At 39.5% G+C, this 57,671-nt stretch carries 44 protein-coding genes, 1 tRNA gene and 1 pseudogene (2 of these 46 cut by a window edge); 22 read left to right on the top strand and 24 right to left on the bottom strand.

Features of this window, described 5'->3' with window-relative positions; all coding sequences use genetic code 11:
- The 4 genes from H7U17_RS15310 to nirB form a co-directional block, all read right to left on the bottom strand.
- Nucleotides 1-140, bottom strand: the beginning of a protein-coding gene (locus H7U17_RS15310; RefSeq protein ID WP_186757622.1) for a sensor histidine kinase. It extends 1,663 nt beyond the left edge of the window; the window shows 140 of its 1,803 coding nt (coding positions 1-140); the start codon lies at nt 138-140; the stop codon falls past the left edge of the window.
- A 72-nt stretch (nt 141-212) separates the two neighbouring features.
- Nucleotides 213-2,087, bottom strand: a complete 1,875-nt coding sequence (locus tag H7U17_RS15305) for a DUF4153 domain-containing protein (protein ID WP_186757621.1) — start codon at nt 2,085-2,087, stop codon at nt 213-215.
- Nucleotides 2,088-2,253: 166 nt separating this feature from the next.
- Nucleotides 2,254-2,631, bottom strand: a complete 378-nt coding sequence (nirD, locus tag H7U17_RS15300; protein WP_186757620.1) for a nitrite reductase small subunit NirD — start codon at nt 2,629-2,631, stop codon at nt 2,254-2,256.
- Between the two features lie 49 nt (nt 2,632-2,680).
- Complete coding sequence (gene nirB, locus H7U17_RS15295) at nt 2,681-5,173, bottom strand: nitrite reductase large subunit NirB (RefSeq protein ID WP_186757619.1); 2,493 nt, start codon at nt 5,171-5,173, stop codon at nt 2,681-2,683.
- A gap of 155 nt (nt 5,174-5,328) precedes the next feature.
- On the opposite strand from nirB, the gene cobA reads away from it, so the two are divergent.
- Entirely contained in the window at nt 5,329-6,102 is a 774-nt protein-coding gene (gene cobA, locus H7U17_RS15290) for a uroporphyrinogen-III C-methyltransferase (protein ID WP_186757618.1), read from the top strand.
- 91 nt (nt 6,103-6,193) lie between these two features.
- Here the strand turns inward: cobA and H7U17_RS15285 are convergent, their stop codons facing one another.
- Nucleotides 6,194-7,345 (bottom strand): DUF4221 family protein, encoded by a 1,152-nt coding sequence (locus H7U17_RS15285; protein ID WP_186757617.1) that lies wholly within the window; start codon nt 7,343-7,345, stop codon nt 6,194-6,196.
- A 246-nt stretch (nt 7,346-7,591) separates the two neighbouring features.
- Between H7U17_RS15285 and H7U17_RS15280 the strand changes: the two genes are divergently transcribed.
- The 3 genes from H7U17_RS15280 (at nt 7,592) to H7U17_RS15270 (ending at nt 13,858) form a co-directional block, all read left to right on the top strand.
- Nucleotides 7,592-8,188, top strand: coding sequence for a DUF4202 domain-containing protein (locus H7U17_RS15280; RefSeq protein ID WP_186757616.1), 597 nt, complete (start codon nt 7,592-7,594; stop codon nt 8,186-8,188).
- Nucleotides 8,189-8,760: 572 nt separating this feature from the next.
- Entirely contained in the window at nt 8,761-12,372 is a 3,612-nt protein-coding gene (locus tag H7U17_RS15275) for a DUF1592 domain-containing protein (protein WP_186757615.1), read from the top strand.
- A 133-nt stretch (nt 12,373-12,505) separates the two neighbouring features.
- A complete protein-coding gene (locus H7U17_RS15270; RefSeq protein ID WP_186757614.1) occupies nt 12,506-13,858 on the top strand; it encodes a DUF1552 domain-containing protein in 1,353 nt (450 codons plus the stop codon).
- Between the two features lie 96 nt (nt 13,859-13,954).
- Here H7U17_RS15270 and H7U17_RS15265 read toward each other — a convergent pair.
- Nucleotides 13,955-14,677: pseudogene (locus H7U17_RS15265) on the bottom strand (peroxidase family protein); the annotation flags it as partial.
- Nucleotides 14,665-14,952, bottom strand: a complete 288-nt coding sequence (locus tag H7U17_RS15260; protein WP_186757613.1) for a SelT/SelW/SelH family protein — start codon at nt 14,950-14,952, stop codon at nt 14,665-14,667. The gene H7U17_RS15260 and the pseudogene H7U17_RS15265, both read right to left, overlap by 13 nt.
- Before the next feature lie 274 nt (nt 14,953-15,226).
- Here H7U17_RS15260 and H7U17_RS15255 point away from each other — a divergent pair, with 274 nt between their 5' ends.
- The 3 genes from H7U17_RS15255 to H7U17_RS15245 all read left to right on the top strand — a co-directional run bounded on the left by H7U17_RS15255 (nt 15,227) and on the right by H7U17_RS15245 (nt 17,398).
- Nucleotides 15,227-15,490: a hypothetical protein gene (locus tag H7U17_RS15255; protein ID WP_186757612.1), complete on the top strand. Its 264-nt coding sequence runs from the start codon at nt 15,227-15,229 to the stop codon at nt 15,488-15,490.
- 410 nt (nt 15,491-15,900) lie between these two features.
- A complete protein-coding gene (locus H7U17_RS15250) occupies nt 15,901-16,563 on the top strand; it encodes a GIN domain-containing protein (protein ID WP_186757611.1) in 663 nt (220 codons plus the stop codon).
- 175 nt (nt 16,564-16,738) lie between these two features.
- Nucleotides 16,739-17,398 carry an ROK family protein gene (locus H7U17_RS15245; protein ID WP_186757610.1) on the top strand — a complete coding sequence of 220 codons (660 nt, stop codon included), beginning with the start codon at nt 16,739-16,741 and terminating at the stop codon, nt 17,396-17,398.
- 78 nt (nt 17,399-17,476) lie between these two features.
- Here the strand turns inward: H7U17_RS15245 and H7U17_RS15240 are convergent, their stop codons facing one another.
- The 4 genes from H7U17_RS15240 to H7U17_RS15225 form a co-directional block, all read right to left on the bottom strand.
- Complete coding sequence (locus H7U17_RS15240) at nt 17,477-17,872, bottom strand: DUF7009 family protein (RefSeq protein WP_186757609.1); 396 nt, start codon at nt 17,870-17,872, stop codon at nt 17,477-17,479.
- Nucleotides 17,873-17,883: 11 nt separating this feature from the next.
- Nucleotides 17,884-19,314, bottom strand: coding sequence for a rubredoxin (locus H7U17_RS15235; RefSeq protein WP_186757608.1), 1,431 nt, complete (start codon nt 19,312-19,314; stop codon nt 17,884-17,886).
- 173 nt (nt 19,315-19,487) lie between these two features.
- A complete protein-coding gene (locus tag H7U17_RS15230; RefSeq protein WP_186757607.1) occupies nt 19,488-23,009 on the bottom strand; it encodes a nitrate reductase in 3,522 nt (1,173 codons plus the stop codon).
- Nucleotides 23,010-23,027: 18 nt separating this feature from the next.
- Nucleotides 23,028-24,383: a NarK family nitrate/nitrite MFS transporter gene (locus H7U17_RS15225; RefSeq protein ID WP_186757606.1), complete on the bottom strand. Its 1,356-nt coding sequence runs from the start codon at nt 24,381-24,383 to the stop codon at nt 23,028-23,030.
- Between the two features lie 694 nt (nt 24,384-25,077).
- Between H7U17_RS15225 and H7U17_RS15220 the strand changes: the two genes are divergently transcribed.
- The 4 genes from H7U17_RS15220 to H7U17_RS15205 all read left to right on the top strand — a co-directional run bounded on the left by H7U17_RS15220 (nt 25,078) and on the right by H7U17_RS15205 (nt 31,765).
- A complete protein-coding gene (locus tag H7U17_RS15220; protein ID WP_186757605.1) occupies nt 25,078-25,758 on the top strand; it encodes a DUF2461 domain-containing protein in 681 nt (226 codons plus the stop codon).
- 748 nt (nt 25,759-26,506) lie between these two features.
- Nucleotides 26,507-28,942, top strand: coding sequence for a TonB-dependent receptor (locus tag H7U17_RS15215; protein ID WP_186757604.1), 2,436 nt, complete (start codon nt 26,507-26,509; stop codon nt 28,940-28,942).
- A 30-nt stretch (nt 28,943-28,972) separates the two neighbouring features.
- Nucleotides 28,973-30,304: a hypothetical protein gene (locus H7U17_RS15210; protein WP_186757603.1), complete on the top strand. Its 1,332-nt coding sequence runs from the start codon at nt 28,973-28,975 to the stop codon at nt 30,302-30,304.
- A 195-nt stretch (nt 30,305-30,499) separates the two neighbouring features.
- A complete protein-coding gene (locus H7U17_RS15205) occupies nt 30,500-31,765 on the top strand; it encodes a PepSY-associated TM helix domain-containing protein (protein ID WP_186757602.1) in 1,266 nt (421 codons plus the stop codon).
- Between the two features lie 103 nt (nt 31,766-31,868).
- On the opposite strand, the gene H7U17_RS15200 is transcribed toward H7U17_RS15205, so the two are convergent.
- From H7U17_RS15200 to H7U17_RS15190, 3 genes are all read right to left on the bottom strand, one after another.
- Entirely contained in the window at nt 31,869-32,693 is an 825-nt protein-coding gene (locus tag H7U17_RS15200) for a Cof-type HAD-IIB family hydrolase (RefSeq protein ID WP_186757601.1), read from the bottom strand.
- A complete protein-coding gene (locus tag H7U17_RS15195; protein WP_186757600.1) occupies nt 32,694-32,957 on the bottom strand; it encodes a hypothetical protein in 264 nt (87 codons plus the stop codon).
- 137 nt (nt 32,958-33,094) lie between these two features.
- Nucleotides 33,095-33,502 (bottom strand): hypothetical protein, encoded by a 408-nt coding sequence (locus H7U17_RS15190; RefSeq protein ID WP_186757599.1) that lies wholly within the window; start codon nt 33,500-33,502, stop codon nt 33,095-33,097.
- 125 nt (nt 33,503-33,627) lie between these two features.
- On the opposite strand from H7U17_RS15190, the gene H7U17_RS15185 reads away from it, so the two are divergent.
- The 5 genes from H7U17_RS15185 (at nt 33,628) to H7U17_RS15165 (ending at nt 43,368) form a co-directional block, all read left to right on the top strand.
- Nucleotides 33,628-35,772, top strand: coding sequence for an FUSC family membrane protein (locus tag H7U17_RS15185; protein WP_186757598.1), 2,145 nt, complete (start codon nt 33,628-33,630; stop codon nt 35,770-35,772).
- A gap of 207 nt (nt 35,773-35,979) precedes the next feature.
- Nucleotides 35,980-38,037, top strand: a complete 2,058-nt coding sequence (locus tag H7U17_RS15180) for an FUSC family membrane protein (protein ID WP_186757597.1) — start codon at nt 35,980-35,982, stop codon at nt 38,035-38,037.
- 146 nt (nt 38,038-38,183) lie between these two features.
- A complete protein-coding gene (locus H7U17_RS15175) occupies nt 38,184-39,284 on the top strand; it encodes a Gfo/Idh/MocA family protein (RefSeq protein WP_186757596.1) in 1,101 nt (366 codons plus the stop codon).
- A gap of 124 nt (nt 39,285-39,408) precedes the next feature.
- Nucleotides 39,409-40,290 carry a hypothetical protein gene (locus H7U17_RS15170; protein ID WP_186757595.1) on the top strand — a complete coding sequence of 294 codons (882 nt, stop codon included), beginning with the start codon at nt 39,409-39,411 and terminating at the stop codon, nt 40,288-40,290.
- A 291-nt stretch (nt 40,291-40,581) separates the two neighbouring features.
- Nucleotides 40,582-43,368: a family 78 glycoside hydrolase catalytic domain gene (locus H7U17_RS15165; RefSeq protein WP_186757594.1), complete on the top strand. Its 2,787-nt coding sequence runs from the start codon at nt 40,582-40,584 to the stop codon at nt 43,366-43,368.
- A 223-nt stretch (nt 43,369-43,591) separates the two neighbouring features.
- On the opposite strand, the gene H7U17_RS15160 is transcribed toward H7U17_RS15165, so the two are convergent.
- The 4 genes from H7U17_RS15160 to H7U17_RS15145 all read right to left on the bottom strand — a co-directional run bounded on the left by H7U17_RS15160 (nt 43,592) and on the right by H7U17_RS15145 (nt 50,261).
- Nucleotides 43,592-45,031 carry a SusD/RagB family nutrient-binding outer membrane lipoprotein gene (locus tag H7U17_RS15160; RefSeq protein WP_186757593.1) on the bottom strand — a complete coding sequence of 480 codons (1,440 nt, stop codon included), beginning with the start codon at nt 45,029-45,031 and terminating at the stop codon, nt 43,592-43,594.
- A 21-nt stretch (nt 45,032-45,052) separates the two neighbouring features.
- Nucleotides 45,053-48,556, bottom strand: coding sequence for a SusC/RagA family TonB-linked outer membrane protein (locus H7U17_RS15155; protein ID WP_186757592.1), 3,504 nt, complete (start codon nt 48,554-48,556; stop codon nt 45,053-45,055).
- 69 nt (nt 48,557-48,625) lie between these two features.
- Nucleotides 48,626-49,561: a FecR family protein gene (locus tag H7U17_RS15150; protein ID WP_186757591.1), complete on the bottom strand. Its 936-nt coding sequence runs from the start codon at nt 49,559-49,561 to the stop codon at nt 48,626-48,628.
- A gap of 109 nt (nt 49,562-49,670) precedes the next feature.
- The gene (locus tag H7U17_RS15145) at nt 49,671-50,261 is read right to left on the bottom strand and encodes an RNA polymerase sigma factor (RefSeq protein WP_186757590.1); all 591 of its coding nucleotides are present in this window, start codon (nt 50,259-50,261) and stop codon (nt 49,671-49,673) included.
- A gap of 225 nt (nt 50,262-50,486) precedes the next feature.
- Here H7U17_RS15145 and H7U17_RS15140 point away from each other — a divergent pair.
- Nucleotides 50,487-50,563, top strand: a tRNA-Ala gene (locus H7U17_RS15140).
- 13 nt (nt 50,564-50,576) lie between these two features.
- Entirely contained in the window at nt 50,577-50,864 is a 288-nt protein-coding gene (locus tag H7U17_RS15135; RefSeq protein WP_317172745.1) for a GIY-YIG nuclease family protein, read from the top strand.
- Between the two features lie 533 nt (nt 50,865-51,397).
- Here H7U17_RS15135 and recR read toward each other — a convergent pair.
- The gene (gene recR / locus H7U17_RS15130) at nt 51,398-52,018 is read right to left on the bottom strand and encodes a recombination mediator RecR (RefSeq protein ID WP_186757589.1); all 621 of its coding nucleotides are present in this window, start codon (nt 52,016-52,018) and stop codon (nt 51,398-51,400) included.
- Between the two features lie 12 nt (nt 52,019-52,030).
- Nucleotides 52,031-52,324, bottom strand: a complete 294-nt coding sequence (locus H7U17_RS15125; RefSeq protein ID WP_186757588.1) for an ATP-dependent Clp protease adaptor ClpS — start codon at nt 52,322-52,324, stop codon at nt 52,031-52,033.
- Nucleotides 52,325-52,379: 55 nt separating this feature from the next.
- Here H7U17_RS15125 and H7U17_RS15120 point away from each other — a divergent pair, with 55 nt between their 5' ends.
- On the top strand, nt 52,380-53,837 hold the full coding sequence (locus tag H7U17_RS15120) for a sodium:solute symporter (protein ID WP_186757587.1): 1,458 nt from the start codon (nt 52,380-52,382) through the stop codon (nt 53,835-53,837).
- Here H7U17_RS15120 and H7U17_RS15115 read toward each other — a convergent pair.
- The 3 genes from H7U17_RS15115 to H7U17_RS15105 form a co-directional block, all read right to left on the bottom strand.
- Nucleotides 53,834-54,199: a helix-turn-helix domain-containing protein gene (locus H7U17_RS15115; RefSeq protein WP_186757586.1), complete on the bottom strand. Its 366-nt coding sequence runs from the start codon at nt 54,197-54,199 to the stop codon at nt 53,834-53,836. The genes H7U17_RS15120 and H7U17_RS15115 overlap by 4 nt on opposite strands.
- Before the next feature lie 204 nt (nt 54,200-54,403).
- Nucleotides 54,404-54,742 carry an MGMT family protein gene (locus H7U17_RS15110; RefSeq protein ID WP_186757585.1) on the bottom strand — a complete coding sequence of 113 codons (339 nt, stop codon included), beginning with the start codon at nt 54,740-54,742 and terminating at the stop codon, nt 54,404-54,406.
- Entirely contained in the window at nt 54,732-55,610 is an 879-nt protein-coding gene (locus H7U17_RS15105; RefSeq protein WP_186757584.1) for a mechanosensitive ion channel family protein, read from the bottom strand. Before H7U17_RS15105 ends, H7U17_RS15110 begins: the two co-directional genes overlap by 11 nt.
- 89 nt (nt 55,611-55,699) lie before the next feature.
- Between H7U17_RS15105 and H7U17_RS15100 the strand changes: the two genes are divergently transcribed.
- From H7U17_RS15100 to H7U17_RS15090, 3 genes are read left to right on the top strand one after another with little or no spacing between them, the layout of a single operon-like run.
- Entirely contained in the window at nt 55,700-56,380 is a 681-nt protein-coding gene (locus tag H7U17_RS15100) for an SDR family NAD(P)-dependent oxidoreductase (protein ID WP_186757583.1), read from the top strand.
- A 12-nt stretch (nt 56,381-56,392) separates the two neighbouring features.
- On the top strand, nt 56,393-57,091 hold the full coding sequence (locus H7U17_RS15095; protein ID WP_186757582.1) for a GIN domain-containing protein: 699 nt from the start codon (nt 56,393-56,395) through the stop codon (nt 57,089-57,091).
- Between the two features lie 7 nt (nt 57,092-57,098).
- On the top strand, nt 57,099-57,563 hold the full coding sequence (locus tag H7U17_RS15090; RefSeq protein WP_186757581.1) for a nuclear transport factor 2 family protein: 465 nt from the start codon (nt 57,099-57,101) through the stop codon (nt 57,561-57,563).
- On the opposite strand, the gene H7U17_RS15085 is transcribed toward H7U17_RS15090, so the two are convergent.
- Nucleotides 57,560-57,671, bottom strand: partial view of a hypothetical protein gene (locus tag H7U17_RS15085; protein WP_186757580.1) — the 3' portion only. Its footprint extends 59 nt past the window's final position; only the last 112 of its 171 coding nucleotides appear in the window; its start codon lies off the right edge, out of view — the gene reads right to left on this strand; its stop codon occupies nt 57,560-57,562. The two genes, H7U17_RS15090 and H7U17_RS15085, sit on opposite strands and share 4 nt — an antisense overlap.

Genomic DNA, 57,671 nt, shown 5'->3' with positions numbered 1-57,671 from the left:
TTGATTACCCTTGAATCATTTTTTTGCTCACTGATAAATTTTTGAACCAGTATTTGGCTGAGAATGATGCTGGTGGCAATGGCACAAAGAGCTATTAGGTAATAGCGAACCAGTTTTTCGTATTTTGGTTTTTCAGACAAAGGTAATGTTTGATCTTAGTTTTTTATGCAATATTAAAATTACGTAATAACACTTAAAAAACTAAGGATTAACTATTTTCTTTCTCCAAGGGTGGTGAGGAAGTTTCCGGATAAGCTATTGATTTTAATATCTCCTTCCTGATTTTCTGTATACCTTATATGATGTATCTCAAATTGGTGTGTTTTATCTTGGCTGTTGATTATAAGGTAGTTTGGAGAGATGATGCTTTCTTTATCTTTACCAGAATGGACTTGGGCCCTTTTGATGAGATCATTGAGGAATACTTTGGTTTGTTTTTGGTTATGCTGAATAATCAACCCCTTTTGATCCTTTGCAATAGTCAGTTCGTAAATATTGCCACCAGCATAAATAATGGTGCTGTCTTTTTGGTTCAAGTGAAAAGGGCTTAGGTAATCAAAACCACTTATTTGGGTGCTGTGCCTACTTAGTTTCGCTCTGATGATATGGTGTTTTTGAAAGGGCTGGGTAGAAAAGTCCAAACCCATAGTTTCCAAATAAAGCCTTGATTGGTCAAGAGATCTTGGGCTTTCTGGGGATTTTTTAATAATCATCATGATTTCATTTAAGTCTTGGGTAAACCAAGGATCAATTTTTTCCAGGCCATGGTGGTCAGAAAGGTATTTTACAATTGACTTTACCTCTTCCTTTTGAGCAGAATCCAGGGAAAGTTTTATCGATTGGGTTCCCTCTGGTTTTAATTGAGGTAGCTGGCTTGTGTCCCATTGAAATTCCTGCGTCAACTTTTGGTCCTTTAATGAATTGGACACTGTTAATATGCTTTTCAGTCTATTGTACTGGCTGTTTTCACTTATAGAAAAAATCCCCCATGGGCCAAAAGAAGCCAATAATAAAAGGAAAGTGAGTGAGGAAGGGATGATTTTGATATTTTGATAGCCTAAGATAAAGTAGAAACATGTGAAGGTCAGCCAAATGCCCAAAAGGACTATTAGATAGCGATTTATGGTTATGCCATATTCGCTTATCCTTATTGCGATGGCCAAAAAAAGCACAAGCACCAGTGGAAGCAGTAAATAATAGTAATATTTTGAAAAAGTGCTTATCCATGCTTCCCCTGAGTCATTTCTGTAAGGGTATAATAATAGCAAAGCCAGTATTCCTAATGTGGAAACAGAAATGATCAAATAGGTGACGATTCCTTCTGGCCAATTCCAGTTAATAATGATCTTGATACAATATCCATAGAGGATCAAAAGATAAAGTGTCAATAATGGGAGAAGGATATATTGACTAAAAATCTTTAGTCCACTGGGGAAGGTGTTCTCTAATTCTATTTCCTTAAAGTCCTCAGGAATGCCTGAAATAAAAAACCAAGTATTGAAAACTCCTAGGATAAAAATGAAAATTTGCAAAAAGATTTTACCTTCAAATTCTACGTTAAAAAGCAAATTGAGGGCCATCATGGCCAGGACTATCCCAATAAAAATGACAATTGAAAATAGTAGGCCAGTGATTAGACGGATAAACAATGTTTTATTGTAATTCCAAAAGTCGATGGTTTGCATACTTTTTCTATAAGGCATGAAAGCAACCAGGAGGTGGGAGCAAAGGCTAAAAATAGCAAAGCGGTAATAGGGCATGGCAGTGTTTTGACTGCTGAGGCCATTGGGAAGGGTTAAATAAATGCCTACCAATGCTGTCAGGCCTATGATTTCCATAATCAATTGTTGCTTTTTGGAAAAATCATTTTTCTCTGCATATATGATGATGCCAAAGAACAAGGAAATACCCAATGCTGAGACCAGCATGCCGTTGATAAATGGAAAAAGATTTACAGTTGAGGATTCAAATTCTACACAATAGTTAGCAAATGAAACAGCCAGAATAGCGGAAATCAAAACCCAAGGGAATCGATTAAAGGATTTTTGCCCCTGGTCAATCAGGTATTTTACCGAAAGTAGCTTCATAGTTCTAGTAGCAAAGTGCTTCGAACTATAATTTACATCAAATAAACTAAAAAAGCAGGGTTTGATTTTAAACCCTGCTTAGTTACGAAAAATAGGTCTACTACTAATTGATTATCTGCCAATCAGTCTTTAGGATTTGTTTGTCAAACCTATGCTTTTATTATTTTTATTCCTCAAAGCCTACAAAAACATACCCATCTTCAATTTTAATTGGATAAGTTGCAATGTCGCAGGTGTCCCCATTAAGGTTTTTGCCTGATTTTAAAGAAAAGGTTTTTTTGTGAAATGGACAGGCGACTTTGGGTTCACCCTCAAAGGACCCAATCATTCCCCTAGACAAAATCATTTGCATTTTATGCGGACAAAGGTTTTGGCAGGCATACCATTCATTCCTTCTGGTGAAATTAAATATGGCGATTTGCAGATCTCCATATTTAATGCAGGCTCCGCCATCTTCTGGGAACCGGTCTACAGGTGCTGCTTTGAACCAATGGGTGACTTTAGAGGTGTCGGCTGTTTTATATTTTTCCAATTCTGAAATCATGATGTCTTTCTTTAGTGTTAAGGTATAAAAAGAGGGTTGTTTGACTGGCTTACCAAGCAGCTGGAATTTTCTGTCCTCTCATATCCTGAAATTTAAGATTAGGATCTTCTTCCTCTGCATTCAGGAAATGTTTGAACTTCGCTCTTAATTGAGGGTTGTTGACCACTTCTTTCCATTCACAGGCATAGGTGTCAATCATAAATTGCATTTCTCTTTCTAATTCCTCTCCGATTCCCAAGCTATCATTGACCACTACATCTCGGACATAGTCCATTCCTCCTTCCAATTTGTTCAGCCAAGTGGCAGTTCTGGTTAAGGGCTCGGCCGTGCGGATATAGAACATCAAGAATCTGTCTATGAATTTAAGGCAAGTTTCCGTATCCACATCATTGATCAATAGTTGGGCGTGTTGTGGCTTTGACCCCCCGTTCCCACAGATATAAAGGTTCCAGCCCTTTTCGGTGGCTATGATACCAAAGTCCTTGCTTTGCGCTTCTGCACATTCTCTGATACAGCCAGATACAGCCCCTTTGAGTTTATGAGGGGAGCGTAGTCCTCGGTATCTTTCTTCCACTTGAATGGCAAATGAGACTGAATCTTGCACACCATATCGGCACCATGTGCTTCCTACGCAGCTTTTGACAGTTCTAAGGGATTTGCCATAGGCATGGCCACTCTCAAATCCAGCGTCGATCAATTCCTCCCAAATATCCGGTAACTGGTCCACTCTCGCTCCGAACAAATCGATTCTTTGACCCCCTGTGATTTTGGTGTAGAGACCATACTTTTTGGCAACTTCCCCGATTACAATCAGTTTCTCGGGAGTGATTTCGCCACCAGGAACTCTAGGTACCACAGAATAGGTTCCTCCTCTTTGTATATTGGCCAAAAATCTGTCATTGGTATCCTGGATAGTGTCCTGCTTAGTAATCAGCTCATTCCAAGTGCTGGCCAAAATGGAGGCTACTGCTGGTTTACAAACTTCACAGCCATCGCCTTGGCCAAATTGGTCAAGCAGTTCATTATAGGTTTTGATTTTTTTGACTTTCACCAAATCTAGGAGCTCCTGTCTTGAATAATCAAAATGTTCACAAAGGACATTTTTTACTGCTTTGCCCATGGCCTTTAGCTGATGTTTCAGTAGGTCATTCACCATTGGCATACAACCACCGCATCCTGTTCCAGCTTTTGTGCAGGATTTGATTTCATCAACTTTAGTGACTCCATCATTTTCAACTAGGCTACAGATACTTCCCTTAGTCACATTTTCACAAGAGCATATCTGTGCCTCTTCAGGTAGGCTTTCCACTCCAGCTCCTGCAGCTTCCTTTCCTCCTCTGGCACCCAGAATGAGGTCTTCAGGTTCTGGAGGCAAAGGCATCTTGTTTTGGCACATCTGCAAAAGCATATTATAAGCAGAAGCATCGCCCACCAAAATTCCGCCTATTAGACGTTTGCCATCTAGTGAGACATTGATTCTTTTGTATATTCCGCTGTTTTTATTTTCATAAACAATTGGTTTTGACGGTTCAAAGTCCCCAAAAGGGTCTCCAAAGCTACCAACATCTACTCCTATCAGTTTCAATTTGGTCGACATATCAAACCCCATAAACGGCTTGACTTCTTCATTGACCAATTGGTTGACAACCTGGCTGGCCATTTCATAACCTGGGGCTACCAGTCCATATATCATGTTTTTATAAGAGGCAACTTCTCCAATGGCAAAAATATTTTCGTCTTCGGTTTGTAAAAATTCATTGACGATGACTCCTCCACGAGGGGCAGTGGCCAGTCCACAGTCTTTTGCAAGTTCATCCCTTGGTTTGATGCCAGCGGAGATAATCAGCATTTCTACAGGTAATTCGCTGTCATCTGCAAACTTCATGGACTCCAGCTTGCCATTACCCTTGATTTTTTGCGTGTTTTTATTGAGATGAATATTGATGCCTAGCTCTTCGAGCTTTGATTGCAGTGTTGCAGAGCCTGCCTCATCAAGTTGTCTGGGCATTAATCTAGGAGCGAATTCTATTACATGGGCCTTAAGTCCCATGTCGATTACAGCCTTAGCTGCTTCCAAACCTAATAACCCACCACCTATAACTGCAGCTGTTTTTACCTTTTTAGAATATTCAATGATGGCATCCAAATCTTCCAAAGTACGGTAGACAAAAACGCCCTTTTTGTCTACTCCATTGATAGGAGGTACAAATGCGCCCGAGCCAGTGGCCAAGATCAGCTTGTCATATGAATAGTCGTGACCGGAATGAGAAATGATTTTTTTCTGCTCTCGATCGATTTTCACGATCATTTCATTGGAGTGAAGGGTGATATTGTTTTCCTCGTACCATGATCTGGGAGCCATGATCAAATCTTCGGCCGTGGAACCTGAGAAATATTCACTTAGGTGAACCCTGTCATACGCTGGCCAAGGTTCTTCTCCAAAAACGGTGATTTCAAAATCCTTTGCAGTTTCCTGTGCACAAAGTTTCTCACAAAACTTATAGCCGACCATTCCATTTCCGATTACTACTATCTTTGTCATACGCTTGTTGGTTTATAGGTTAGGCTGTTTTTTCTAAGTAATTTGACAGACTATTAGATTGATTACAGCGGCTAAGTTATAAATTAAATTTAATAATACGTAAAAATACGTATTAAAATACTTAAATTTGTTTCAGTAACTAAGTAGAAACAAGTATGGATAGCAATAATCAGAAATTATCAATAGTAGGGGCGGGGCCAGGAGATTTGGACTTGATAACCTTGAAAGCCATTAAAGTGCTTAAAAGCGCAGATGTGGTCCTATACGATGCACTCGCCAATGAGGAATTATTGGAGTACGTGCCCACGACGGCCATAAAGGTGTTTGTGGGAAAGAGAGCAGGTATGCATTCAAGGCAGCAGCAAGAAATCAATAAAATGATCGTCAACTATGCACAAACCTGTGGGCATGTGGTAAGGTTAAAAGGGGGAGATCCCTATGTGTTTGGGCGTGGACATGAGGAATTGGAGTATGCTGCCCAATTTGGCATTTCTACTGAGTACGTACCAGGAATAAGTAGTGCGATGTCAGTGCCGGGCTTGGCTGGAATACCGTTGACCAAAAGAGGAGTGAACGAGAGTTTTTGGGTAGTGACAGGTACCTTGAAGGATCATTCTACGGCCCAAGATTTGAAATTTGCTGCCCAATCTTCTGCTACGGTCATCATTTTGATGGGAGTGAAAAAGCTGCCTGAAATCGTTCAAATGTTCAAGCAATATCGAGGCGGAAATGAGGCTATCGCTATGATCCAAAATGGCAGCAGACCTGATGAAAGGTTTATTTCAGCCGATCTTGAAAATATTCTTAGTATTCAGGAAAAAGAGCAGCTGAAAGCTCCTTCAATCATTGTGATCGGTCAGGTGGTCAAGGAAAGAGACAGGTCTTTGAGCTCCCTTTTGGAGGCACAAGGGGTAAGGATTGAAGAATAGGAATTAGAAAAAAGTCTGCTGCTTATCTTCTTAAACCATTATTCCTTTTAAATCCAAGGATTTCTTGCTCCCTGCTTAATGCTCTGATTTTTTATTCATTAATATTTATTTGAAGACGAATAAATACCAATTCATCATTGTAATTATTGAATATCCATATTTTCCCGTCTTTCGCGAAATAGTTGGTGATGATGAAATCTAGTTCAGGAATTAAAGCTTCTGTGATAACATTGAATTCTTTATCAAAAACAGTAATGAATGTTTTTCTTTTTGAGGCTTCTGGAAAGGCTATGTTCTGGCTTGGGGATTCTTCAAATTCAAGTTGGTATGAAAGTCTATAGTATTGTTCATTAAGTTCGTCATAAGTAACTGGTCCAAATCGGATTTGTGACAACATGGACATATAGCCTTCAAAAAATTCCTCTTTTGTTCCAAGGTGATTGTTGATTTTTAATTCTACTTCATTAGGAGTTAGATTGCTTTTATAGTCCACCAGTTGAAGCTCTTGGGATAAATTGTCAAACCAATAAATTTCATTGGTGAATTCATGAGAAACCAATGCAAGATTATTTTCTTCGGATAAATAAATTCTTGGTGACATATAATGATTATCAGTGGAAGAAAGGGAGTGAGATTTGAATTTTTGCTCGGGATCAATATTGAATCTTGATATAAGTCCTTCATCAGAATCCAATACGGCCAATTCTACCTTATTTGATTTTAGAGGTCCTTCTTTACTTATGATGGTGAAAAGTCTAGCCGTAGAGTTTCTTAGAAATATTTTTTTCCGAGATATCTCTTCTTCTTTTAGTCGTTCACCTTTCCATTTTTTATCTCTTAATGATATTTTTTTTATAAAATCACCTTTATGATTGAATATTTTAGCTGAATAGAAATCATTTGAAATCAAGAAGCTGTTATCAGAAAATACATGAAAGCTGGTGAAGCTACTACCTATTCCAGAAGGACCATTTTTTTGAAAATAATTTTTTGTTATAAGCTCTTTTTGCGTAAGGTCTATTTTCTCCAGACTAAAGTCAAAATGATTCAAATTATAAAGCGTGCGTTTATCATTTGAAAACCCGGAGTTAACCAAATTATATTTAAGGTCTAGAATTTCTCCCTTTGAATCTATAAAAACAGTGTCGATGGAATAGTTGACAGGTTCTAGTGTTTGATTTTTGTCTTTGTTTTGACATGAAAAGAACAGCATCAATAGTGTTCCAAAAGCTAATTTCTTCATAATGGAAAAGTAAAGGTAAAAGAATGATAAGTATGACTGTCTTTCTAATTTCCAGTTTATCATTGGGATATGAAATTAGTTTTAGATTTGTTAACATAGATTAAGTTTTGTTAAGCTAAATTTCATCTTAAAACTCCCTGCTCTGGACGAGTACACCCACCTGATATTCATCTTTCTTCGGCCTTATTTATCTTTTTTCTAAGGGGAAATCCTCCTAAATTGATTTTTCAATTGAATTTTAGAATTATGACTGCTAATAAATTTGATAAAACCATTGAGGAGATAGATGCTATAAATGCAGAAGATCCTCATAAGGAATTGGTCAACGGCAAGGAAATGCCCAAAGAGCTGGTTTATGGACACAGAATGTCAGGGATGTTATTGGATTTTTGCCCTGAGGCATCAGAAACCTTGAGGTTGGCTGCTAGGTGCCAACATATAAAGAGATGGTCCATCCCGAGAGAAGATTTTTCTATGGACAGAAAGGGGTATTTGATGTGGAGAACCAAATTGAAGAAGTTCCATGGCGAACTGGCCGGCTCCATTATGGAAAAACATGGTTATGATAAGGGAGAAATCCAGAAGGTGGATGATTTACTTAATAAAAGAAGGTTAAAAACAGACCCAGAGGTTCAGGCTTTAGAAGATGTGGTGTGTTTGGTGTTCCTGAAGTATTATTTTGATGATTTTATTGTTAAGCATCAAGATGAGGAAGGGAAATTAATTGATATTGTTCAAAAGACATGGAAAAAAATGTCAGAAAAGGGGCATGATGCGGCTTTGGCCATGAGCCATTCTGACACTGCTTTGGCAATTGTAAAGAAGGCATTGGCTACTTCATAGGGAATTTTATCCTTCTGATAAATATCAAAGCCTGTCTCAAAATTCACACTTTTTTTCAACCAACAGAGGGATCTTTTTTGGGGATTTTTAAAACTATTGGTTAAGGAATGTTTAGAATTGATAGTTTCATTTGTGTTTGGCAGTTTTAAAAAGAATTTTGAAACAGGCTTTTTAATTTGATTACTAATTTTTTACATGGATGTCCTTCAGTTCCTAATTTAAGAGCCTTATTTGAACAGGATAATAATTTTTAGGGGAGCTTATATTGATAATTTTTCTTGCTATTTTCTTATTGCAATCGATTGATGACTGTGTGCTGATATTATTTTAACAGGTTCATAACATATATTGTCCGTTTGTGGTAAAAAGGTTGGTAATTAAAATGCTTATGAATAATATTATAAACTAAGTGTTTGTTGGCGAGTTAGTTTTTGAAATATTATTGTTTTTGAGAGGTGCTTTTAGATAGGTGTTTTTCGGAAAAAAAATAATGAGACTGATCAAATACAATGAATGATTTTATCGTAAAATCATTCACCCATTATAAAATATTAGTTTAGTAAAGCGTACTGATGGAGAAGACCATTAAAAATTTAAATGCGAGAAAAATAACATTAGGAGCAGGTGTACTTTCCGTGTTGCTTCTTGCGTTTGTGTTTATTCCGTTTGGAGAAGAGGGAGCACATTGGACCCTGTTGTTTTTAGGTAAGTTACACCCGTTATTAGTGCACTTACCTATTGGTGTATTAATTGCACTTTTCGTATTGGAATTGGCACAATACTTTTCGCCATCATTGGGCTTGAAGTCAGCTTGTACTTTACTGCTTTGGTTGGCCGTAATCACCTCCATCCCCACTGTAATTGTGGGAGCATTGTTAGCAGGGAGTGGAGGCTATGGCAGTGATGTTATGGTTTGGCATAAATGGTTGGGTTTAGGTACAGCCTTGATAAGTACTTGGCTATTGGCATTGCGTTATGATATTGATGAAAAAGGAAAAACGCTCTCGTCATATAGGCTTTTATTATTGGTAAATATATTGTTCCTAAGTGCAACTGGCCACTATGGAGGTTCATTGACTCATGGCTCCAATTACCTGACTGAAGATTTACCGGAAGAGGTAAGGGCTTTTCTGGGAGACGACCCGTTTGCTTTGGACGGTTTGGTGGCCATGGAAAGCAGCGAGGTAGATGAGACCCTGTCAAAATACGCCTTTGAAAAAGATATTGATCCTATTACCCAGAATTATTGTGTAAGCTGTCATAATGAGGATGAGAAAAAAGGCGGACTTCGCTTGGATGATATTGACCCTGATATGATAAAGGGGCATGATGCTGAAACCTGGAGAGCCATGCTGAACATGGTGAATAGTGGCGAGATGCCTCCAGAAGATGAAGATCAGCTTACAGATGAAGAAAGAAGGGTATTGGTAGATTGGATTACGGCGTCTATCCACCAAGCGGTAGCACAGAAAAAATCTGAACAACAGCCAGTGATCAGAAGATTGACCAAAGATCAGTACAGCAATACATTATCAGAGTTATTATATGTACCGGTAAAATTCGGAGAAGTCCTTCCAGATGATGCGAAGTCAGAGATGGGCTTCAGTAATAATGGGCAGGTGCTTCAAGTGTCACCTTTGCATATAGAGTATTATAAGCAAATAGCACGCGGAGCCCTTGATAAGGCCATTGTTCCAGAAAAGAAGCCAGAAAGCATTCACTACAGGATTAAGTTCGGTAAAGGTATTGGAAAAGGAAAGACTGCAGGAATGATAGGTGGTTATCAAAGTGCGCCGATCAATTCCAATGATTTTATTGTAGAAATTCTAGATGAAAAGGGGCAACCCAAAATAGGAAAAGATAGTGCGAGTAAGGCTGAGTTGGACCGCATTAAAAAGGATATAGGAGTAGGCATGAGAGGCTCTCATGCCGATAGGTATCAAGTAGTGGATGAAGGAATTATTCTTTATTCGGCGCTGCCACATAAAGAAGTTACCCCAAAGTCTTGGCAAGGTCCTTCTCCAAACTTGAAATTGTTGTTTAGAAAGCATTTTCCAGAGCAGGGGAATTTTGAATTGAGAGTAAAAGCTTCGAGAGGATATCAGTGGGAGATACAAAAGGAGGGATTAATCAGTTTAAGAAGTGATGAACCAGCTGAGCATCTACCCGGGGCCATTGTTTTGGAAGCTTCAAAGTCTTTAAAATCTGAAAACCTGGTGAAGGATGGTGATTTCTATAGACCACAAGATTTGACCAACCCAAGTTGGGCAACCTATGAATTCGAAGCGCCAAAAGATGGGTATTATCAAATTGATTTTGAGCATCCTTATGTTGGGGCGGATGGCATGCCTTCCTTGGAAATGAGATTGGATAAGTTTAAGCTTGAAGAGCGTTTCCACTTCATGGAAGACAAAAAGGATCTTGCCAAAATGGTTACACCATTGACCATGGTATATCTTAAAGCAGGCAAGCATAAATTTGCTATAGGAGGGAAATTCTTTACTGGATTCAGTCATGTAACCATCAGTCCGTTTCCAGAAGACCATCCAATAACGGTTCAGTTAAAATCCGAAGCTGATAAAAGCCGTAGGAAGTATGAAAATGATGTGCCAGTCATTAGAACCTTTGCTGGTTCACGAACAGATGACGGTATGGATTATAAAACCTTTGATGAATTCAAGACTGTAAGTTCCAAAGTTGGGGATTTTGAGCATTTGACCTTCAAAGGCAGACTGGAGAACCTTCCGATTCCAATGATCGATACGGTCGAAACCGAGATATTGGCCAATATCATGATTTTGGGACTGTGGAATGATTACTTAGTGAAAGATAATGAAGACTCAGGCCCTCCATTACTGATTAATGAATTGGAGTTTGAAGCACCTTATTATCCTGTTTGGCCGCCAAAGAGCCATACCGAAATCTTTTTCCCTTCTTCCAAGGAGGATGACAAGGAGGCTTATACCAAAGAAGTAGTCAAGAAATTTATGGAGCGGGCATACCGTAAACCAATAGAAGATGCGGATGTTGAACCCTATATGGAGTTCTGGAGAGGAATTAAGGGTGACTATCCACGTTATGAGGATGGGGTCAAGGAAGTTTTGGTTGCAGTATTGTGTTCTCCAAACTTCATTTACCTCGCAGAACCAGAAAAAGAAACTGAAGAGGAAGAGAAGGAGTTCTACCTGGCCTCAAGATTGGCTTACTTCCTATGGGATTCTGCTCCTGATGATGAGCTGCTGGAGCTAGCTGAAGATGAAGACCTTCACAAAGAGCGATATTTGAAAAAGCAGGTGGCAAGAATGGTAAAGGATGACAGAATTTGGAATATGGTGCGGTCTTTCAGTAATGAATGGTTGAGAGTAGATCGTCATGAAGCCATGAGCACCAATGTCAACCAATATGCTGATTATACCCGCTTTGTAAAAAGGGATATGGCGGAAGAAACCTATAATTTCATTCATTATGTTTTACAGCAAGACCTGAGCATAATGAATATGATAGAATCAGATTTTGCCATGCTCAATCAAAATTTGGCAGAATTTTATGGCATTGAAGGGGTAAAAGGGAGCCATTTTAGACCAGTAGCCATCACGCCTGATATGCACAGAGGAGGATTGTTATCCCAAGGTGCCTTCCTGAGTGGGCATTCAGATGGATCCCAGGCCCATCCTATTAAGCGGGCTGTATGGTTAAAAACCAAGATTTTGGGAGATAGGCCTCCGGCCCCGCCACCAAATGTTCCAGAGCTTGATCCTGAAACTCCAGGTTTTGAGGAATTGACCTTGAAGGAACAGTTGTTTGTCCATAGGGACAAGGCAGCTTGTATGGATTGCCATAAAAAGATAGACCCTTATGGAATAGTATTTGAAAACTATAATGCTGTGGGTAGATTCCAAACTGTTGCCAAGGAAAAAGAAATCGATACAAAGGCTGAACTTCCTAATGGAGAGCAGGTTGATGGAATTGATGAAATAAAGTCGTATATTCTGAATATGAAAAAGGATGACTTTACCCGTTCTCTGGTAAAACATTTATTTTCTTATGCCTTGGGCAGGGATGTGACTTTTGTAGATGAAAGGGAAATAGAGGAAATCGTGAGAGAAGTAAGGTCAGATGATTATCGATTCCAATCTGTAATTGAAAATATCGTTTTGAGTCCTTCTTTTAGAGGAGAGCATTAAGTTAAAAGTAACAGTAAAAGAGATTTACAAATTAATTGATACTAAATACTTGGTCTACGTCTATTAGTTTTTTAAGGATAAATCCTAGATCGGGTAAATTTGAAAAGGAATTAATGATAAAGATGAAATAATCATGGGAAAGAAATCTTGGCATTTGGATCGAAGGACATTTTTGAAAGGCTTAGGTGTAAGCTGTATGCTTCCTTATATGGAGGCTATGAGTACTCCTTTGAATAAAGTAGGCTCTATGAGTGAGGCACCAAAAAGACTCTGCTTTGTTTATTTTCCAAACGGTGTTGGTCTTCCTCCAGTAACCAATTATCATCATGAACATTGGAACTGGTTTCCACTTGGTGAAGGAAAGGACTATCGATTTACCAAGACGCTTTCCCCGCTGGAGAGACACCGAAAGGAGATTTCAATTTTGGGAGGATTAAGTCATCCCAAAAGTCGTAGATTGCTCGGCCACCTGGCAGGGGATACTTGGTTGACCGGAGGAGATCTTAGAGGAAGCGAATACAAAAATAATATATCTGTAGATCAGCTGGCGGCACAACATCTTGCCAAGCATACCAGGTATCCTTCTTTGGCCCTGTCTACAGATGGCGGTGTAGGTTATAAATCTAGGGTTTCCACACTCTCTTTTGATCCAAATGGAAGACCGATTCCTTCAGAGCATAGACATAGGGAGATTTTCGAAAGATACTTTGCTCCTGATGGAGGTGCAACCAGTCAAGCAAGAAGGAAAAGCTTGCAGCAAGAACAAAAGATTGTTGATTTAGTGCTGGCTGATAGTAAGCAACTGCAAAGGCGATTGGGTAAAAATGATCAGTTGAAACTGGATGAATACATGAGTTCTTTGAATCAGGTGGAGGAACAGATAAAGCGTAATGAAAAATGGCTTAATGTCCCCATGAAAGAGTTCAATGCGGACCATATCGATTTAAATCCAAATGCTTCTGTAGATCCAGAAAGCTATATTAGGTCTTCTTTTGACTTGATGGTTTTGGGGATGCAAACTGATATCACAAGGGTGATGACCTATATGATGGCCCGTGAGGATGGAATGGGATTTGGTGAAAACTTCCCTAAGTTGGCATTAGGCTTTAAAAATGGTCACCACGCGATCAGTCATGATAAATCCAAGAACCACTGGGTGGAATGGGGCAGTTATGACCAATGGCTAGCCAAGCAGTTCTCTTATTTCTTGGACAAAATGAAAAATACAGAAGATGAGTATGGTTCGTTGCTGAGTAATACTTTAGTCCTTTATGGTTCAGCCTGTAGTAGTACCCATGATGCGGTCAATTATCCTTTGGTTTTGGCTGGAGGAAAAAGTATGGGCGTGAAGCATGGAACTTATACCAAATTTGATGAGCATAGCCCAATGTCCAATTTGTTCGTCAGCATGTTGCATACCATGGGGATTCCAGTGGAAAACTTTTCTGATAGTACAGGGAAATTGGAAACAGATATTTTGGGATAAATATGAAAATATTTTCAATAAAAAAGCCATCCGTTCATACAGATGGCTTTTTCTTTTATGCGGCTGAATTAATTTTTACTTTTCTCTAATTGCTATTTAGTCTTGGGGATATTTAAGGTCAAATCGATCTAGTTTCATGACTTTGTCCCAAGCCGCTGCAAAGTCCTTGATGAATTTTTCCTTTTAGCCATTGCTTGCATAAACCTCAGCCAAGGCCCTTAATTCAGCGTTCGAACCAAAGATAAGATCGGCACGGGTAGCTTTGTATTTTACCTCCCCAGTTTTTCTGTCTTTACCTTCAAAAATCTCTTTGGTATCATCTATTGCTTTCCATTCAGTACTCATGTCCAATAGATTTACAAAGAAGTCATTGCTCAGTTGGTCCTTTTTGCTAGAGAAAGTGCCATAATCCGAATTGTCGTAATTGGCATTTAGAGAGCGCATTCCTCCCAGCAAAACAGTCATCTCAGGAGCGGTTAGGGTGAGTAGCTGTGCTTTTTCTATCAACAGTTCTTCAGTAGAAATTGTATACTGGGTTTTTAAATAATTTCTGAACCCATCGGCCATTGGTTCAAGCATATCAAATGACTCCACATCTGTTTGCTCTGCTAAAGCATCCATACGGCCAGGTGCGAATGGGATATTTACGGGGTGTCCAGCATTGGCAGCTGCTTTTTCTATTGCAGCATCACCTCCAAGTACAATGAGGTCTGCCAAAGAAACTTTTTTAGTACCGGATTTGGCATTAAAGCTTGCTTGGATTTTTTCTAAAGTGGCTAATACTTTTGCTAATTGCTCCGAATTATTTACTTCCCAGTTTCCTTTTTGTCAGCATGACCAAGGTGTTTTTCGGGAGCTATCTCGTCACGAACAACTTGCTTAAGTTCGGTTATTTCAGGGAAACGTCCTTTTGCTTTTCTTGACCAAACTAATTTGTCATTCGCCCAAACTTCAAAAATTCCCCCAGTTCCTGGTGTCAAGGTCAAGTGTTTGATTTCTCCATCAAATGTGCTTAATAATTCTTGGGCCATCCAAGTGGCTCTTAACATCCATCGACATTGGGTACAGTATTTAATTTCTACCTTATTGTTCATGACTATTAGATTGTTTATTTAAAATTAAGGAGCAAAATTGATTTTTTTCTAACCCCTCTATTTTCCTTGATGAAATTTATATAGGAGGTTTCTCTCGGTGTATAATTTGATTAAACTTATTGTCAAATAGCTTAGGTTATTCGGTTAATTGTTTTGTTATTTAATAGGTTTTGTACTGAAAATTTTGTAAATAATATATGTGAGGGAAGGTGTTTTTTTTGGAGTGAAAAATTCTTTTTAGTAGAGTAATGTTAGATCTAAAACCCAAATAGCCATGATCAATGATCCAAATATATTGCGCTTAAAAGTTGCTCCAGTTTTAGGGCATCATAAGTGGGTAGGTGTCATTGCCAAAATGATAAGAGCAATAGCCATAATCGTTTTTTTAGTTCCCTTTGTGTTCAGGCTGTTTGGGGATATTTCTTTGGACATGTATTTTATAATGTTTTTTGGATGTTGGGCAGCTTCATTGTTTATGTTTTTGGGAGCAGAAGTTCTTGAAGTATTGACCGAACCGGGGTATTTTTACTTGAAATAATTTGATTATCTACTCAAGTTCCAGTTTTTTGATAATGAAGATGGTTGGTTTCAGGATAGGGTCTAATTTTAGCGAATTTTTTGTAAATTGGTTTTTATGCTTTAGGTCCAATCTAGCAGCACCTTATAATAATCTTTGCTGTTTTTTTTAATTCAAAATCAGATGAAAGCTTTGTACTAGAAATCATTCATTGGGTGTGAATGACGAAATAAAATTATTTTTTAATAATCACTAATAAAAATCCCAGACGTCATAGGGTATACCTGCTTAATAGGTGTCTATTTATTATTAGGGGAAGTTGACAGGTTAAATTCGGTCAAAATCAGCTGTCTGCTATCGATAATGTCAATGATACCAAAGTTCTACTTCCAAAGTTAGATTTCATTTCCTTACAACTAAATTAATGAATTATGAAAACGAATATCATTTGGCTGTTGCTATTGACAGTGCTTTTCTTCTCTTGTGAGAAGGATCATCTTTGTATCAGGGGTGACGGTAATGTGCGAGAGTATGAATTAGAGGTAGATGATTTTGATGAGATTTCGCTGGTAGGCCCCATAGATCTGGTGATTATACAGGATGAACAGGCTTCTCTAAAGGTTATGGCCGAAGCCCAGTTAATGAATGAGCTGGAGTATAGGGTGAATAATAGTGAGCTAAGAATAGGTTTAGATGGAAACGTTCGCTGCTTAGAAAGCAATAAAGGTATTTTGGTGGTGGCCACATTGCCAAATATCCGAAAAGTGGGCACGGACGGTTTGAGCACAGTAAGCAGTGAAGGAATGCTTGATTTGGAAGAATTGGTCATATCGTCTTATGGAGAATTTCATTTGGAACTTTCTGGTGAGGTAGATAGACAAGTATTGTATGGAGAAGGAAGTGTTGAGGTGTCTAATTTTGGCTTACTGACCCAGGAAACGATAATAGAGATTTCAGGTAGAGGGGATTATGAAGTTTATTGTACTGAGGAATTGTCTATTGATGTGGAAGGTGCTGCAAGGGTGGATTATAAAGGGACCCCTGGGATCAGTCAAAGTGTAGAAGGGTCACTGGACCTTAATAATGCTAATTAGAAAGAGTAAATGATAAAATTATAGTGTGCCAGACACATTGTTCCTTTTTGAGAAGGGGCAATGTGTTTTTTGATTTATGGCTGGTTTATTTCTTTGCATAAAAAATATATGTGGCTAATTTAGCTAAACGTGATTTTTAGGAAATATTTTCAATGGACTTGTTATATTTGATTTTATGAAAATACTTGTAATTGATATCGGAGGATCAAATATTAAAATTTTAGCCACTGGCCAAGAGGAAAGGATAAAGATTCCCTCAGGAAGTGATTTTTCACCTGAGGAAATGATACCCTTGGTTAAGGAACAAGCCTCTAATTGGGATTATGATGTAGTTTCCATGGGCTTCCCTGGAATAGTCAAAAACAATAATATTTTGACAGAGCCCATTAATCTTGGACAAGGATGGGAAACTTATGATTTTGAAGGAGCCTTCGGGTGCCCAATAAAAATTATCAATGATGCAGCCATGCAAGCAGTAGGAAGTTATGAAGGGAAAAAGATGCTCTTTATGGGCTTAGGGACAGGCTTGGGGACTGCCATGGTGGTAAATAATACCGTGATCCCCATGGAAGCGGCTCATTTGCCCTATAAAAAAAGTACTTTTGAATCTTATTTGGGAAAAGCGTATTTCTATAAAAACGGTATTAAAAAATGGGAAAAGCACGTGCATAAATGCGTTAAATATTTCTTTAGTGCTTTTCAGCCAGATGAAATCGTTTTGGGCGGAGGTAATTCCAAACATCTCACCAAGGTGCCTGAGGGATGTCGATTGGGAACGAATAAAAATGCCTTCAAAGGAGGTTTTAGGCTCTGGGAAGAGGATATTAAGTTTTGAAAAAAAAAGAAAGACGTTTTTAGAAGTCTTTCTTTTTGGTATCGGCAACCTAGATATTTAACTGACACTAGAATTGGGTCAATTGCAATTTTTGTAATCTTCTTCAGATTTTGGGTTGGGGAAACTGTCACTTTCATCCTCATCAGGTCTTTTGTGCAGGCATTGGAAATCCTTTTCTATCAAAATCAAGTTTTGATGTTCATCTCCTTCATTCTGAATATAGCGCATGGTGACCTCATCAGATTTAGACCAATTGTCAGAAAGGGATTTAGGAACATAAATTTTAATTTCATTATCAAAGAAATGGGCAGAAATAGAAGGGGTCTTCTCATCTGGGATGAGACTATATGCAAGGCTAAGATTATTTTTCCCTAAGTATAGGTTTTCTGTGACCGAATGGCCTTTACCGATTTCTTTGACTTCAGTTTGGTTTAGGCGAAGCCTGATGGAGTTATTGTTGATCCTAAGTTTCATAATCTATTTGATTATTTTGTAATCAATTTAAATGCAGATTTTGGACTTTCACAAACAGAACAGCAATAATTTGTTGGTAATTTCATAAATGAGGTTCCGGGCAAAATATCTGATTCCGGATCTCCATATTTTTCATCGTAAATGGTCATGCAGTTAGAACACTGGTATTTTTTGTGGTGCTTTTGTTCCGAATTTAAATCCGTTTCATTGTTATCTTGATTTTTTCTCTCTTCCAGCTGGTCATAATATTTATAGCTCAATTCGATAAGTAAAGGGGGGATGGTGTCTATTGGGACATTTTTGGCATAGAAATAATACTCTGAGAGGTTAGGGTTGAAGTCCTTTGAGTACAGAATATTAAATGTGTCCGGTTCATCGGGGTTTTCTTTTTTTGCCTTTTCTATGGCTACTGAAGTAAACAAGGCCATATGTTTGGTTTTTATCGAAAAACTCAAGCCATAGGTACTGATGTCCTGTTTGTCTAAGGCACGCACTAAGTAATTCTTGATATTGAGAGCTTCTTCATCAAGCACGGGCAAGTGCCAATGGAGTTCGAGAGAACTGTGACGAATATTGATGCCAAATTTGCCCAGCAGTTTTTCCCAACTTAATCTATCTTTTTCTGCAATGCCTTTTACGATAATGGACTTCCATGGAGTGATACAAATTTTCCCAATATTGGTTTCCATACATAGTTCACAAAGGGCTTTAAGGAAATTGATGGTGAACTTGTTGTTCCTCCAGTACAGTCCAAGCCAGTACTTTCCACCTACAATCCGGTTCATGCCTTCGTAATAGGGTGAATTGGATTCAGGGTAATCTAACTCTTGTTCTATTGGACTTGTATTGGGGCTGGTTTCAGAAATTACTTTTTGGAAGATTTCTGTATATTTCAAATGGCTTTCTACAGGGTTTAAGTGCTCAATAGCTTTGGCTACTTTGGCCAAGTCATATCCATAAATGAGGACTGGTGCGCACCAAGGTTTTGGATCAATTTCAGAAAATCTCAAGTATAAAAACCAGTAATTATCAATAGGCGATGCCACAAAATTAATATTTCCGGTGAATAGCGGAACTAAACTTTGAACTGGATCAGTGACATTTATTTTAAGCCTTGGCTGATAGTCAAAGGTATCCAGAATATAATGATAAGTATGAGAAGCCAACCAATGGGTGGTGGGCATCACATCCAAGGCGGTATAAGAAGTAACGATATTATGGTATTCCTCACCATCCGTATCATAGGCCGTATTGATGGCATTAAAAGTATCCTCAAGGCTTTGAAGATTTTTGTCTTTGACGGGGAATAGGATGTCCTGACGTGAGCCTAAATGAATATATTTAGTGCCAAGTTCATAGGCTGTGTTGATGGTTTTTAGGAAATCACCCGGGGAGATGATTCCACCTTTTACAAATACCCTTACTAAATCCGCTTTTTGCATTTTGTTATAGCTTTTGCTGTGGTAAAGTTATGGTTTTATCGTTAAGGATGTTGAATTGTGCTGTCCTATTGATGATTTTCCAAATCAGATTTGATATTGATTTAAGTCTGATAGTAAGCTTATCGATTTGTTTTTCAAAGGACCAATTAATAAGCTTATAGGAGTGGATAGCATCATACTTTGACTAGTGCAGGCAATTCTTTTTCAAGGATGCTTTTAACCTCAGGCTTACAGCTGCCGCAGCCAAGTCCAGCACCAGTTTGCTGACAGAGCTGTCTAAATTCGTGACAACCTGACTTTATGGCTTTGCTGATGTTTCCGGTGCCTACATTGCCACAGGAACAGACCATTTCTCCCATTAATTCTTCTTTGGTGGATTTACCACGCAATAATTCTTGACGTTTTTTAGAAAGCTCTGTTTTTTCTTCTATGAGACTTTTGAATTCAGCGAATTCAGATTTATCGCCCATTAAGATGGCTCCGACTAATCGATCCTGGTAAACAATACATTTCTTATAATAGGTCTGCGCAGTATCGATCAATAAGATTTCTTCATAGCCCTCTGCATTAGCAGGTATTTCAGGAATGCCAACGGAACAAAGGTCTAGATCTGCAAACTTAAGGATGTTCATAGGTATAGATCCCTTGTATATGCTCAGCAAATCTCCTGTGATAAACCTTGCTGCTACATCAGCCTGCATTTCAGCCGCTGCAGTGATACCATTTAATTTGCCTTGGTGTTCAGCAATTTCCCCCATGGCAAAGATGGAAGGGTCGCTGGTTTGTAAGTAATCATTTACTTTTATACCTCTTCCGCAATCCAGTCCTGATGATTTGGCCAATTCCATATTGGGACGGGTACCGATGGCATAAACTACTGCATTACAATGAATGGTTTTTCCACTTTTTAAGCTTACTGTAACACTTTTTTCAGCCTCATTACTATCCAGGTGGGATACTTGGTTGTTCATATAGAGCTGCACGCCCATTTCTTCAATTTTTTCACGAAGTAGAGAGCTGGCCATAGGGTCTAGTTGGCGTTCCATCAGTCTCGACCCCAATTGGACAATGGTAACGTCAATATTGATCTCTCGTAGTGCCGCTGCCAGTTCAAGTCCCAATAGTCCCCCTCCAGCAATAAGGACATGTCCTTGATAGTTGAGGTAGGATTTAAGCTGGTCAGCATTTTGTCGGCTTCTCATGGTAAAGATCCCAGGCAAGTGCATAGGGACATCGGCCGGAACAAATGCGCGGCTTCCAGTGGCTAGGATTAAAGTATCATAATGATGGACCAAGCCTTTTTCGTCGGTGACCGTTTTATTCGAACGGTCAATGGATTCAATCCCGTTTTCTATATAGAGTTTGATATTTAGCTTGTTCATTTCCTCCTCGGATTTGAACTTTAGCAAATCTTCCCAAGCTTTATGGCGGTTAACATAATCCGGTAATAGTACCCTATTATAAAAAGGGTATTTCTCCTTGGAAAATACATGAATATCATCGATTTCATTAAACTCCCTATAGCTGTTGATGAAGCGGTAAGCAGCAGCACCAGCGCCTACAATTAGTAGTTTCTGCTTGGGTTTTATGTATTTTTCTACCTGAACGGCCGAGTATTTAAAGTCTGGTTGCTTGGATACTGGGTCGATACCATTCCCTGTCAGGTTATTGGCCCTGGAAAAATCATTTTTTAGAATTTTCCCCCAGTGCATTGGAAGGAATACTACCCCTTTTTTAATTTTTTCACTTACCTGTGCATGAACCCTTACTTCTCCTCTTTTTCCTGAAATAAGGACCGTTTCCCCGTCCTTAATTCCCCTATTTTGTGCATCTTCTGGATGAATTTCCAAAAATGGTGTAGGAATATGCTTGTTAAGTTTAGATACCTTTCCAGTTCTGGTCATGGTGTGCCACTGGTCCCTTATTCTTCCAGTAGTCAAGATTAAAGGGAAATCCTTGTTTGGCTTTTCGGTATCGTTTTTTGGCCCACGGGCCAGTATTTGGGCCCTGCCATTAGGGGTAAAGAATTTTTTGTCAGTAAAGAGCCGTGGAGTTCCTCCTTCATATTTGTTTTTGAAAGGCCACTGTACGGTGCCTTTGCTTTTTAGGTATTCATAATCCAAAGCGGATATGTCGATATTAGTACCTTTGGTCAGCTGGCAATATTCTGCATATACCTCTCCCATGTTTGGAAAATCAAAACCATTGAAATTCATTTTTTTGGCAAAACGAATGAGGATTTCTGCATCGGGGAGGGCTTCACCAGGAGCTTCATTGAATTTGTTGAGATAGCTGATCCTCCTTTCCGAATTGGTCATGGTCCCCTCTTTTTCTCCCCAGCCGGCAGCGGGAAGTACCAAGTCTGCATAAGGGATAGCTTCTGCTTTGCTCGAGATATCTTGGACTACCACAAACTTTGCCTTTTTCATGGCAGCTTCTACTTGTGTAGCATTGGGCATGCTGACCAGAGGATTGGTGCAAATTACCCATAGGGCTTTAATCGAACCATCTTCTAAGCCTTCAAATATTTGGGTAGCGGTTTTGCCGGGCTTGTCCGGAAGACTTTCTACATTCCAGAACTGAGCAACTTCTTCGCGGTGTTCTGGATTGAGCAGATTACGATGAGAAGCCAATAGCGTGGCCATTCCCCCAACTTCCCTTCCTCCCATTGCGTTGGGTTGACCGGTAAGGCTAAATGGTCCAGAGCCTGGTTTGCCAATATTTCCAGTTATCAAGTTAAGATCGATTAAGGCAAGGTTTTTATTGACTCCCTCGGCACTTTGGTTAAGTCCCATTGCCCAAAGAGAAAGGAAACCTTTGGCATTACCAATATAGGAAGCAGCGAGTTTTATATCACTTACGATGATATCGCAGGTCTTAGCAGCTGCTTCAAGACTGGTTTGCATGACCAACTCTTTATAAGCCTCGAAACCATCGGTATGTTGTTTGATAAATTCCAGATCAATATCTCCCTGTTCAATTATACAACGTCCTATGGCCAAATAAAGCGTTTCATCTGTGCCAGGCCTTATTTGAAGATGCAAGTCTGCCAAGGAGCAGCTTTGGGTTACTCTGGGGTCAACGACAATTATTTTGGTGTCAGGGTTTTCTTCCTTGTGCTTTTCTACTCTTCTCCATAGAATAGGGTGGCACCAAGCAGGATTGGCACCAGCCACTAGGAAACAGTCTGCTAATTCGATATCGTCATAGGAGATGGGAACACTGTCTTCTCCCAAGGTTTTTATATAACCCATTACGGCTGAACTCATGCATAGCCGCGAATTGGTGTCTATATTATTGGTTTGAAGATAAGCTTTGGTCAGTTTGTTGACCAAGTAGTATTCTTCTGTAAGGAACTGTCCGGAAACATAAAAAGCTACCGAGTCTGGCCCATGTTTTTTTATAATGGATTTGAATACGGCCGCAGCCCTGTTGAGTGCAGTGTCCCAATCGACTTTTTCCAAAGGGTGGGATTTTCCCCAGCGCATCTGTGGGTAAAGCAGTCGGTCTGATTTATCCTCGACTACATAGTGAAGGTTCATGCCCTTTGAGCAGAGCATGCCCCGGTTTACTGGATGCTCAGGGTCTCCTTCTACTGTAACGCGCCCCTTTTTGTCTTTGTTAACTATGATTCCACAGCCAACTCCACAGTAGGAACAAGTGCTTTTATAACTTTCAGCTTTTGTCGTTGACATCACTCTGGGGTTTAAGTCTTAGCTTTTTGCGTATTCAGGTTGTAATTGTTTCTCCTCTAGAGATTTTTCTAATTCATACTGAGCTACTTTTTCATCTTCAGCAGAGAACCTTACCAGTAATGTACTGGCACTTATAGCCGCCACAGCTATGCCCAATACCGTCAATGCTTCTCCATAGGAAACGCCCTCCATTTTGAAAAGAAATCCAGCCATTACGGCGCCAGCATTTCCGCCAGCTCCAACGATGCCTGAAATGGTACCGATGGCTTTTTTATTGATAAAAGGCACCACAGAGAAGGTAGCACCCTCTGCCATTTGTACGAAGAGACTGAATAGGATCATGGTACCTATGGCCAATGGAAGAATGGTCATTTGGGCGAAGAGGATCAAGGCAAGCCCTTCTATTAAAAGCACTACGCCCAACAGTCCTACACGTCCTTTCAATCCCCACTTGATTCCTGCTTTGTCCCCAAACATACCGCCTACAGAACGGGCAAATAGATTCATTAGACCAAATAAGCCAGCAATCAATCCGGCGGTTTTTATGTCCAATTGAAAATGGTCGTGGTAATAAATGGCTGCAATATTGTTGATGGTCAATTCTATACCGAAGCAAGCACCATAAATCAAGAATAAGGCCCATACCCTGTGGTCGGATACCGCTGCTTTAAAGGCTCCTTTTCCGTCAGCTTTTTTGTTCTTTTTGTAATCCAGGTCCGCTTTGCTTAAATCAGCAATATTTCCTTCTGGAAAGTCAGTGGTCCATTTGTAATAGGCTATACCACATAAGATCATGGCTATTCCTGGTACGATCATGGCGTATCTCCAAGCCTCTGCATCCAAAAATCCTAATGAAACAAATAGGGCGAAAATCATAGGCATTACCATCTGGGTAACTCCACCGCCCATATTACCCCAACCCGCTGAGGTGGCATTGGCTGTGCCCACTACATTCGGAGCAAACATCACAGAGGTGTGGTATTGAGTGATCACAAAGGAAGATCCGATGACTCCAATGGCTAATCGGAACAATAGAAAAGATTCATAACTATTGCTCAGACCGATTAGCATAACAGGTATAGAGCCTAAGGTCAATAGGTAGGTATAAGTAATTCGCGGTCCTATTTTATCAACCAGCCATCCAATGAGCAATCGGGCAATGACGGTGATAGCTACCGAGGCGATGATGATATTGCCTATCTGAGCTTTACTGAGATCCAATTCTTCTCTGACGATTGCCATCAGCGGGGCAATACCAAACCAACCAAAAAAACATAGGAAGAAGGCAAACCAAGAAAGGTGAAAGGCCCTCATCTGTGGGGTTTTAAAATCCAACAACTTGATGGAGGTGGCTTTTGTGGCTACTTTTTTCATATCAATAGTGCGTTAATGGTAAATGTTTTTTCCTCTGGAATATGCTAGCTATAAGTCCCTGGTTTTGGGAAATAAATTTGCTTTACTCGTTTTAATGATTGATCTGATAAAAAGGTCGGCCATTTCTTCTAGGAAATTTTGTCTAGATGAAAGGCCTATACCTTTTCCCGTATAACCGATCTGTCAATCACATCATATTAGACCAATTAATTATTGCCTTTGGGTTAATGCTTGATTACGTATTTATACCTGAAGACAATATGACTGCTTGGTCAGGTTTGTTTTAGGTTTATAGCTTATGACTATTAGCTATTGCGCTTTTCAGAGAGGATCCCAATGCTTTTATTCCTTTTACTGAATAGCGGATCCTCTTCTGATGAGCAGTGTGTGGTTTTCAGTAGGCTACTGAAAACTACTGATGCTAAGGTAAGTGATTAATTTTAAAATAAGTAAAAATACGTAATTAAATTTACGTAAAATTTATTTTTCTACGTAGTTTGACCGGTACGAGGCTATGAATTAAGCTCTCTATTTTGGTTTTGAGTGTATTTGCAATGTGAAGCGTAAAATTATTAAGTATTGACAGTAGGGGGAAATTTGGCCTTGAAGTTTGATCGATACATCAATTATATGAATGTGCTCAAAATAAACTTTAACTTTAAATACTGGTTTTTAACTATCAAAGCCCATTAGGATGAAAAAGGATACACTGAAGTTTTTAGAACAGTTAGCAGCTAATAATAGCAAAGAGTGGATGGATACAAATAGAAATTGGTATCTAGAAGTAAAGGAGGGATTCTTAGGTACTGTGAGAGAAATATTAACAGAACTAAGTAAGGAGGATCCGCGCTTTGCTATCCTAAAGCCAAAGGAATGTATTTTTAGACAAAACAGAGATATAAGATTCAGTGCCAATAAGAATCCCTATAAAAATAATATGGGGGCCTATTTTTCTCCAGGAGGAAAGAAATCTCCAATGCCTGGATATTATTTGCATGTACAGCCTGGAGAGTGTTTTTTGGGAGGAGGGATTTGGATGCCTGCTTCAGATGTGCTTAAGAAAATCAGACAGGAAATTGATTATTCAGGAGCAGAATTAAAAGAGATTATTGAAGAGAAGTCCTTCAAAGATACATTTGGAGAAATAAGAGGGGAAAAACTCAAGACTTCACCAAGGGATTATCCATCAGACCATCCCTTTATAGACTTTCTGAGGATGAAAAGCTTTGTGGTTTCCAAACCTTTGACGGATAAGGAAGCCCTGTCGGATGATCTCGTTAATGTATGTTGTGATAACTATAAGAAGATGAAGGGGTTTAATGAGTTTCTGTCCAGAGCCGTTGATGATGCTGATGGCGGTGAGGGGATATTATAGTTTTATGATTATCCGTTATTACAATAGTAAACTTATTTCTCACAGCCTGTCCGGATTTATCGGGAGATTCCACAGATCTACCTGGCGGAAGACAGGTTTGCACGGAATAAAATATCGTTTCTTTGGACTTTTGTGTTCTCACTGAAAGAATATCTTAATTACGAAAAAACTACTGGTGTCTTTGAGGATATATAGATATAGTTTTTGTTATCTGCTTAATTCCTAAATGTATATCCGCAATTTTACCAGTAAAGATTAAAAGTGAATCGAAACAACTTTTTTGATTAAAGTATCAGCTGCTTCAGTTTTCCGACCACTTGAGCAAAGGATTTATGGTTACTGGCATCATAGTGGATAATCAGAAATTCCTATTTCGGATTGATCATAAGCAAGATTTATCCGAGTTTTAATTTTTTTCGCCGTCCATATGGTGATTCAAGGATGGATAAGTTCAAATCAGGAACTTAATGCACTTAGGTTTTTTGAGAAAGAGTGATTTAAAATAGCTGTTTAAAGGAGGTTTTTATTTGCAAGGAAGCTGTTCTAGGCATCTGGAGCATGATTTTTAACTTTATTAAAAATAAATCTAAATAAATATTGCGTGATAAACCGTTGTGATATACTTTTGTGTTCAATTAGATTAAGTCTAAATAAGATCAAAAGGTTTAAAAAGAGCCTCCGATTTTTTTAAGGGCAAAATGAGATAAGAATTTTCATTAGAATCAAGTTTAGCATCAATACAGATAACATGGAAAAGTCTTTACTTTTATCGAATATTCAATATCGGATAGGGATTTTATTGATCTTATGTGGGCTTTCTGCTTTCTGTCAGGATCTTCAGGCAGCAACATTAAAAGGAAGGATATTCGATGCAAATTCCCGGCCTGTACCCGGAGCGATTGTAAGAATAATGGATAGTCCTCTGACTGCTATTTCCTCTCTAGACGGAACGTATGAAATTCTTAATGTTCCTGAAGGGAATCTTGAACTTCAACTTTCATGTATGGGCTATCAGGCTCATTCAAAGAGGGTGTTTGTGGAGCGGGGAGATGAGGTTGTTCATTTGGACTTTTCCTTAGCCGAGTCCACTACTGATTTGGATGGTGTCATAGTAGAAGGTCAGTCGGTAAAGACTGAAATAGAAACTAAGGGATTTGCTGTGGAGGTGGTGGAAACCGAAAAGGCTGCCTTACAATCTGTTCAAACCAACGATTTGCTTAATAGAACAGCAGGGGTCCGTGTCCGACAGAATGGAGGGCTAGGCTCGAGGGTGAATTATAACCTTAACGGCATGACAGGTGGTTCTGTTCGCATCTTTATAGATGGTCTGCCGATCTCTACCTATGGACCTTCTTTCGGTTTGAATAGTATTCCTCCAGCTCTCATCGATCGCATTGAAATTTATAAGGGGGTGATACCTGCGCAACTTGCTGATGATGCATTGGGTGGTGCTATCAATGTCATCCTTAAAAAAGGAGCGGTCAATAATGTATCGGCTTCTGTTTCTTATGGATCTTTTAATACCTTCCAGAATAACCTCAATGCAGTTTACAGGGATGAATCTACTGGACTTACTGCAAAAATCTCTGCCTTTCACAACTATTCTGATAATGACTATGAGGTTTGGGGAAAATTTGTCAGGAATATTTTACCCAATGGGAGGTATGATTATGTACGTGCAAGAAGGTTCAATGATAGCTATAGGTCTTTAGGGGGAAAAATCGATCTTGGATTTACGAATGTGAAATGGGCAGATCAATTTTTTATCAGCTATACAGGATCGGATGATTATAATGAAATACAGCATGGTACTTATATGTCCATCCCTTATGAAGGCCGCTACACTACTTCTCAGTCAAATGTTTTTGGACTTAATTATTTGAAGGAAGATTTATTTACCGATGGATTGGAGTTTTCATTCAACGGCTCTTTCAGCAAGCGGGCGCAGGTGGTGACTGATACCGTAAAGTGGAATTATAATTGGTTTGGTGAAAGGAGCCTAGGGAAATATGGTGAACCTATTTTACGACCAGAAGGTGCCCAGCAGGGAGCTCCTACCATCAACCATATCGATAGGAATGTGAGTACTTTCCGGGCAAGTGCCAATTATGATATCAATCAGCATCATAAGCTCATTCTATCCCAATCGTATTTCAATATTGATAGGTATGATCAAGATATGATGCGAAGTGCAGTGGAGCGTGAGTTTATTGGTACTAGGGATCTACAAAAGTACATCACTTCCCTAGGTTATGAATTTAATCTTATCCAGTATAGGTTGAAGGGAAATCTCTTTGGTAAATATTATGTGCAGGGGATCGATAGGATGGATCCTTTATTGCAAGAAGGAGAGCGTGTAGAAGATCGGGTTTCCAGTAAAAGAAATACCAAAGGTTATGGTATGGCTTATTCATTCAAGCTATCCAATAACTTGCTGTTACTGGCCTCTGCGGAAAAGGCCGTAAGGATGCCTTCCGAAGGAGAAATCTTTGGTAGTCCTGGTGAAAATATTGTAGAGAATCTCAGTATTAGGCCTGAAATAAGCAATAATCTCAATCTTGGTTTTAAGCTTGGGGCTTATGAGCGTAATGAACATGAGTTTTCCTTTTCTGCTACGGGTTTTGTCAGAGATACTAGAGATAAAATCACTCGTGAGATCAATGATAGGATCAATGATGCCGTGCAGACAGCTCCCTTTGTCAACCTAGGAAGGACCAAGGCTATCGGTTTTGAGGGGCAGGCCAACTACACTTATAAAAAGACCTTGCTGGCCACTTTAAATTTTTCCAAGTTCAATTCGGTATTTAATACAAAATATGATCCTAATGGAAATGTGTATGAGAAATATCACCAACAAGTTCCCAACGAACCATATTTTGCGGTAAATAGCTCCCTTGAATATAATTTCAAAGATTTGTTCCAAAAGGGATCCGCATTACGACTGTCGCATTATTTCAGTTTTGTGGAGAGGTTTTACACCACTTGGTTGGAAATAGAGGACTTTAGGACTCCACGCCAGTATGTTCACGACTTTGGGGCTACTTACATCCTTCCGAATAAACGGCTTTCGATCAGTGCAGACTGTAGAAATATATTTGATAAGCAGGTTTACGACAATTTTGCAGTGCAAAAACCAGGGCGTGCATTCTATCTAAAAATCAATTATTCAATCAATAATTTCTAATAAATTTTTAACCAATTATATAACGATAAGATGTTTAATTATAGCAGTTTAAGATCAAGAATTCTTCAGTTTGGACTTGCGGTGACTGTGTTGTCCATGGCCAGCTGTAATAATGAGGATGATATAACTCCAGATACTGGGTTAGAGGCGGATCGCTGGGTGACTATCGCAGGAGCTCTTATGGGAGATAACCCTGGTGATGGCAATGGTGGGACCAAGATTTTTGCGGTAAGCTATGAGGATGCGGTCAATCCTGAAAAGGAAATTGATGTATTTGATAATGGTACTCCAGTCAAGTCTAATCGTACGGCCAGACTACAGGTGTCTGAGGATGGAGGTACCATGTTCAATATCGCTTATGGAGGAGAAAATGGCGGTGAATATTCCAGGTTTAAAGTAGGTGGAGGCAGCAGCTATATAGAGGAAGATGTACCGGTAAATATCTCCCAATATGCAGGAACGGCTCCAAGATGGAGTAAATTGTTTAACGGTGACAAGAATGGGATTGCCGTAAATGTAGCCAATATTGCTGCAAACAATGCAACCGATGAAACTGTACCGTTTCAATACTATAGAGGAACAGCTACTGTATTGGACTTGAACCTGCAGGAAAACCTTATAGAGGATTATAAGGATTATGAGTTGCCATTGACCGCTGAGGAAGAGTTGGCCGGCCACTGCATTTTTAGACTGGATGCCCCTGTGCTCAACCAAGCTGGTGATAAATTATTGATTGGTACCTGGATGCGTAAATATAATCCTGCTACAGGAGACAGGGAAAGCGACTGGGAGAGATTGGGAACTAAGACTGTAGTGGTGGATTACCCCTCCTTGGAAAACCCAACAATCATTACATCCACTCAAGCGAATGGTGACTGTTCTGGATATAGAAGTAATGTGAATCATCTTGCTGAAGACGGATATATCTACCAAGCTACCAATAGAGATACCAATGGTTCTCATATCCTAAGAATTACTCCTGATAACGAATATGACAATAATTTCTCCATCAGTCTTGATGAGGCCCTTGGTCTGACAGATGTTTATGTGGATGCTTGGAAATATGTGAATAATGGAATCGGCTATGCTGTGATCCGTTATGGAGATGACAATCAGGGATACCTAGTTCGAATTGATCTAAACCAACAAACTGCATCATTGGTGGATGGTATTCCAAATGATCCGGATGTAAGGTTTAACCAATATCAAGGATTCCTTGTTAGTGGAGATGACCTTTTGGTAGCAGTAGCTCCTTTGGGTAAAGATGGTAATGTTTATGTACTTCACAGCCAGACTGGAGAAGTATCTGTAGGTGCTAAATTGATCAATAAACCAGGAAACCACTTTATAGGCGTATTTTAGAAATAAGCTCAGTGCACTGATATTGCCCCTGTACCATCTAATGTTGGCACAGGGGCCTTATGGATTTAAAGGTAATGTGGAAAGGGCTACGGTTTTTTCATGATCCATGCAGCTTGTTTTGTTTAGAAAGGGCCTTTAGGAAGTGCCGATAGTAATATTCTAATCCAGACTCTAACGATTATTAAATTGAAGAAGATGAAGACTAAAAAGAAAAAGACCAATTGGCAAAAGGTCAGGAAGTTTTTTAATGATATTCACCTTTGGGTAGGCCTGGCGGGTGCTTTGGTACTGATCCCAATTTGTTTATCCGGAACCATTTATGTTTATAATACTGAATTGCAGGAAATGTTCAGTTCTCATCTGCACTGGATCGATAAACAAGATGGGGAAGAGAAGATGCCTGTAGAAGATCTTCTTCAGCGTTTATCTAGTAGGGTAGAAGGGAATATTACCAGTGTTTCCATTCCCCATGCCGAAGAGCGGACCTACAAGTTTTCAGTTAGAGAAGAAGGTAGTCGCAGCCGGTTTGGAACGACATATTATTTGAATCCATATAGTGGGGAGATAGTAGGGGATTCTAAAGAAAAAAATGCGATAGCCGGGTTTATGCGGGATATGTTCAGTCTGCACAGATGGTTATTGTTGGATAAAATAGAAGAGCCAATTTTCGAAGGGCTAGAAAATAGAAAGTTGGGAAGTTATATCTCAGGAACAGCTACTATATTGTTTACAATAGGATTGATTACTGGAATAGTGATTTGGTTCCCACAAAAGTTGAAAAGCTGGAAACAAGGTTTAAAGTTGAAGTTGAATGGTAGCTGGAAGCGAGCCAACCACGATTTGCATAATACATTGGCCTTCTATTCTTTTTTGTTTTTGTTGATCATGGGTTTGACAGGTCCGCAATGGTCTTTCCCTTGGTACAGGACAGCTTTACAAAAAACCTTGGGTACTTATCAGGAGCGTGGCGCTAGAGGAGGTCATGGTGGTCCGCCACAAGCCAGTAAGAGAGATGAGGTTGAAGAAAAAGAAGCTGAAACTCTGTCATTTTTGACATTTGAGGAATATATCAAAGTTGCGGATGAAAATCTTCCTTATGACGGAGAATACCGTATCAGTATTCCTCAGGATACAGATTATCAGATAAACATTTCAAAAAGTAAAGTGGGCTTTTTTGCTCCCGCAGCAGGAGACAATATTAGTTTGGACATTGAAACAGCAGAAGTCAGTGATTTGAAGATTTTTGCAGACCAGCCATTTAACCAAAGGGTGGCCAGGTCAATAAAGGCCCTCCATATTGGTTCCGTTTATGGTGGTTTTAGCAAATTGCTTTATTTTATTTCCTGTTTGATTGCCACAAGTTTGCCAATCACTGGAACATTAATTTGGATCAATAAGATGAAGAAAAAGCCTGCTAAGAAAAAGAGGATTGAAAAGAGAGAGGTAAGTGTGGCATCCTAGATGATACGAGTGAAAGTATAGAGTAGAATCATGACAATAGAAAACACAAAAACACCAATTAACCTATTATTAGTAATTGGTGTTTTTGTGTTTTCTGGAAGCTTTACAAGCAATATTTTTCAATCATCATCGCCACCCCATCATCTGTGTTTTTGGCTGTGATTTCATTGGCCACAGCTTTGACTTCTTCTCTGGCATTGCCAACCGCTACGCCATGACCAACCGCCTTTAGCATTTCTATATCATTATAGTTGTCACCAAAGGCCATTACTTCTGACATCTTGATATCATATTTCTCATTAAGCAATAGTGCTAAGGCACTGGCTTTTGAAATGGCTTTTGGAGCAATTTCAATATAGGTGTCTTTAGAGCGGTACAGGTGCAAGTCCTCGTTTTTTTCATTTTCAAGGGCATTGAAAATAGTGTCAATTTGCTCTGCAGGTCCCATACACATGACTTTATGCGCCCCGGCTTGCTTGTCAGTCCAATGGGTTTTGACTTCTTCCCAGCCCTTAATTACTGGATTTACCTTGGTACTGGTAATTTCCCTTTGGGTCCAAAAATCATCTTGTGGCACATACCATTCGTCTTCATGGTAAAGACTAATATGGATGTCTGTTCCTTTTGCCAAGACATTGATGTGGTCCACTATGTCCAAAGATATCTTTACGGAGTCTAATAGCTCGAAATTCTCTTCTTTTCCATCAAAATGAATGATATAGCCCCCATTATAGCAAATCATAGGGTTTTGAAGTCTGTCAAGATCAGCCTGTAAGTGGCGCATGGCACTGGGCATTCTTGAAGAGGCGAGAATAATGGGAAAATCTTCGGGTAGTTGTTTTATGGCCGATATGGTCCTCTCGGAAATTTCTCTGTTTTTATTGAGAAAGGTACCGTCTATATCTGTGCAAAGGGCTTTAATATTCATTTAGCTGTATTGTGGAAATATGAATGTAAAGGTACTTATGCCAACAATGGCTACCAGCAAAATTACAAAAGCTATTCCGATTGCCCATAAAATTAATGCTGCTTTGGCATAATTGGCTTTGCTAATAGGCGTGCTTTTATCAAATGCCCAGACAATAAGCATGATAAAACCTAAAAATGGGATGCCTGAAACAATAAGGGTGATGATCCAATCTCCAGTGGAGACAGGAATCTGTGGTCTTTGGTGGTAGTTAAATTGCTGCATATTATTTATCAGATAATTGGTGTGAAGAATCTTTGATGATAGTATATTAAAAGTAAGGTATAGCCCTTTGAGATGAGGCGTAATTAGAAAAGTCCCCTATTAATTGTATTTTTACTTTTGATGAAGCAATTGCTTATTTATTCCTCTGAAAGGCTGGCCACTTCAAATAGGTAACTACTTTGGTAGAGGGTTTGAGGCGGAATGTCTTCAGAAGTTTTTATGATAAAGATTTCTATTTTCTTATAGTCTTGACTTTCTGTTGCTTCTATATAGGTCTTGGCACACTTCCGAGCGATATTGGCCTCGTTTTCATATAATTCTGGCAACTGCCCATTATAGAGTTTCAATTCAATTTTACTTTGCTCTTCGCTCAGGTCTTTTTGAAAATTGGCCTCAATTCGGTTGAAATGCCCAATGGCCATTACCTCACCTTGTCCCTTGAACATACTGGATTTGGCGATTAGCTCAATGAGTGCTTCGGGATTGCAACTGCAGCCAGAAAGGAAGTAGGCCAAGAATAAAATTAAAAAACTGAACTTATTCATATTAAAAACTGATGGTGTTGTTCAAGGTAAAAATAGCAGTATTTTTAGACTATTGAAATAATTATCATCATTAGGTGAATCGCCTATTATTGGGGATATTTAAATTTTGGAATCAAAATTCAAGAATGGCAATTCTAAGACCTGTAGAATTAAAAAGTTTTTTGCTTGGTCAGTATTTTGCTGATGGCGTAAAGATGACCATGGGGGTGTTACTTCCTGCTTTGGTCTTTTCCTTGATGGGTGATTTTAGGACGGGGATTTCTATTTCATTGGGAGCCTTTTTTGTGAGCCTTTCAGACAGTACTGGTCCTGAAGAGCATAGAAGGACTGGTATGCTGGCAAGTTGTGGCTTCGTGTTTTTAGCAGCCTTGATCACAGGAATTTTAAATGTTAATGTATTTTTATTGGCAATAGAGATCTTGGTCTTATGCTTCTTTTTTGCCATGTTTTCGGTATATGGGCTAAGGGCTTCATCCGTTGGGTCGGGTGCTTTATTGGCGATGGCCATTTCCATAGATTCTCAAAAAACGGAAGCTGCTTTTTGGATTTATGCATTACTGGTACTGTCAGGAGGTATTTGGTACATGGTTTTGAGTCTGTCCATTATGCAGATCAGGCCCTATAGGGTGGCTCAGCAGGCATTGGGAGAGTGTGTTTTACAGATTGCCCACTATTTGAAATTAAAGGCCAATTTTTATGATACCACCGTAGATGTATCCAAAAACTATCAGGATTTAGCCAGCTCCCAAGTTCAGGTGCATGAGCATCAGGAAAGCGTGAGACAGATGCTTTATAAAACCAGGATTAGGGTGGGGGATTCCATTAAGTCAGGTCAGCTGTTGATTGTGATTTTTGTGGATACCTTGGATATTTTTGAGCAAATGATGTCTTCGCATTACGAGTACAAAAGTTTAAGGGAGATATACGGTAAGTATGGGGTGCTAAAGGAAATTGGTTTGGGCATAAAGCTGATAAGTGATCAGTTGTCGGACTTGGGCTATGCCCTGATAAATAATGAAAAGCCCATAAAAATGTCCTCCAAAACAGTCATCCTTGACAGGCTAAAGAACCAAATTGAAGATTTGGAAAGACAAGGAGTGAAATGCTTGATGCTGCGTAAGATCCAAGCCAACTTAAGATCTATTAGTAGAAGGGTGGATGATATCTTTAATTATTTTTATAAAGAAGAACTGACTTTTATTTCCCAAACCAGGGAGGAGAACCTGTCCAAGTTTGTAGGACACCAAAGTTTCTCATTCAAGTTGATCAGGGATAATCTCACTTTTGAGTCCAATGTTTTCAGGCATGCATTGAGATTGTCAGTGACCTGTTTGGTTGGTTTTTTGATCTCGCTGCAGCTGTCTTTGGGCCAACATAGTTACTGGGTGGTATTGACCATCTTGGTGATTTTAAGACCGGGTTTTAGTTTGACCAAGAGAAGAAATGCCCAAAGGATTATTGGTACTTTGATAGGTGGGGTTTCTGGCGTTATGATTTTGTATTTGGTGCAGGATTATACGGCCCGTTTTGTGATTTTGGTAATATTGATGGTGCTGGCCTATTCCTTTTTAAGAATCAAATATGTGCTCAGTGTGGTCTTTATGACGCCTTTCATTTTTATTGTCTATGGTTTTTTATACCCAGATGCCAATATCCTTATTGCCCGTGAGCGGATTATTGATACCGTTGTTGGTTCTGGTCTGGCTTATTTGGCCAGTAATTTCTTTTTCCCAAGTTGGGAGTATGGAGGTTTCAGGCATTTGATGAAAGAGGTGGTGAAAGCTGATTTGGAATACCTTGCGCAGGTAATTAAGCGTTTGGACGTGGAACAGTTTGATGAGCTTGCTTATAGGTTGGCCAGAAAAAGAATGTACCTACAATCAGCCAATTTATCAGCAGCATTTCAAAGGATGTTGGATGAGCCAAAGAGCAAACAAAAACAGAAAGACTCCCTGCATCAATTTGTAGTACTCAATCATATTTTGTCTTCCTATTTTTCTACGCTTTCCACGAGCTTGATAAGGTCAGACATGGTTTTGTCCTCTCATGATCAGGGTGTATTGATCAAAAGGGCAAGGAATTACCTCTTAAGGAGCTTGGAGCATTTTGGTGAGCAAGGTTATAAGGTTGACTTTTCTGTTTTGGATCGTTCGGATAGCTTGCTGGTTTCAAGAGCGGAAGCAGAAGATGAGTTGCTGAGTGAGCAATTAAACTTGATCAAAAAAACTTGTAAGGATATTGAACGGTTAAGCCGGAAGCTAGCTGCTTGATAATTTGTCCTTTTGTTTGTTCATTAGGTTTGAATGTCATCAGCAAGATAGGAGGACATTGAAATATAAGCTTTTGTTTTTGGGTGCTTCCATGAAAAATCTGGATATTTATTATGGGCATAAATTGAAATAATTCTGAAAGCAGGAATTTTAAAAAGTATATTTTTAGGCCAGTATTTTACAGATGGTGTAAGGGTGACACTAGGCATGATGCTGCCTTTTTTGGTTTTCTACCTTAAAGGACATTATGTGTTGGGCGTTTATGTAGCGTTGGGAGCCCTTATGGTTAGTTTGGCCGATAGTACAGGGCCGAGAGCTTACAGGCGTAATGGGATGCTGGCTAGTTGTGCCAGTATCTTTCTCAGTGCCTTAGTTACTGTGTCTTTGAATACAAATGTATATCTGCAGGCTATTCAGGTACCTTTGTTTTGCTTTTTGTTTTCTATTATTACCGTCTATGGTGTTAGGGCCTCAGCGGTTGGATTGGCAGGTTTATTGGTAATGGCCATTTCCATGGGGGCCATCAGTACTGGGTCAAGCAGCCTTAAGTTTGCGTTTTTTATTCTGGTAGGGGGATTATGGTATACTTTGTTCAGTCTCTTTATTTCTCAGGTAAGGCCTTTTAGGCTTGCACAGCAGGCTTTGGGAGAATGTGTACTACAAATTTCCAAGTATCTAACCGTCAGGTCCAGGTATTATTTTCCAAGCGAAAATGTAGCACAAAACAATAGTCAGTTGGCCAAATTGCAAGTTTCTGTGATTGAGCATCAGGAGACGGTTAGGGAAATTTTGTTTAAATCAAGGGTAAAGATGGAAGATTCCATAAAACCTGAGCAATTATTAATTATAATATTTGTAGATACCCTTGATATTTTTGATCAAATGATTTCTTCTCATTATGAGTATGATAAACTGAGGGAGGATTACGGGCGGCTAGGGATTTTGGAAGAATTTGGACATGTTATCCGAATGGTGGCTAATGAATTGTCACAATTGGGGTATGCATTGATCAATAATGAAAAACCCAAGAAACATGGCGTTCGGCAAGCGGCACTTGAGCAATTGAAGGAACAAATAGATAGGCTGAGCGCTAAGGGCACCAAAACATTGGTCCTTAATAGGATCTTTGCTAACCTAAGGGCAATAAGTAATAGGTTAGACGATATCCAGAATTATTTTTATGAAGAGCAATTGACTTTTATTCCCAAGACATGGGAAGAGAGTCTGTCCAAATTTGTTGGGGATCAAAGTTTTTCGTTGAAGTTGATCAGGGATAATTTGAGTTTGGAGGCTCCTGCTTTTCGGCACGCTTTGCGTTTGTCTGCCGCAGGGTTTGTAGGCTTTCTTATATCACAAATTCCCCTGCTGGGAAAAAACAGCTATTGGGTAATTCTGGGTATTCTATTGATCATGCGACCTGGCTTTAGCCTGACTAAAAAGCGGAGTCTAAATCAAATAATAGGAACCTTCGTTGGGGGAGTTTCTGGAGTGTTGATTTTGTATTTTGTAGAAGATATTACCATTAGGATGGTTATCATAGTGGTGTTGATGATCCTGGTCAATTCCTTTATTCGTATTCGGTATTTTTGGAGTGTGGTGTTTATTACACCTTTTATATTTATTGTTTTTGGTTTTTTGTACCCAGGAAATGATTTGGATGTGGCTAGGGAAAGGATAGTGGATATCGCCTTGGCCTCGGGTATTTCATTTGTATTTATAAAGTATTTTTTGCCCACTTGGGAATATGGAGGAATGAAAACTTTGATGAAGGGCAGCCTGCAAGCTGACCTGGTATATTTATCCCAGATTATTAATAGTCTAAATTCTGAAATATTTAACGAACTTGATTATCGTCTTGCAAGGAAGCGGATGTTTATGCAGACAGCTAAACTTTCAGCAGCATTTCAAAGAATGTTAGATGAACCGAAAAGTCAACAAAAGAACAATGAGGTCATGCAGCAATTGGTTGTACTCAATAATACCTTGTCCTCTTATTTTTCTTCTTTGTCCCATAGTTTGATTGAAGCTAAATTGGAACTGACATCTGCTACGCAGCTGGTGTTGATCAAAAGGGCTAGGAATTATCTTTTGAGAAGTTTGGAGCATTTGGGAGAATCAGGATTTAAAGTGGACTTCTCTGTACTTGATAATACAGAAGATTTGCTTGGTCCTGTTGAAGGCATTGAAGACCAGCTCTTGACTGAGCAATTGAACTTGATTAAAAAGACATGTAAGGACATAGAGCGTTTGAGTAGAAATCTCTGAATGACATGGGCTTTCAAAAATAGATTTACTTATTTAAAAGGCTTTGTTACCATTGGTCATCAAAATACCCCAAAGATAAGTACCTTCCTTTTGGGCTAATTGGGAAAGTAGGAAATTATAAGATGAAATAATCAACCAAGATAACTATGAAATTATTTGCTACAGTAATTGGACTGTTTTTGATGAACTTGTTGCCTCAGAGTTTAATGGCCCAAGAAAAGACAAAGTTTGCGATGGTAGGTCTTTCGCATGGCCATAGCCTTTGGTTTTTTGAATGGGGAAAGCAGGAAGGAATGGAGCTAGTGGGCGTGTACGAGCCAGATGCAGCATTGGCCAATCGTTTCAAGGAGCGATATGATTTGGATGGCTCATTGATTTATGATGATCTGGATAAAATGTTAGCGGACAAGAAGCCGGACGGGATATTGGTTTTTGGTCCTATTTTTTATCATTTGGAAGCTGTAGAGGCGGCAGCTCCCCGTGGCATTCACGTGATGGTAGAAAAGCCCTTGTCTACAAATTTGAAAGATGCCAAAAGAATGGCCGCTTTGGCAAGGGAAAATAAAATTCACTTACTTACCAATTACGAGACTTCTTGGTACCCTAGCACTGAAAAAACCTACAGGCTTTTTGAGCAAGATAATGGTCAGTTGGGAGGGATTCGTAAAATGGTCTTTCATCATGGTCATCAAGGCCCTAAGGAGATCGGGGTTGGGCCAGAATTTTTAAACTGGCTTACTGATCCAAAATTGAACGGTGGAGGGGCTTTGGTAGATTTTGGTTGTTATGGGGCCAATATCATGACTTATTTGAAGCATGGAGAGAAACCGTTATCTGTGCGGGCTGTAACCAAAAACTATAAGCCGGAGATTTATGATAAGGTAGATGATGAAGCCACTATAATTGTAGATTATAAAGATGCCCAAGGGATTATTCAGGCTTCGTGGAACTGGCCGTTCAATAGGAAGGATATGGAGGTATATGGACAATCAGGATATGTGATTACCAAAGATGATGAGCATATGCGTTGGCGATTTGCCGGTCAACAGGAAGTGGAATCAGAGGTGAAAGCAGAAGCGCTTGATTTGATCAGTAACCCATTTGTTTATTTTGATAATGTGATCAAAGGGAATATTGAACCGGCACCTTACAGTTTGTATAGTCTAGAGAATAACCTAATGGTGGTAGAAATTTTGGAAGCGGCCAAAGAGTCAGCAGCAACAGGGAGGACGGTTAGATTGGAATAAATATGTTTTGATTTCAGTGGTGAGCGATTCTACATTTTTTGTTATTTCTGTTTTTTTTAAGAAATAATGGTTAAGTTATAATAGCTGATTACCAAATTATATTTCTGACTTTAGCTGAAATGTTATGGATTGCTCTTCTGTTTATTCTAAAATAATCAGTTTCCTCAATCGTGGATTCCCATATTTACTTATATGGATCTTATCATTTTCAGCTTGTAAAGAATCTTCAAAACCGGCTGAAGAAAGCGTTGAAGCCATAGAAGAAGTGCTTGAGGTTCCAGAAGAAAAGGTGGATGAGCAAGTTTCTGAAGGAATAAATGAAGAAAAAGGGACAGGAGGGGATTTAGAATATGTCATTCAGCCGGAAATAATTGAGGGAGTTGGTGATAATGGGGAACTTATCGGGGTTCCAATGCCCGTAATCGTTGAAGATGGGGATTCGATAGTAATGCCACAAACTCCATTAGAGGACTTTAAGGCTGTGTTGGAGGTGGAAAAGGAGATAAAGCTTCATCAGAATGCGAGTATGATCGTTTGGATTGGAGATAAAAGCACGGAGTATGTCACAGATACTGGGTCTGCTACAGATATGGAAGTATTTCCGGCAAGGATTGGACAATATGCGAAAGTAAAGCCAATTGCACCCGATTTTGAGATTGTACCCAGTGAAACAGGCTGTATCAAAATAGATCCTAGTGGCTCGAAAGTACAGTTTACCCTAAAAGCGATAGAAGAGGGAACTTTTGAGGTCAGTGCTGAAATACAGCTTTATGATAATCCAAACTGTGAGGGTACTCCAGTTCCTAAAACTACAGAGCATTTGAGTGTAAGAGTGGAGGTGGATAAGGATTACCGCTGGAAAAGTAGGTTCAATAAATTGGGGGAAATATTTTGGGATAAGTTTTTTTCCTTTTGGGGAGCCCTTGTGGCTTTGATCTTAGGTTTTCTGATCTACATAGTGCGTAAATTTCTTAAGAAAAATACAGGTTATGAAGGAAGGGAATAGCCTTAATTACCTATTTCTTTTAATAGGAAGGTAATTAAGAATGTGTCAGTTTTTATTAATGAATTCAGAGAAACAAAGACATTAATATTATTAAGGGTTGATTTAATGGGTTGATATTTAATGTTTTGATAAGTGTTTAGAATTGGTTTGAAGCTGTTGCACATTGTTTTTTGAACATGAAAAACAGGGGGGATTAGGGCAATAAATACTCAAAATATATTAATAAAGTTTAAGGTGAAATTTTATAGGTCAATGAATGGAGATACTTTTTGTATTTTACACAAGCGTTATTTGAAGTACATTCTTTTTATTTGTTTTTTTTTGATTCATGGTGGAATTCTGGCCAGGCAGGTAAATGTGTTGGAATTAAGGTGTGATTATCTGGAAAACCCACAAGGTATAGATAATGAAAAGCCTAGGTTTTCCTGGGTTTTAGCTTCCAAGGATCGGGGGACTTTTCAGGAATCGTACAGGATTATTGTAGATGAGCAATTAAAAAATATCAAAGAGAAAATAGGGGAGTCATGGGATTCTGGTCAAATTTCCTCAGATAGAAGTGTTAATATTGATTATGCCGGAAGACAATTTAAAAGCAATACGACCTATTATTGGCGAGCGAGTGTAATCACAGATCAAGGCAAAGAGTATTGGAGTGAGCCTGCCTCCTTTCACACAGCAATACTGAAGCAAGAGGAGTGGCTAGGGGAATGGATAACTACCCAAGAAGAGATTGTCAATGAGGCGCCAATTTTCCGTAAGTCTTTTCATCTTGACAAAAAAATAAAGGATGCACATGTTTTTGTTACAGCCCTTGGGTTTTATGAGCTATACCTTAACGGTGATAAGGTAGGTGATCATGTGCTAGACCCAGCTATTACTGATTATAGAAAGCGTATCCTATATTCTACTTTCGATGTGAAAAACAATTTGGAAAGTGGCGAAAATGTTTTTGGCATTATGCTCGGGAATGGGGCGTATAATATGAGGAAAACTCAAGGACGCTATAGCTGGGGGAGCGGAGGTGAATCGATGGGGAATCCGGCTTTTATGATGCAATTGCATTTGGAGTATGAAGACGGTAGTCAGGAAGTGGTCTTCACGGATGAATCATGGAAGTATACCAAGGGGCCTATTACTTTTAATAATATTTATGGCGGAGAGGATTATGATGCGACCAAGGAAATTTCAGGATGGTCATCACCTGGGATGACAAATGAGCAGGACTGGTTAAATGCAAAGCTATCTACAGTTTCGAGAGGGAAGCTGGTGTCCCAAGCTTTGCCTCCCATAAAAGTTACAGAAACCTTAATCCCTATTAAAACCATTCATTCTGAAAATGGTATTTATTTATTTGATTTAGGACAGAATATTGCAGGCTGGTGGCAGGTAAAGGTAATTGGCAGAGAAGGACAAACCATAAGGGTTAGAGGTGCTGAGACCCTGAACGAAGCCCTGTTCCCTAAACCATTGGAGGAAGGAGATCGCTTAAGTGAAAAATTTGATTATCATTCAAAAACGTGGACTGATTATACCCTGAAAGGGGGAGAGGAAGAAGTTTTTGAGCCCCATTTTTTCTATTCAGGATTTCGATACATAGAGGTCAGCACCCATGATAGTTTGGACTTAGAGGAAATACAAGTAAATGGACGTGTAGTAAGGTCTGCTGTAGATCGAAATGGTGTGTTTGTGTCTTCAGATTCATTATTAAATGATATTTATCAAGCAGGTATATGGTCACAGAAAGGAAATATTATAGGTTACCCTACAGACTGTCCACACAGGGAGAAAGGTGGTTATAACGGGGATGGGCAGGTGATCGCAGAGACCTCTATTCATGATTTTGAGATGGCCCCATTTTATTATAAATGGTTAAGGGATATGCGTGATGCACAAGAAAAAAATGGAAGGATACCTAATACCTCGCCTACTTTAGTAGGGGGCATGGGGGGAGGTATTGCTTGGGGAAGTGCTTATATTCTAATTCCTTATTGGATGAATCATTATTATGATGATAAGAGGATTTTGGAAGAACATTATCCAAGTATGAAGAAATATCTTCAGTATTTGGTCAATTTGGCACGAACAGATAAGGTTCCTGAAGAGGAGTTTATTATAAATGACTTTATGAGTTACTGGTATTCTTTAGGGGAATGGTGCTCTCCAGGAAGGCAAGATGGTCCAAACCACCCTGTAGTAAATACTTTTTATTATTACTATAATGCTAAACTAATGGCTGACATTGCATTGGTTCTTGGGAAAGAGGGGGATGCCAGGTATTTTAACTCATTGAGTGATACTATTAAAATGGAATTCAATAAGAAGTTTTTTAATACTGAGACCTTTTTATATGGTACAGATTCAATCTATCAGACTTATCAGTTATTGGCTTTGGCAGGAGGCATAGTACCAGAGAATATGGAGGAAAGAGTACTAAAGACAGTCGTAGATGATGTTTTAGCACGTGAAAATCATTTGAATACAGGAATTATAGGGACAAAATATTTATGGCCGATTCTGGAAAATGGGAAGCAGTCCAATTTGGCTTATAAAGTAGCCACGCAAAAATCCTATCCAAGTTTTGGGTATTGGTTAGAAAATAACTCGACCACTTTATTGGAGAAATTTAACGGGGAAAACTCCCATAATCACCAAATGTTTGGTTCCGTAGTAGAATATTTTTACAAGTACTTGGCGGGGATAAGGTCTCCACTGGAAAAAGGTACTACAAAGGGGTACCGTCAGATTTATCTTGCTCCCTCCATACCTGAAGGTTTGGAGTTTGTAAATGTAACATTGGAAACGGTTTCTGGAAAAATAGTTTCTCATTGGAAAAAAACAGCATTTTCCTTTACCTATTTGGTTGAATTACCTGCTAATACACGTGGTAAAGTAGCTATCCCGGTTTCAGGGAAAAAGATCCATAAGCTCAAAGAGGGGGATGCAGTAGTGTGGGAAAACGGTAGATTTAAAGCAGGTGTGGATGGAATTATAGCTATAGAAAGAGAAGGAGATTATCTTATGATTGAAATACTTTCAGGTAAATATGATTTTCAGCTTGATTATTCTCAGGCTAATTGATCTTTTATGAAGATGCCATTGTATCTGATTGCAAGTTTACGATTCCCGGCAGTGGGTGTCCAAATCTATAGAAAGGCTGGTTTTTGTGTTTCCAAAGCTTACTAAAAATCCTATTGCTCTATCTCTTGTTTAGATAGGTAGTTGATTATAATTAAAAAGGGTGCTTGTCAGTATAAGCTTACAAGCACCCTTTTATTATTTAACAGATAAGTAAAACAGGGATTTAATTATTTCTGTCCCACCATACTTTTACATTGATTTCATCTCCTCCCATTCGGGTTACAGCTTCTTGGTAATTTTGGAAATTACTATTGGCTTCATTGATAGGGTAATAAAACCTGGAAGGCATTTCACCTTCATTTAACATAGAAGCAGTAGTAGGGAGATTGGGAAGTCCAGTCCTTCGCTGCTCAAACCATGACTGATAGTCTGTGAAGAATAAATCATAATATTTTTGGAGTAAAATACGTTCTAAGCTACCGTCATAGGCTGCATGTGGATTGTCGAAATATCCTTCGGGTACTTCTTGGCTCCACATTTCAATGGCTGCTCTTACACCGTTTTCATAATGTGACCGGGCATCATCTATATATCCTCTTTGGGCCATTTCGGCTTTAATAAATTCTACTTCCGCGTAACTCATGATTGGGATGATGAGTGGTGCTTCTGCTAAACTTCTTTTCACTCCTGAGGCGGTTGCGATACTGTCTGGTAAGGGGTTTTCTACAAAGTCTGTTGGTTGGCCAATATAGCCATAATCTTCACTTTCCAATCCCCTGGCCTTACTGGCAAATACTCCAATTCGTGGGTCTTCAAAATTTTTCAAGTTATCGATAAAAAATTCCGTGTAATATCTAAATACGCCAAAGTCCTGGGGTCGATCCCATGGAGAAAGTGTAGGGGCTATTCCATCTAAATGAAGGACCGCCGCCTCATCGCCTGAATCGAATACAGGATAAGATTCAGGATTGTTGACCATTTCGGTGATTTTATCAAAAGCTCTCGTTTCTGGACGATTTGATATCCTGAGTAACAGTCTTAAATGGAGTGAGTTGGTGAACTTTCTCCATTTCTGCACATTATTTTGGTACAAAATATCACTCACATAGGGCATGCCTTGTTCGGCGTCGTAGATGCTGTTGGCGTATTCCAAGTCTGTCAAAAGTTGTGCGTAGATGTCTTCCTGAGGTGAAAATTCAGGATACCATACATCTTCCTCCGCTTGGAGGGCGCTAGCCATTGGAATATCTCCAAAACAATCTGTCAATACGGAATATGCATAGGCTTTTAGCGTTAAGGCAATAGCTTCATAATTGGGAAGCGCATCCCTTACTGCTGCTTCTCTCATTTCCTCAATATTACTGAGGTTGGTATAATAATTATTCCATGTAGAAGCCCCGATGTTCTGGTCGAAATCATAAAAGAAGGGTGAGTTATTAAAATCATCGGTTTGTAGGAACATTTGCATCAGCGGAGCGGTATTACTGCGCATTTGTTTGGCATTTTGACTGGCCAAGCTATAGAGTACGGGATTTAATGTACTTCCCGCAGTGATTTTACTTAAGTTGTTAGGGTCTGTATTTGTCTCTTCAAAATCTTTTGAACATGCGCCTGCCCAGATGCAAAAGGAGGCTACAAATAAAGGATATATGTATTTTTTCATGACTGTAGTTTTATTGGTTGATTAAAATCCGATGACGACATTTACACCATATTCATTAGGTACTGGCATTTGGCCAACTTCCACACCGGGGTGCATATTGGTGCCTCCTGCAAAACCGGCAACCTCAGGATCATAAATAGGGAAGTCCGAGATGACGGCTAAATTTCTGCCATAGACCGAAAGTCTCATTTCGTTTAGTGGTGTTTTTGAAAGGAGTTTCTCAGAAAAGTCATAGGAAAGGGTCACTTCCCTCAACTTTATAAATGATGCATCAAAGGAATTTGCTTCTGTATTGGCCAGTGGATACATCAGGTTATAGTAGTTGGCGATGGAGATAGCCTTGGTGTTAGGAGAATAGGTGCCATCACCATTGTCCACTACGCCTTTGCCGACTAGCTCTCCTTCTTCCCTTCCCACTAGGGTGTGTTTTAATTTGCCTTGTTGTGTAAGTTTGTGGTGGGTGTGTGAGTAAATGGTTCCGCCGTATTTTGCATCTATTACGGCATTGATGCGGAAATTTTTATACTGGAAGGAGTTGATGAAGCCTGCGACCCACTTGGGTTGCGTATCTCCGATATAGATAATGTCATCTGTCATTTCTGGAGCGCCATTTTCATTGAAAATGATCTCACCTTGAGGACTTCTTTTGTAACCTCTACCATAAAGAGCAGCCGGAGAACCTCCCTCTACAGCTACCAGTTTAGCACCAGAGGAGCTCAGCATTTCGAACCTTCCACCTTCGGCATTTTCATGAAGAGACAATACAGTTCCTTTGTTCTTTGCCCAGGTCAAGGTGGTGTTCCACTTAAATTCCTTGTTCTTTACAGGAGTACCATTGAGCATGACCTCAATTCCCCGGTTGCGTACTTCACCGGCATTGATGGTTACGCTTCGGTAACCGGATGAATAAGGAAGTGGCGCATTGAATATTTGGTTTTTACTGTTGTTCTGGTACACTGCCACATCCAGTTTTAGCCTGCTTTGGAACATCCTGAAGTCAATTCCCAATTCTTTACTCGTGGTAATTTCTGGCTTAAAATCCGTGTTGTACAAAGAAGTCGGTGCCAAGGCCGATCCGGGGAAGTCAGAGCGTCGATAGTATTTGTCTGTGCTATAGCGATTGCCATATTTTCCAGCTCCACCTACTTGGGCTATGGAAGCCCTAAATTTCGCAAAAGTAATATTCCTTGGCATATCGAAGATTTCATTCAGGATGATGCCGGAACTTGCAGATGGGAAGAAATAGGACTGATTATGTTTGGGTAAGATACTGTTCCAGTCATTACGTCCAGTTAGGTCAAGGAAGACTTTGTCCTGCCAGCCCAAGGTGACCATTCCATATAAACTGTTTACTTTGTTATAGCCATCAAATTTGCTAGTGAATAGTTGAGAACCGTTTACCAGATTATATTCTCCAGGGATCTCAAGCCCTTCAGCCCAAGAATCTTGACGGAGGTAGCGATAGTCCATTCTGTTGCCACCAAAATTGGCAGAGACTTCCCAATCATTAAAAGTGTCGGTATAGCTTAGTAAAAAGTCAGTATTTACTTCTTGTTTGAACACATTTGTTTTGCGATAATAACCTCGTGCATATCGGTTGATATCATATGGTCTTTCTTGATCCATGTTTTTGTCATACATGTTCAGGGCGCCACGGAGCATTAGTTTAACCTTGGGATGTAGTTCGATATCCATTTTTAAGTTCCCAGTGATCGCATATTGGGCAAGGCTGTTTTGGATCTCGTATACCATGGCATAAGGGTTGTCAATATAACTACTATACGGCCTGATCATATCTACTTGCTCTTGTCCTTTTTTCCAGATGGGCTCATACCAAGCGAGGTCCACATTGGGGTTTTGGAAAATCATAAAATAAGCAATGGAGTGGTTGTTGTATCCTTGCCCGGGAAGATTGTCGCTGTTGCGGTTTCTGTAGTCCACTACCGAGCTAAGCTTAATATGATCGGTAACTTGGTAGTTTCCATTGACGGAGAGTGATAGTTGTTCAAATCCTGTATTGGGCATAATCCAGTCGTTCTTTGAATGGGTGATTGAACCTCGCATAGAACCTTTTTCATCACCACCTTGGATGGATACATTGGTGGTCTGTGTTACGCCAGTTTTCCAAAAATCCTTTCGGTTATTTTCGTAAGGTCTCCATAATTGTCTTTCAGGAGACTGTCCTTCGACAGTAGGGTCATATTGATAGTAATATTGTCCATCAAACTTAGGCCCAAAGGCACTACTACTTCCTCCTGTACTATTGCCGTCTTCAGATGCACCGTAAGTGTAATAAAGTCGGTCATTGTAGGGGACAGGATTGCCATTTTCATCGGTTGCCGGTTTTAAGTATCCTCCTTTTCCACTGCCTTGGCCATATTCATATTGCCAATCTGGCCATCTTTGGATATTGTCGAATTTAGTGTTACTGCTGACGGTTACTCCTAGTCCTTTCTGGCCTTTTCCAGATTTGGTGGTAATGATGACAGCACCATTTGCGGCTTGATAGCCATAAAGCGCTGAAGCTGCAGGACCTTTTAGTACCGAAACACTCTCAATATCATCTGGGTTTAAATCAGAAATGGCATTACCATAATCTATAGGCGTATCATTGCTGGCACTTCCGCCCATATAGCCATTGGAAGGCCCTGAGCCTGGATGTTCATTTTGGATAGGTACCCCGTCAATTACAATCAGCGCACCATTATTGCCTGGGTCAAGCGAGCTGTTGCCTCTAAGGATGATCTGTTGAGAACCTACAGGACCGCCTAATCCATTGATTTGTAGGCCGGGGACTTTGCCGCGTAAAGCTTCAGACCAGTTGTTAGGGCGGGCATCGGTAAGCTGTCTGGAGTCAATGGTTTGCTGGGCGTAGCCAAGCTTCTTTTCTTCTCTCTCCATTCCTAAGGCGGTAACGACTACTTCATCCAGGGCATTGACATTTTCTTCTAGGGTGATCGTTATATTGCCGGCCTGAAGGACAGGAACTTCTTTTGTTTTGTATCCCAGATAGGAGACGATCAGCGTTATTGGGAAGGATTCAATTTCAAGGGTGAACTCACCGTTGATGCCACTGACTCCTCCCTTGGAAGTCCCTTTGATTAATAAGGTAACACCGGGGAGGGCTTCACCTTCATTATCTGTGACTTTTCCTTTTAGCGATTGTCTAGGAGATTCGGTAGGTAAAACAATGATTGTGTTATTGGTGGTTTCGAATGAAAGCCCTGTTTCATGACCGATTTGATGTAGGATTTCCGGCAGAGGTTCATTATTGAATTGGAAAGAAAACAAGGAGCCATCTTGGCTAACCTTTTCATCAAAAACAAAATAGAACTCTGTTTTGCGCTCGATTTCGGAAAGTACTTGGGTGATCTTGGCATCTTCCACGGAAAGAGATAATCGGACTTTTGAGAGTTTGCTTTCCACAGGTAGGGAGTAGGCTTGTGCTGCTATGAATAGCAGGCAGAGCAATAAAAGCCCCGATTGCCGAATCTGAGCAGTTAATGGTTGTAATGGTGTTTTCATTTTAATTGAAATTAAATTGGTTGCGTTTATGTTTGATATTCTTTTCTGGTAGCATTGAGCGGTGTCTTCTTATTTTTCCTTTATATAAATGGTCTGCTCATTTTGAAACTCATAGGAGAATTGCTTGAGCATGGCGATGCTTTTCAAAATATTATCAAGTGTCTCATTCTTGAATTTTCCGCTGATTAGCTGCTCTTTTAGTGCTTTGGATTCAAATTTTATTTTGATTCCAAAGCGGCCTTCTAGAATTTCGGCGACTTGGCCAAGGCTGGTATTTTTGAGGACAATCAATTTGGTCCAAGCAATAGGCTCTTGATTGCTAAAAGAGGAGATGGTGGATAGCCCTGTGGCTGAGCTGCTAACCTGTTGGTTTTTACTTAACAGTGCCGACTCTTTAGGGTGTTTCTGGAGGCTTACTTGAACTTTGCCTGTAATTACACTAACAGTGGTAGTATTAAGCGTTTTGACATTTACATCAAAGGAAGTACCCAGCACTTTAATGTCTGTATTGTGGGCGTGAACCAAAAAGGGGCTGGATATATTTCTTTTGATATCGAAGAAAGCCCTGCCTTCCAAGATTACTTCTCTGGTTTTTCCGAATGACTTGGGATAGGTAAGACGACTGTTTTCACTTAAGGTGACTGTACTGCCATCGTTAAGTAGTACTTCCATTTGTTCGCCTATGGTTGTATAGACCGTTATATTTCTGTTTTCAACAATATGTTTGATGGTCACTGTTATGACCAATATGAGTAAAAGCGCGGCCGCAGCTTTGAAGATGGGCCAGATGTACCTATTGTTTGTTCTTTTTCTGTCTGATAGATTTATGGTGATCGCATGGAAAAGCTCCTGCCCTTTTTCTTCGGATACCATGGATTCAATATCTTCCAAAGTGGCATGAGATTGCATATGATCGTAGAATTTTTCTACTAGCTTGACTTCGTTTTTTGTCGCTGTTCCATTCCGGTGTTTTTCCACCAGCTTTAAGAATTCTTCTTTTTTCAAAATGTGCTCTTTTAAGGGATAGTGTGAAAAAAAAGAGGCACACCTGGCTGAAAGAGTGAACTTAAAAGTTTCTTAATTATTGACTCGGAAGCGTTACCTTATGGTAATCTTAGGATAATATAATATGTAGAAAGTACAGGGAAAGTGATAGGTAACTCGTTTCACGAAGTTGGGTGCGAAGTTGTTTGAGGGCGATGCTGATATGGCCTTCTACGGTTCTTTTGGAAATATTCAGTTCTTTGGCAATCTCGCTGTTAGTTTTGTTTTTTAGTCGACTGAGTACAAAAACCTCACGACATTTACCGGAAAGATTATTGATTTGAGCAGTGAGGACTTCTTCCAACTCGAGGTACTCCATGTCCGTGTTTTCATATTGAGGGATACTAAGTGATTTTAATTCTTCCTCGTGGGCAAAGTCGAACTTTAGCTTTTTGATATGTGCAGACAGTTTGTACTTGATAGCTTTAAAAAGATAACTTTCTAAGTGGAGGATGGTAGTTTCTTTATTGTTTTTCCAGAGGCTGATAAAGATTTCCTGCACACAGTCTTCACAGACTCCCTCGTCTCTATAAACCCTATAGGCATAGGAAAAAAGTCGCTTCCAGTACCGGTCAAAGATAAGCTGGAAAGCAGCATTGTCGCCTTGCTTTAGCAGTAATAATAGTTGGCTGTCGGAAGGTTTTTTATTGTCTTGACTCATAGTGTTGCTTCCAAAAAAACAAAGTAAGGAATTGTGAAAAAATAAATCTCTTGTTCGGTTTTAAGTTTAGGTTATTGAAATGTGAAGCTCTTCTTCTCGAATTAAAAGGGCTTTTCAATGGATTTAATCTTTTAGGAGAAAAGGGTATAGGTGAAAAAACCAGATCAAAAGAAAAGAAAGTCTTGTTTCAAAAAAATCCCTGTCCTATATTTGTGCCCTCATTAAGGGGGATTAGCTCAGTTGGCTAGAGCGCTACACTGGCAGTGTAGAGGTCATCGGTTCGAATCCGATATTCTCCACCAATAGCTTGCAGTAATGCAAGCTATTTTTATTTTAGTGAAGATGTATTTTGTTTATATCTTATATTCCACTAAAACCTTCAAATATTATACAGGAAGTTGTAATGATATTGATGAGCGTTTGTATCATCATAATCGAGGGTTGACTCCGTCCACGAAATCTGGAGCGCCCAATTGGGAGCTTAAATATATAGAGGAGTTCAGTGGGCGTTCAGATGCTTTAAAACGTGAACGGCAAATCAAAAAGAAGAAAAGTAGGAAGTATATCGAATGGTTAATTAATTCTAGTGACTCAGTCGGCTAAAGCGTCCCGACAGCTGTCGGGAAGGTCATCGGTTCGAATCCGATATTCTCCACAACTATAAACCGTAATCAAGCGATTACGGTTTATAGTTTTTTTAAGCTTCGAATGCAAAAAAGAGTGACTATGCTATTTTTGACTTAAGTAATATTCTTGAGCTGGCCAAGCTTCATTAAGCTGACTTTTATACTTATCCACAATTTACCAAGTTTAATTTGCGAACTTTTATGAATAAGTTCAGTATTCACTGCTTATCTCTGCTCACATTGTTCTTGGGCTGTTTTTACCTTTGATTCTAGAAAAACCAAATTATCTTCGGATCACACAGGGATCCCCTTCGGATCTCCTTCGGATTAAGCTCGGATATATCCGAGCTTAATCCGAAGATAATTTGGAAAAGTATCCTACTTGATCCAGAGATGTGGGAAATGAGACCTTACTTGTCCTGGGCTAATCCATAAGGGAAACATAAGGGCGACAGGTGTCTAGGAGATAGCTCCCTCGATTATATGATTCTTGAAGGGAAGGTAAAGTGTTTAATCTGCCGAATAATTAACACGGGTGAGGATACTCCTTCCCAATGTGACTTCATCAGTAAATTCCAGCTCACCACCAATAGGAATGCCTCTGGCAATCGTGCTTACTTTGACGCCTTTTTCTTTGAGTTTTCTGGTGATATAAAAAGCAGTGGTATCACCTTCCATGGTGGACGGAAGGGCCAAGATCACCTCAGTAATTGGTTCACCACTATGGGGATGGTCTATACGGTAAAGTAAAGATTCGATTTTGAGCTCTTCAGGGCCGATACCTTGGATAGGTGAAAGTACCCCTCCCAAAACATGGTAAAGTCCATTGTACTGAGAGGTGTTTTCAATAGCCAAGACATCAGGGATGTCCTCTACTATGCAGATCAGGCCCTTGTCTCTACGAGTCCCTAAGCATATGCTACATACTTCTTGGTCTGAAATATTATGGCAAACCTTACAGTATTTGGTGTTTTTTCGAAGTTTTGAGATGGCCTCTGTCAAGCTGTCCGAAATTACTTCCGGTTGTTTTAGCAAGTGCAATGTTAACCTGAGGGCAGTCTTTTTACCTATACCAGGAAGACGGCTGATTTCATTTACAGCATCTTCAATAAGTTTAGAGGGATAGTTCACCGGTTAGAATGGTTAGACGATGGCTGCCTGAATGCCCGCATCCAAAATGGATTGGCACATAGGCTTCAATTGATTCCTGCTGCCTTTTTTTACAGCACATTTACCTTTATAGTGGATGATCATCGTGCATTGCTCAGCCTGTTCCTGACTGTGCTTGCAGACTTTGATCAAAACCTTGGTAACATGTTCAAAGGTGTTGACGTCATCATTGAATACCACCAAGTCATGCTCTTCAGTGTCGACCAAATCTTCTAATAAGATTTCAATTTCTTCTTCTACAGTATGTTCTAATGGTTGCATGCTCATTTTGCAAAGTTAATAATAATAGACAAATTAGCAGCCTTTAATCTTATAGTATACAATGGATTCAAATGTAATTCTCCTAGTCATAACATCTTATTTCCTCCTGTTGTTCATCATTTCTTGGTTGACATCCAGAAAACTCTCACAGGAAACATTTTTTACAGGTGATAGACAATCCCCTTGGTTCTTGGTGGCCTTTGGTATGATTGGGGCCTCTCTCTCAGGTGTGACCTTCATCTCTGTTCCAGGAGAGGTGGGAAGTAGCAATTTCTATTATTTTCAGGTGGTTTTGGGCTATACCCTAGGTTATTTTACGGTGGCGAAAGTACTGTTGCCCCTGTACTATCGCTTGAACTTGGTCTCTATTTATTCCTATTTAGAGGATAGGTTTGGTTTTTGGTCTTATAAAACGGGATCTTTTTATTTTATCCTTTCCAGGACCTTGGGTTCATCCATCAGGGTGTTTTTGGTGGCTGGGGTTTTACAACTTATTCTTTTTGATGATTGGGGGATACCATTTTGGGGTTCTGTGCTGATCACTGTTTCTTTGATCTGGCTATATACACATAGGGGAGGGATTAAGACCGTGGTTTGGACGGATACTTTACAGACCTTATTTATGTTGTTGGCAGTAGGGACAAGTATTTATCTTGTTTCCCGAGATTTGGGAATAGCTGGTCTTGGAGAATTAGTAGGGAGTGCCATGGAGGATTCCCGTTCCCGTATTTTTGATTGGGATTGGAAATCCAGTACAAATTTCTTTAAGCAATTTGCTTCAGGAGCCTTTATAGTCATTGTGATGACCGGCTTGGATCAGGATATGATGCAGAAGAACCTTACCTGTAGGAATATTGGAGAAGCACAAAAGAATATGTTTTGGTTTACCATCATATTGGTGGTGGTGAATTTTTTCTTTTTGGTTTTAGGGGTGTTGCTTTATCAATATTGTGCGGCAAACGGTATTGGCTTGCCGGAAAGAACAGATGATCTCTATCCGATGCTGGCTACTCAGCATTTCAGTGTATTTGCGGGGACAGTATTTGTGCTGGGGATAATCGCTGCCGCTTATTCAAGTGCCGATTCTACCTTGACAGCATTGACTACTTCTTTTTGTTATGATTTCTTGGAGATTGAAAGAAAGTATCCAAAGAAGGAGCAGGTGAGTATCAGGAAGAAAGTCCATCTTGCCTTTACAGCTTTGATGTTTTTGGTCATACTTGCCTTTAGGTGGATCAATGATCAGAGTGTGATCAATGCGGTCTTTATCATTGCAGGGTATACTTATGGGCCGCTTTTGGGCTTGTATAGCTTTGGTTTGTTCACGAAAAGGGAGGTTAAAGATAAAGCAGTACCTTTTATCGCGGTATTGGCACCACTGGTAGCTTATATATTAAGTGCCAATTCCAAAGAGTGGTTCTGGGGATACCAATTTGGTTTTGAAGTGCTGATCCTCAATGGAGGATTAATGTTTGCAGGATTGTTATTCTGGAGCAAAAAAAAGAGGAGAAATTCTTAAATTTCTCCTCTTTCGATTAATGAATTCACTTTTTTCAATCTTTTTAGTTGATCTTCCAAGGTTTCTTGACTGCCATCCAAAGTAACCATCAAAGATAGGTTGTTCTCAAGGTTTCCTTCTCCTTCTTTTTTCTGCTTGATGCCTGGGGAACCGTTGATGAGGTCTTGTACCTCTACTTCATAGAGTTCCGATAATTTTATTGCATCATCCATTTTTAGGTTTGAACGTCCCTGCTCATATCTTGAGTAGGCTGTATAATCTTTTTTACCTAGATAGTCAGCTATGTATTCCTGTGTGAATCCTCTGAGCACCCTGTATTTCCTAAGGTTCTCAGCAATGTGTTGTTTTAGTCCTCGTTCCATACTTAATTAATCCTTTTCGATCTAAACTGGTACTACAAAAAGCGTACACAATTTTAATATTAAACGTTTTTAACCAAAAACTGGTTTAAAAAATGGTAAAAAAGTTAAAAATGGTAATGTTTGTGGGCTTTTTTGTAATCTTAATGAGTGGGTGAATTACGCGTATTTTGCAATCAATGTAGAATTACTGGTGATTATTTATGATTATAGCGCCAATTCAATATTGGGGTCCCAGAAAATCTTTTTGAAGTTTTGGATTTTATCCTCCTTGATGGTCAGCCCTTCCTCTTCTAGTAGTTTTTGCATTTTTTCAGGAGGTGAGAAATGATGTTTTCCCGTTAGTAATCCCTGTCGGTTCACTACCCTATGGGCAGGGACGTCTTTCATTCCATGGCAAGCATTCATTGCGTAGCCTACAGTCCTAGCGCTGCCTTTTGCACCAAGGTAATTAGCGATGGCTCCATAAGAAGTGGCTCGGCCTTTAGGAATCAGTTTTACAACCTGGTAAACCAGTTCAAAGAAGTTTTCTTTATCAGTTTTCACGGGCTATTTCTATGATGGTTTGGTTAATCAATCTTCTGATTTCCTTTTCTTTATTTTTGTCAGTGGAGGTCATCATCAATTGACATTTAAATTTTATGGACTCTTTCAAGATTTCCATGGTTTTTAGGGTGAAGCTATCCATATTGATGACCTTGCTATTGGCTAAAATGGCCGACTTCAGTCTAGATTCAATTTGGTTGACTTCTATGGACTGGTTGATTTTCATTTCAAATTCAAAGGTCAGTTTTTTATGGTGCTGTTTGGAGTAATTGACCACCTGTGAGGTCAAGATGGTGCTGTTTGGGATCATGACTATATCCGCATCCTCATTGATAAGGACCATGTTGAGCAAGGTGACATCCCTGATTCTTCCTTGTTGATCCCCAATTTTGATCACATCACCTAGAGATAGTTGGTCAGAAAACATAATGATCAGTCCATTGATCATATTGGTGATGTAGTCCTTGGACAATAAGGCAATGGCAGCTGCAACAATGGTAATACTGGTGAAAAAGGTAATAGGGCTGATGCCAAATAGAAAAAGAATGGATATTAATAGGGCCGCGACATTAAGTATACTGGCAATATGGTTGATGCCCAATACAAAATTGCTTCTAAATGGATCTTTCCCTTTTCTGCGCAGGTAGAAGCGGACGGTAATAATCCTGCCCAAAGAAATGAGGATATTACTGCCCAGGAAAAATGTTATGGCTCTTAGAGGGGCATGATAGTTGGTGAAGAAAACTTCTAGAAAAGAGGAGAGTGGACCTTCGAAAATTTTGATCAGCATAAAGGCAATAAGCTTGAATAGGAACAGCAGCCTTTTGTGTTTTTCCCTGTCCTTGATTTCTGTTTTTTCTGTTGACATGCCTTTTTCGGAAATAAAATCTTAATTTTAAGAGAATACTTTTTGCATCAATACTAGCAAAAAATAACAATTTAACCATAAACAATATTATGAATAGAAATATCATCGTTACTGGTGCTGCTGGAAATTTGGGGAAGTCTGTTGTGGAAAAGTTTAAACGTGAGGGTTTTAGGGTGATCGCTACGGTTTACCCGGGGAAGCTGGAAGAAATGGAAGAAGCAGATGATGTTTATGAGTTAGATGTAACTGATGAACAGGCAGTGACTGAATTTGCAAAGGAATATGCCGTGCAATATGGAGGAGAGCTGGATGCCATGGTCCTTTTAGTCGGAGGTTTTGCTATGGGGGGCATAGAAAAGACCTCAAAGGAAGATATAGAAAAAATGTTCCAGCTGAATTTTTTTAGCGCATATAATATGAGTAAGGCATTTTTGCCCGTGTTTAAAAAGGCGGGAAAGGGTAGTGTCCTGTTTGTTGGGGCCAGACCAGCACTTCAACCAGCAGATGGCAAATCACTTGTGGCATACACTTTGAGTAAAGGTTTAGTGTTGAACTTGGCTGAGCTTGTTTCAGAGGAAGGCAAAGATGCGGGGGTTAAAGCCCATGTATTTGTGCCTAGTATTATTGATACCCCTCCGAATCGTGAAGCCATGCCAGACCAAGATTATTCAAAATGGGTTAGTCCAGCAGAAATTGCAGAAGCAATGCACTTTGCTGTAAGTAATCCATCTTTGAAAAACACAACCTTTAAACTATACGGTGGAGTCTAAATTATCAAACTAATGAAAAAACAAATTTCAACTATTTGTATGCTGGTTCTTTTGATCAGCAGTGTAAACGTATTTGCCCAAACTAACGAAGAGACCAGAAAAGTATCCATTTTTAATGGAGTAAAAATAAGCAATTCCATCGAGGCAGATTTGGTAAAAGGTGATCGTTATGAAGTACAGATTATGGCTTCTGGAACAGACGCCTCAAACGTAGTGACAGCGGTAGAGGACCGACAGCTGAATGTGAAAATGGGAAAGGGAAGTTTCGGTACCAATAGTGTGAAAGTAGTGATTACCTATGCAGGGGAATTGGAGGAAATATCATCCAATAGCAGTGCTAAGGTGTTTATTAAAGATCTAGTAAAAAGTAAGCGCCTCTCTATGTCCGCTGAAAACAGCAGTTATATTGAAGGGAAAGTGAATGTAAGTGACTTGAAATTGGTGGGGATGACCAACGGGAAAATTTTCGTAGAAGGCACAGCCAATGACTTGAATTTAGAAGCTTTTACAAAAGCTACCATCTCAGGAGATAGTCTGGTTGTGAAAAATGCTGAAGTAAGGACCAATACAGCGGCGGTATCAACGATTGCTGTCGAAAGTTCCATTAAAGGGACTGCTGGTACAGCCGGAAAGGTTTGGTATACCGGAGATCCGAGATTAGTTGATGTGAAAACAAATACCGGTGGCGATATTGCTAGAAAAGAGAACTGATTGATCTATGAAGAGTAAGCAATTTATATTAACCCTGCTGTTTCTGGCAGGGTTTTCTTTTGGCTTGAAAGCTCAGGAACCATCTGATGAAGAAGAAATCAAAGCAGCCATTATTTCCTTGTTTAAGGGGATGCAGGATAGGGATATGTCTTTACTGGAAGACGCTTTTGCAAAAGAAGCATATTTGCAGACCATTAAGGAGGGAGTGGATAGTGTGAGGGTGGAAACCTCCAGTCCAAGGGAGTTTGTGAATGGGATTGCAGCCGTGCCCGTAGAGATGAGTCTAGAGGAAAAGATATTGTCCATGGAGATCAGGCAAGATGGGCCAATGGCATCGGTTTGGGCTCCTTATGAGTTTTATATCAATGGGAGCTTAAGTCATTGTGGGGTCAATTCTTTTCAGTTAGTAAAGGAGGAAGAAGGCTGGAAGGTGATTTATATTATCGATACTAGGAGAAAAAAAGCTTGTTAAGATTTCTTTCTTCTTTTGAGGACCACTGCAGAAATGATGATGATTTCCAATAAGATAAAAGCAGACACAAATATGATCTGAGCTTGGTCTTCTTTGATGGAGTTTTTG

The organism is Echinicola salinicaeni, from assembly GCF_014280965.1.
GTDB lineage: Bacteria > Bacteroidota > Bacteroidia > Cytophagales > Cyclobacteriaceae > Echinicola > Echinicola salinicaeni.
Note: the sequence above shows the minus strand (reverse complement) of the source record. Positions and strands in the feature narration are given on the sequence as shown.

Bases quoted from the DNA above. Each gene is read 5' to 3' on its own strand.
- H7U17_RS15095 (WP_186757582.1), top strand. From the start codon at position 56,393: ATGAAAAAACAAATTTCAACTATTTGTATGCTGGTTCTTTTGATCAGC.
- H7U17_RS15210 (WP_186757603.1), top strand. From the start codon at position 28,973: ATGTTTAATTATAGCAGTTTAAGATCAAGAATTCTTCAGTTTGGACTT.
- H7U17_RS15215 (WP_186757604.1), top strand. From the start codon at position 26,507: ATGGAAAAGTCTTTACTTTTATCGAATATTCAATATCGGATAGGGATT.
- H7U17_RS15270 (WP_186757614.1), top strand. From the start codon at position 12,506: ATGGGAAAGAAATCTTGGCATTTGGATCGAAGGACATTTTTGAAAGGC.
- H7U17_RS15180 (WP_186757597.1), top strand. From the start codon at position 35,980: ATGATGCTGCCTTTTTTGGTTTTCTACCTTAAAGGACATTATGTGTTG.
- nirB (WP_186757619.1), bottom strand. From the start codon at position 5,173: ATGACAAAGATAGTAGTAATCGGAAATGGAATGGTCGGCTATAAGTTT.
- H7U17_RS15195 (WP_186757600.1), bottom strand. From the start codon at position 32,957: ATGCAGCAATTTAACTACCACCAAAGACCACAGATTCCTGTCTCCACT.
- H7U17_RS15100 (WP_186757583.1), top strand. From the start codon at position 55,700: ATGAATAGAAATATCATCGTTACTGGTGCTGCTGGAAATTTGGGGAAG.
- H7U17_RS15235 (WP_186757608.1), bottom strand. From the start codon at position 19,314: ATGCAAAAAGCGGATTTAGTAAGGGTATTTGTAAAAGGTGGAATCATC.
- H7U17_RS15135 (WP_317172745.1), top strand. From the start codon at position 50,577: ATGCAAGCTATTTTTATTTTAGTGAAGATGTATTTTGTTTATATCTTA.
- H7U17_RS15250 (WP_186757611.1), top strand. From the start codon at position 15,901: ATGAAAACGAATATCATTTGGCTGTTGCTATTGACAGTGCTTTTCTTC.
- H7U17_RS15305 (WP_186757621.1), bottom strand. From the start codon at position 2,087: ATGAAGCTACTTTCGGTAAAATACCTGATTGACCAGGGGCAAAAATCC.
- nirD (WP_186757620.1), bottom strand. From the start codon at position 2,631: ATGATTTCAGAATTGGAAAAATATAAAACAGCCGACACCTCTAAAGTC.
- H7U17_RS15090 (WP_186757581.1), top strand. From the start codon at position 57,099: ATGAAGAGTAAGCAATTTATATTAACCCTGCTGTTTCTGGCAGGGTTT.
- cobA (WP_186757618.1), top strand. From the start codon at position 5,329: ATGGATAGCAATAATCAGAAATTATCAATAGTAGGGGCGGGGCCAGGA.
- H7U17_RS15160 (WP_186757593.1), bottom strand. From the start codon at position 45,031: ATGAAAAAATACATATATCCTTTATTTGTAGCCTCCTTTTGCATCTGG.
- H7U17_RS15280 (WP_186757616.1), top strand. From the start codon at position 7,592: ATGACTGCTAATAAATTTGATAAAACCATTGAGGAGATAGATGCTATA.
- H7U17_RS15115 (WP_186757586.1), bottom strand. From the start codon at position 54,199: ATGGAACGAGGACTAAAACAACACATTGCTGAGAACCTTAGGAAATAC.
- H7U17_RS15200 (WP_186757601.1), bottom strand. From the start codon at position 32,693: ATGAATATTAAAGCCCTTTGCACAGATATAGACGGTACCTTTCTCAAT.
- H7U17_RS15155 (WP_186757592.1), bottom strand. From the start codon at position 48,556: ATGAAAACACCATTACAACCATTAACTGCTCAGATTCGGCAATCGGGG.
- H7U17_RS15175 (WP_186757596.1), top strand. From the start codon at position 38,184: ATGAAATTATTTGCTACAGTAATTGGACTGTTTTTGATGAACTTGTTG.
- H7U17_RS15170 (WP_186757595.1), top strand. From the start codon at position 39,409: ATGGATTGCTCTTCTGTTTATTCTAAAATAATCAGTTTCCTCAATCGT.
- H7U17_RS15255 (WP_186757612.1), top strand. From the start codon at position 15,227: ATGATCAATGATCCAAATATATTGCGCTTAAAAGTTGCTCCAGTTTTA.
- H7U17_RS15205 (WP_186757602.1), top strand. From the start codon at position 30,500: ATGAAGACTAAAAAGAAAAAGACCAATTGGCAAAAGGTCAGGAAGTTT.
- H7U17_RS15125 (WP_186757588.1), bottom strand. From the start codon at position 52,324: ATGAGCATGCAACCATTAGAACATACTGTAGAAGAAGAAATTGAAATC.
- H7U17_RS15120 (WP_186757587.1), top strand. From the start codon at position 52,380: ATGGATTCAAATGTAATTCTCCTAGTCATAACATCTTATTTCCTCCTG.
- H7U17_RS15220 (WP_186757605.1), top strand. From the start codon at position 25,078: ATGAAAAAGGATACACTGAAGTTTTTAGAACAGTTAGCAGCTAATAAT.
- H7U17_RS15275 (WP_186757615.1), top strand. From the start codon at position 8,761: ATGGAGAAGACCATTAAAAATTTAAATGCGAGAAAAATAACATTAGGA.
- H7U17_RS15260 (WP_186757613.1), bottom strand. From the start codon at position 14,952: ATGAACAATAAGGTAGAAATTAAATACTGTACCCAATGTCGATGGATG.
- H7U17_RS15245 (WP_186757610.1), top strand. From the start codon at position 16,739: ATGAAAATACTTGTAATTGATATCGGAGGATCAAATATTAAAATTTTA.
- H7U17_RS15185 (WP_186757598.1), top strand. From the start codon at position 33,628: ATGGCAATTCTAAGACCTGTAGAATTAAAAAGTTTTTTGCTTGGTCAG.
- H7U17_RS15190 (WP_186757599.1), bottom strand. From the start codon at position 33,502: ATGAATAAGTTCAGTTTTTTAATTTTATTCTTGGCCTACTTCCTTTCT.
- H7U17_RS15145 (WP_186757590.1), bottom strand. From the start codon at position 50,261: ATGAGTCAAGACAATAAAAAACCTTCCGACAGCCAACTATTATTACTG.
- H7U17_RS15285 (WP_186757617.1), bottom strand. From the start codon at position 7,345: ATGAAGAAATTAGCTTTTGGAACACTATTGATGCTGTTCTTTTCATGT.
- H7U17_RS15225 (WP_186757606.1), bottom strand. From the start codon at position 24,383: ATGAAAAAAGTAGCCACAAAAGCCACCTCCATCAAGTTGTTGGATTTT.
- H7U17_RS15230 (WP_186757607.1), bottom strand. From the start codon at position 23,009: ATGTCAACGACAAAAGCTGAAAGTTATAAAAGCACTTGTTCCTACTGT.
- H7U17_RS15240 (WP_186757609.1), bottom strand. From the start codon at position 17,872: ATGAAACTTAGGATCAACAATAACTCCATCAGGCTTCGCCTAAACCAA.
- H7U17_RS15105 (WP_186757584.1), bottom strand. From the start codon at position 55,610: ATGTCAACAGAAAAAACAGAAATCAAGGACAGGGAAAAACACAAAAGG.